This is a genomic window from Gallibacterium sp. ZY190522, assembly GCF_054166015.1.
Map to the genome: position 1 here is coordinate 1,494,153 of NZ_CM135118.1, position 57,671 is coordinate 1,551,823.

52 protein-coding genes, 1 riboswitch and 1 other annotated feature (2 of these 54 cut by a window edge) are annotated in these 57,671 nt (G+C 40.2%); of the genes, 28 read left to right on the forward strand and 24 right to left on the reverse strand.

Annotated features, from left to right (window positions below; genetic code table 11):
- Both ACXPAV_RS07290 and ACXPAV_RS07295 read left to right on the forward strand, forming a co-directional pair.
- Positions 1 to 499 carry the 3' portion of an HAD-IA family hydrolase gene (locus ACXPAV_RS07290; protein WP_458004403.1) on the forward strand. The gene continues 209 nt to the left of window position 1, outside the view, so 499 of the gene's 708 nt are visible here — the last part of the coding sequence; its start codon lies off the left edge, out of view; its stop codon occupies positions 497 to 499.
- A gap of 131 nt (positions 500 to 630) precedes the next feature.
- The gene (locus ACXPAV_RS07295; protein WP_039143109.1) at positions 631 to 1,959 is read left to right on the forward strand and encodes an anaerobic C4-dicarboxylate transporter; all 1,329 of its coding nucleotides are present in this window, start codon (positions 631 to 633) and stop codon (positions 1,957 to 1,959) included.
- Positions 1,960 to 2,052: 93 nt separating this feature from the next.
- Here ACXPAV_RS07295 and ACXPAV_RS07300 read toward each other — a convergent pair whose 3' ends face one another.
- Genes ACXPAV_RS07300 through ACXPAV_RS07315 form a run of 4 tightly spaced genes read right to left on the reverse strand, consistent with a single transcriptional unit; the run spans position 2,053 to position 4,089 of the window.
- Complete coding sequence (locus ACXPAV_RS07300; RefSeq protein WP_039089940.1) at positions 2,053 to 2,349, reverse strand: YciI family protein; 297 nt, start codon at positions 2,347 to 2,349, stop codon at positions 2,053 to 2,055.
- 2 nt (positions 2,350 to 2,351) lie between these two features.
- Complete coding sequence (gene yciA / locus ACXPAV_RS07305) at positions 2,352 to 2,807, reverse strand: acyl-CoA thioester hydrolase YciA (RefSeq protein WP_013746627.1); 456 nt, start codon at positions 2,805 to 2,807, stop codon at positions 2,352 to 2,354.
- On the reverse strand, positions 2,804 to 3,352 hold the full coding sequence (locus tag ACXPAV_RS07310; RefSeq protein ID WP_458003105.1) for a septation protein A: 549 nt from the start codon (positions 3,350 to 3,352) through the stop codon (positions 2,804 to 2,806). The genes yciA and ACXPAV_RS07310 overlap by 4 nt, the downstream gene beginning before the upstream one ends.
- A complete protein-coding gene (locus ACXPAV_RS07315) occupies positions 3,349 to 4,089 on the reverse strand; it encodes a hypothetical protein (protein WP_458003106.1) in 741 nt (246 codons plus the stop codon). Before ACXPAV_RS07315 ends, ACXPAV_RS07310 begins: the two co-directional genes overlap by 4 nt.
- 120 nt (positions 4,090 to 4,209) lie before the next feature.
- Here ACXPAV_RS07315 and ACXPAV_RS07320 point away from each other — a divergent pair, with 120 nt between their 5' ends.
- The 3 genes from ACXPAV_RS07320 (at position 4,210) to ACXPAV_RS07330 (ending at position 16,252) form a co-directional block, all read left to right on the forward strand.
- Positions 4,210 to 5,925 (forward strand): protein-disulfide reductase DsbD, encoded by a 1,716-nt coding sequence (locus ACXPAV_RS07320; RefSeq protein WP_458003107.1) that lies wholly within the window; start codon positions 4,210 to 4,212, stop codon positions 5,923 to 5,925.
- A gap of 440 nt (positions 5,926 to 6,365) precedes the next feature.
- Positions 6,366 to 6,557 (forward strand): ESPR-type extended signal peptide-containing protein, encoded by a 192-nt coding sequence (locus ACXPAV_RS07325; RefSeq protein WP_458003108.1) that lies wholly within the window; start codon positions 6,366 to 6,368, stop codon positions 6,555 to 6,557.
- A gap of 92 nt (positions 6,558 to 6,649) precedes the next feature.
- Positions 6,650 to 16,252 carry a YadA-like family protein gene (locus tag ACXPAV_RS07330; protein ID WP_458003109.1) on the forward strand — a complete coding sequence of 3,201 codons (9,603 nt, stop codon included), beginning with the start codon at positions 6,650 to 6,652 and terminating at the stop codon, positions 16,250 to 16,252.
- Between the two features lie 262 nt (positions 16,253 to 16,514).
- Here the strand turns inward: ACXPAV_RS07330 and bcp are convergent, their stop codons facing one another.
- Complete coding sequence (gene bcp, locus ACXPAV_RS07335) at positions 16,515 to 16,979, reverse strand: thioredoxin-dependent thiol peroxidase (protein WP_210640547.1); 465 nt, start codon at positions 16,977 to 16,979, stop codon at positions 16,515 to 16,517.
- A 238-nt stretch (positions 16,980 to 17,217) separates the two neighbouring features.
- On the opposite strand from bcp, the gene dapA reads away from it, so the two are divergent.
- Both dapA and ACXPAV_RS07345 read left to right on the forward strand, forming a co-directional pair.
- Positions 17,218 to 18,111, forward strand: a complete 894-nt coding sequence (gene dapA / locus ACXPAV_RS07340; RefSeq protein WP_018345923.1) for a 4-hydroxy-tetrahydrodipicolinate synthase — start codon at positions 17,218 to 17,220, stop codon at positions 18,109 to 18,111.
- 57 nt (positions 18,112 to 18,168) lie between these two features.
- Positions 18,169 to 18,987: a pyridoxal phosphatase gene (locus ACXPAV_RS07345; RefSeq protein ID WP_458003110.1), complete on the forward strand. Its 819-nt coding sequence runs from the start codon at positions 18,169 to 18,171 to the stop codon at positions 18,985 to 18,987.
- On the opposite strand, the gene fdhD is transcribed toward ACXPAV_RS07345, so the two are convergent.
- On the reverse strand, positions 18,980 to 19,786 hold the full coding sequence (gene fdhD, locus ACXPAV_RS07350; protein ID WP_039148368.1) for a formate dehydrogenase accessory sulfurtransferase FdhD: 807 nt from the start codon (positions 19,784 to 19,786) through the stop codon (positions 18,980 to 18,982). The two genes, ACXPAV_RS07345 and fdhD, sit on opposite strands and share 8 nt — an antisense overlap.
- 214 nt (positions 19,787 to 20,000) lie before the next feature.
- On the opposite strand from fdhD, the gene fdnG reads away from it, so the two are divergent.
- The 4 genes from fdnG to fdhE are packed head-to-tail and all read left to right on the forward strand — an operon-like array spanning position 20,001 to position 25,557.
- Complete coding sequence (gene fdnG, locus ACXPAV_RS07355; protein ID WP_458003111.1) at positions 20,001 to 23,057, forward strand: formate dehydrogenase-N subunit alpha; 3,057 nt, start codon at positions 20,001 to 20,003, stop codon at positions 23,055 to 23,057.
- A 1-nt stretch (position 23,058) separates the two neighbouring features.
- Positions 23,059 to 23,970, forward strand: a complete 912-nt coding sequence (gene fdxH, locus ACXPAV_RS07360; protein WP_018345919.1) for a formate dehydrogenase subunit beta — start codon at positions 23,059 to 23,061, stop codon at positions 23,968 to 23,970.
- Positions 23,971 to 23,972: 2 nt separating this feature from the next.
- Positions 23,973 to 24,632: a formate dehydrogenase subunit gamma gene (locus ACXPAV_RS07365; protein ID WP_302508092.1), complete on the forward strand. Its 660-nt coding sequence runs from the start codon at positions 23,973 to 23,975 to the stop codon at positions 24,630 to 24,632.
- Position 24,633: 1 nt separating this feature from the next.
- Positions 24,634 to 25,557 carry a formate dehydrogenase accessory protein FdhE gene (fdhE, locus tag ACXPAV_RS07370; protein WP_021461527.1) on the forward strand — a complete coding sequence of 308 codons (924 nt, stop codon included), beginning with the start codon at positions 24,634 to 24,636 and terminating at the stop codon, positions 25,555 to 25,557.
- A gap of 64 nt (positions 25,558 to 25,621) precedes the next feature.
- Here the strand turns inward: fdhE and ACXPAV_RS07375 are convergent, their stop codons facing one another.
- From ACXPAV_RS07375 to ppdD, 7 genes are all read right to left on the reverse strand, one after another.
- Positions 25,622 to 25,894 (reverse strand): GNAT family N-acetyltransferase, encoded by a 273-nt coding sequence (locus ACXPAV_RS07375; protein ID WP_335798736.1) that lies wholly within the window; start codon positions 25,892 to 25,894, stop codon positions 25,622 to 25,624.
- Positions 25,895 to 25,979: 85 nt separating this feature from the next.
- Positions 25,980 to 26,198 carry a DNA gyrase inhibitor YacG gene (gene yacG / locus ACXPAV_RS07380; RefSeq protein WP_018345915.1) on the reverse strand — a complete coding sequence of 73 codons (219 nt, stop codon included), beginning with the start codon at positions 26,196 to 26,198 and terminating at the stop codon, positions 25,980 to 25,982.
- The gene (gene coaE / locus ACXPAV_RS07385; RefSeq protein ID WP_458003112.1) at positions 26,188 to 26,820 is read right to left on the reverse strand and encodes a dephospho-CoA kinase; all 633 of its coding nucleotides are present in this window, start codon (positions 26,818 to 26,820) and stop codon (positions 26,188 to 26,190) included. Before coaE ends, yacG begins: the two co-directional genes overlap by 11 nt.
- Before the next feature lie 14 nt (positions 26,821 to 26,834).
- Positions 26,835 to 27,467: a prepilin peptidase gene (locus ACXPAV_RS07390; RefSeq protein ID WP_458003113.1), complete on the reverse strand. Its 633-nt coding sequence runs from the start codon at positions 27,465 to 27,467 to the stop codon at positions 26,835 to 26,837.
- Positions 27,464 to 28,672 (reverse strand): type II secretion system F family protein, encoded by a 1,209-nt coding sequence (locus tag ACXPAV_RS07395; protein ID WP_458003114.1) that lies wholly within the window; start codon positions 28,670 to 28,672, stop codon positions 27,464 to 27,466. The genes ACXPAV_RS07390 and ACXPAV_RS07395 overlap by 4 nt, the downstream gene beginning before the upstream one ends.
- Before the next feature lie 15 nt (positions 28,673 to 28,687).
- Entirely contained in the window at positions 28,688 to 30,097 is a 1,410-nt protein-coding gene (locus ACXPAV_RS07400; RefSeq protein ID WP_458003115.1) for a GspE/PulE family protein, read from the reverse strand.
- A 16-nt stretch (positions 30,098 to 30,113) separates the two neighbouring features.
- Positions 30,114 to 30,575, reverse strand: a complete 462-nt coding sequence (gene ppdD / locus ACXPAV_RS07405) for a prepilin peptidase-dependent pilin (RefSeq protein WP_039148357.1) — start codon at positions 30,573 to 30,575, stop codon at positions 30,114 to 30,116.
- Between the two features lie 104 nt (positions 30,576 to 30,679).
- On the opposite strand from ppdD, the gene ampD reads away from it, so the two are divergent.
- The 12 genes from ampD to thiE all read left to right on the forward strand — a co-directional run bounded on the left by ampD (position 30,680) and on the right by thiE (position 42,132).
- The gene (ampD, locus tag ACXPAV_RS07410) at positions 30,680 to 31,234 is read left to right on the forward strand and encodes a 1,6-anhydro-N-acetylmuramyl-L-alanine amidase AmpD (RefSeq protein WP_458003116.1); all 555 of its coding nucleotides are present in this window, start codon (positions 30,680 to 30,682) and stop codon (positions 31,232 to 31,234) included.
- An 86-nt stretch (positions 31,235 to 31,320) separates the two neighbouring features.
- Positions 31,321 to 31,656, forward strand: coding sequence for a hypothetical protein (locus tag ACXPAV_RS07415; protein WP_013746603.1), 336 nt, complete (start codon positions 31,321 to 31,323; stop codon positions 31,654 to 31,656).
- Positions 31,657 to 31,764: 108 nt separating this feature from the next.
- On the forward strand, positions 31,765 to 33,159 hold the full coding sequence (locus tag ACXPAV_RS07420) for a chloride channel protein (protein WP_458003117.1): 1,395 nt from the start codon (positions 31,765 to 31,767) through the stop codon (positions 33,157 to 33,159).
- Complete coding sequence (gene dusA / locus ACXPAV_RS07425) at positions 33,140 to 34,120, forward strand: tRNA dihydrouridine(20/20a) synthase DusA (protein ID WP_039155757.1); 981 nt, start codon at positions 33,140 to 33,142, stop codon at positions 34,118 to 34,120. Before ACXPAV_RS07420 ends, dusA begins: the two co-directional genes overlap by 20 nt.
- A gap of 202 nt (positions 34,121 to 34,322) precedes the next feature.
- Positions 34,323 to 36,317 carry a transketolase gene (tkt, locus tag ACXPAV_RS07430; RefSeq protein ID WP_458003118.1) on the forward strand — a complete coding sequence of 665 codons (1,995 nt, stop codon included), beginning with the start codon at positions 34,323 to 34,325 and terminating at the stop codon, positions 36,315 to 36,317.
- A gap of 221 nt (positions 36,318 to 36,538) precedes the next feature.
- Positions 36,539 to 36,631, forward strand: a riboswitch (TPP riboswitch).
- A gap of 87 nt (positions 36,632 to 36,718) precedes the next feature.
- Entirely contained in the window at positions 36,719 to 37,447 is a 729-nt protein-coding gene (locus ACXPAV_RS07435; RefSeq protein ID WP_458003119.1) for an ABC transporter ATP-binding protein, read from the forward strand.
- Positions 37,447 to 38,202 (forward strand): ABC transporter permease, encoded by a 756-nt coding sequence (locus ACXPAV_RS07440; protein ID WP_458003120.1) that lies wholly within the window; start codon positions 37,447 to 37,449, stop codon positions 38,200 to 38,202. Before ACXPAV_RS07435 ends, ACXPAV_RS07440 begins: the two co-directional genes overlap by 1 nt.
- Positions 38,203 to 38,217: 15 nt before the next feature.
- Entirely contained in the window at positions 38,218 to 38,862 is a 645-nt protein-coding gene (gene tenA, locus ACXPAV_RS07445; RefSeq protein WP_458004404.1) for a thiaminase II, read from the forward strand.
- Positions 38,863 to 38,882: 20 nt separating this feature from the next.
- Positions 38,883 to 39,833: an ABC transporter substrate-binding protein gene (locus ACXPAV_RS07450; RefSeq protein ID WP_458003121.1), complete on the forward strand. Its 951-nt coding sequence runs from the start codon at positions 38,883 to 38,885 to the stop codon at positions 39,831 to 39,833.
- A gap of 12 nt (positions 39,834 to 39,845) precedes the next feature.
- Complete coding sequence (gene thiM, locus ACXPAV_RS07455) at positions 39,846 to 40,646, forward strand: hydroxyethylthiazole kinase (protein WP_458003122.1); 801 nt, start codon at positions 39,846 to 39,848, stop codon at positions 40,644 to 40,646.
- A 9-nt stretch (positions 40,647 to 40,655) separates the two neighbouring features.
- Positions 40,656 to 41,474 (forward strand): bifunctional hydroxymethylpyrimidine kinase/phosphomethylpyrimidine kinase, encoded by an 819-nt coding sequence (gene thiD / locus ACXPAV_RS07460; protein WP_458003123.1) that lies wholly within the window; start codon positions 40,656 to 40,658, stop codon positions 41,472 to 41,474.
- Positions 41,467 to 42,132 carry a thiamine phosphate synthase gene (gene thiE / locus ACXPAV_RS07465; protein ID WP_458003124.1) on the forward strand — a complete coding sequence of 222 codons (666 nt, stop codon included), beginning with the start codon at positions 41,467 to 41,469 and terminating at the stop codon, positions 42,130 to 42,132. Before thiD ends, thiE begins: the two co-directional genes overlap by 8 nt.
- A gap of 42 nt (positions 42,133 to 42,174) precedes the next feature.
- Here the strand turns inward: thiE and hisIE are convergent, their stop codons facing one another.
- The 11 genes from hisIE to glnA all read right to left on the reverse strand — a co-directional run bounded on the left by hisIE (position 42,175) and on the right by glnA (position 51,875).
- Positions 42,175 to 42,792: a bifunctional phosphoribosyl-AMP cyclohydrolase/phosphoribosyl-ATP diphosphatase HisIE gene (gene hisIE, locus ACXPAV_RS07470; protein WP_458003125.1), complete on the reverse strand. Its 618-nt coding sequence runs from the start codon at positions 42,790 to 42,792 to the stop codon at positions 42,175 to 42,177.
- 7 nt (positions 42,793 to 42,799) lie between these two features.
- Positions 42,800 to 43,573: an imidazole glycerol phosphate synthase subunit HisF gene (hisF, locus tag ACXPAV_RS07475; protein WP_458003126.1), complete on the reverse strand. Its 774-nt coding sequence runs from the start codon at positions 43,571 to 43,573 to the stop codon at positions 42,800 to 42,802.
- Positions 43,573 to 44,046, reverse strand: coding sequence for a DUF1643 domain-containing protein (locus tag ACXPAV_RS07480; protein WP_039133971.1), 474 nt, complete (start codon positions 44,044 to 44,046; stop codon positions 43,573 to 43,575). Before ACXPAV_RS07480 ends, hisF begins: the two co-directional genes overlap by 1 nt.
- Positions 44,043 to 44,789: a 1-(5-phosphoribosyl)-5-[(5-phosphoribosylamino)methylideneamino]imidazole-4-carboxamide isomerase gene (gene hisA / locus ACXPAV_RS07485; RefSeq protein ID WP_458003127.1), complete on the reverse strand. Its 747-nt coding sequence runs from the start codon at positions 44,787 to 44,789 to the stop codon at positions 44,043 to 44,045. The genes ACXPAV_RS07480 and hisA overlap by 4 nt, the downstream gene beginning before the upstream one ends.
- Before the next feature lie 104 nt (positions 44,790 to 44,893).
- A complete protein-coding gene (gene hisH, locus ACXPAV_RS07490) occupies positions 44,894 to 45,487 on the reverse strand; it encodes an imidazole glycerol phosphate synthase subunit HisH (RefSeq protein WP_458003128.1) in 594 nt (197 codons plus the stop codon).
- Between the two features lie 15 nt (positions 45,488 to 45,502).
- Entirely contained in the window at positions 45,503 to 46,516 is a 1,014-nt protein-coding gene (locus ACXPAV_RS07495) for a PDDEXK nuclease domain-containing protein (RefSeq protein ID WP_458003129.1), read from the reverse strand.
- A gap of 102 nt (positions 46,517 to 46,618) precedes the next feature.
- Positions 46,619 to 47,152 (reverse strand): hypothetical protein, encoded by a 534-nt coding sequence (locus ACXPAV_RS07500; RefSeq protein WP_423080740.1) that lies wholly within the window; start codon positions 47,150 to 47,152, stop codon positions 46,619 to 46,621.
- A gap of 87 nt (positions 47,153 to 47,239) precedes the next feature.
- Complete coding sequence (gene hisB / locus ACXPAV_RS07505) at positions 47,240 to 48,337, reverse strand: bifunctional histidinol-phosphatase/imidazoleglycerol-phosphate dehydratase HisB (RefSeq protein ID WP_458003130.1); 1,098 nt, start codon at positions 48,335 to 48,337, stop codon at positions 47,240 to 47,242.
- A gap of 1 nt (position 48,338) precedes the next feature.
- On the reverse strand, positions 48,339 to 49,409 hold the full coding sequence (gene hisC, locus ACXPAV_RS07510) for a histidinol-phosphate transaminase (protein ID WP_458003131.1): 1,071 nt from the start codon (positions 49,407 to 49,409) through the stop codon (positions 48,339 to 48,341).
- Positions 49,410 to 49,431: 22 nt separating this feature from the next.
- Positions 49,432 to 49,551: a sequence feature (His leader region), on the reverse strand.
- Between the two features lie 106 nt (positions 49,552 to 49,657).
- On the reverse strand, positions 49,658 to 50,305 hold the full coding sequence (gene grxB / locus ACXPAV_RS07515; protein WP_039133949.1) for a glutaredoxin 2: 648 nt from the start codon (positions 50,303 to 50,305) through the stop codon (positions 49,658 to 49,660).
- A 148-nt stretch (positions 50,306 to 50,453) separates the two neighbouring features.
- The gene (gene glnA / locus ACXPAV_RS07520; protein ID WP_458003132.1) at positions 50,454 to 51,875 is read right to left on the reverse strand and encodes a glutamate--ammonia ligase; all 1,422 of its coding nucleotides are present in this window, start codon (positions 51,873 to 51,875) and stop codon (positions 50,454 to 50,456) included.
- A 291-nt stretch (positions 51,876 to 52,166) separates the two neighbouring features.
- Here glnA and typA point away from each other — a divergent pair, with 291 nt between their 5' ends.
- From typA to ACXPAV_RS07545, 5 genes are all read left to right on the forward strand, one after another.
- Positions 52,167 to 54,020 (forward strand): translational GTPase TypA, encoded by a 1,854-nt coding sequence (gene typA, locus ACXPAV_RS07525; protein ID WP_458003133.1) that lies wholly within the window; start codon positions 52,167 to 52,169, stop codon positions 54,018 to 54,020.
- Between the two features lie 201 nt (positions 54,021 to 54,221).
- Complete coding sequence (gntR, locus tag ACXPAV_RS07530) at positions 54,222 to 55,223, forward strand: gluconate operon transcriptional repressor GntR (protein WP_458003134.1); 1,002 nt, start codon at positions 54,222 to 54,224, stop codon at positions 55,221 to 55,223.
- A gap of 293 nt (positions 55,224 to 55,516) precedes the next feature.
- The gene (locus tag ACXPAV_RS07535; RefSeq protein WP_458003135.1) at positions 55,517 to 56,491 is read left to right on the forward strand and encodes a tripartite tricarboxylate transporter substrate binding protein; all 975 of its coding nucleotides are present in this window, start codon (positions 55,517 to 55,519) and stop codon (positions 56,489 to 56,491) included.
- A gap of 20 nt (positions 56,492 to 56,511) precedes the next feature.
- Complete coding sequence (locus tag ACXPAV_RS07540) at positions 56,512 to 56,967, forward strand: tripartite tricarboxylate transporter TctB family protein (protein WP_021461552.1); 456 nt, start codon at positions 56,512 to 56,514, stop codon at positions 56,965 to 56,967.
- 10 nt (positions 56,968 to 56,977) lie between these two features.
- Positions 56,978 to 57,671: the 5' portion of a tripartite tricarboxylate transporter permease gene (locus tag ACXPAV_RS07545; protein WP_039145512.1), read on the forward strand. Its footprint extends 842 nt past the window's final position; the window shows 694 of its 1,536 coding nt (coding positions 1–694); its start codon is at positions 56,978 to 56,980; its stop codon lies beyond the right edge, outside the window.

The following is a 57,671-nucleotide window of genomic DNA, read 5'->3' on the forward strand; positions in this document are numbered from 1 at the left end:
ATGGCGAGAAACCGCAGCAACACATCTACTTCAAGCTCAAGGCATAAAAGACGCCAATATTGAAAACATTATTCAACAAAGTATGCAATTGTTTATCGAATGGCGACATAAAATTAATGTTCCAACACAAAATCGTCAATTTTTAACGGAACTTGCCAAATATTACCCACTCGTTGCCATTAGCAACGGCAATGTTTATCCACCTAAAATTGGCTTGGATCAATTTCAACTGATTTTACGTGGTGGTGAACACGGAAGAGCTAAACCCCATCCAGATCTTTTCCAACAAACAGCTCATCATTTTCAATGCTCGATGCAACAAATATTACACGTTGGCGATAACCTTGTTACCGATGTTCAAGGAGCAATTGAAAGCGGTTGCCAAGCGGTATGGATTAACAGCCAACAACAATCATTATTTGATTTTCCAGAAGCGACAACTCTGCCTACACTTGCTGTTGAAAAAGTAATCGACCTTAAGTTTTTGTTTAAAATTTAATCTAAACTTGATATTGGTAAACTTTTTTTGAAATTTTATTAATTTTTTTGAAATTTCTGTTGCGATCTTTTGCGCTTTCATTATGATTACCCCAGTTTAGTTATCTTTCCAACAATTTTTATGAGGTTTTTATGCTATATGCTGAATTTATTCTGTTGCTGTTCTTCCTCTATGTCGGCAGCCGTTTTGGTGGTGTCGGGCTCGGGGTCGTTTCCGGTATCGGTCTGTTAGTCGAAGTCTTTATCCTACGTATGCCGCCATCTTCCCCGCCAATTGATGTGATGTTAATTATTATCGCCGTTGTTACCTGTGCTTCCGTGCTTGAAGCCGCCGGCGGTTTAAAATATATGTTACAGATTGCGGAACGTATTCTTCGTAGTAACCCTAAACGTGTCACTATTCTCGGTCCAATGGTTACCTATTTTATGACAGTGATTTTAGGAACAGGTCACGCTGTTTATACTATTATGCCGATTATAGGCGATATTGCCTTGAAAAACGGAATCCGTCCGGAACGTCCTATGGCAGCGGCTTCCGTTTCTTCACAAATTGGAATTACCGCCAGCCCAATTTCCGCAGCAGTAGTTTACTATTTAGGGCAAATCTCAGAACTCCCAGGATTCTCTCACATTACATTATTAACCATCGTATCTATCACTATCCCAGCAACTTTTTGTGGAGTGTTGGCACTTTCACTTTATAGCTTACGCCGTGGTAAAGAGTTAAAAGATGATCCAGAATATCAACGTCGTTTGCAAGATCCAGAATGGAGAAAATTAATTCAAAGTACTACCAGTACCAGTTTAAATGAAACATTGCCGGCTTCAGCAAAAAATTCCGTATTGTTATTCCTTTTTGCCTTAGTTTGTATCGTAATCGTGGCAATGATTCCTGCAATCCGTACTATCGGAGAATCAAAAGCGATTTCAATGGGTGTCATCATTCAAATGATGATGCTAGCTTTCGCCGGTGTAATTCTGCTTCTAACTAAAACTGATCCTAAGAAAGTACCAAACGGCGTAGTGTTTAAATCAGGTATGGTAGCAGCAATTGCTATTTATGGTATCGCGTGGATGAGTGACACCTATTTCACTTATGCAATGCCTTCTTTCAAAGCCGGTATCACCGAAATGATTCAGGCTTATCCGTGGACATTCGCATTTGCACTCTTCGCTGTATCCGTTGTTATCAACAGCCAAGCTGCAACCGGAAGAATGTTATTACCGGTAGGTATCGCTATGGGATTGCCAGCACCGTTATTGGTGGGTTTACTTCCTGCAACCTATGGTTACTTCTTTATCCCTAACTACCCATCAGACATTGCGACCGTCAATTTCGATGTATCCGGTACAACCAAAATCGGTAAATATTATTTCAACCACAGCTTTATGGTGCCGGGTCTAATCGGTGTAGTTGTCGGATGTGTGGTTGGTATCAGTTTAGCCAATGTATTGATGTAATTCTTCTCTTCTACAAAAATAACAAGACCGCTCAAAGGCGGTCTTGTTTCATCTATCTGTTAAACAATTAAATTTTGTAAAATACAAAAATTATTAGAACACTTTCTTAAAAGGTTTTACGATCACATCACCGTAAACACCTGCCTCTACATAAGGATCTTGTGCCGCCCAATTTTGTGCTTCTGCCAAAGAAGAAAATTCAGCAATAACTGTTGAACCAGTAAATCCGGCTGTACCCGGATTTTCATCATCAATTGCTGGGTTCGGGCCAGCAGTTAATAAACGTCCTTGTTGTTGCAATGCAGATAAACGAGCGAGATGTTTTTCACGCACTGCTAAACGTTGTTCTAAAGTGTCGGGTAAATCTTGGGCAAAAATCACATAGTACATAATTACTCCTTATCTTGATGTTGTTTAATCATTTGCAATGCTTGTTCCAATTCAGCGTTATTCTCTTTCGGAATCGGATAAGGTTTGCCGTTTTCATCTATCGCAACATAGGTAAATACCGCTTCGGTCACTAAATCGCGTTCAGAAACAAAATCCCGAAAGGCGTGTTTTACCCACACCTCCACTTCTATTTGCAACGAAGTATTACCAACTCGAGTACAGCGTCCGTAACAACATACAATATCACCAACCGACACCGGCTTATGAAATGTAATGTTATTAACGTGTACAGTAACCACACGCCGATGTGCAATTTCATTAGCTAAAATCGCACCACCAATATCCATTTGCGACATAATCCAACCGCCGAAAATATCACCGTTGGCGTTGGTGTCAGAAGGCATTGCCAATGTTCTTAACAACAAAGTGCCACTTGGCACACGCTCTGTCGTACTCATTTTTCATCCCTATTTTTTTGTTGTGAAAGATGCGGATAAATATAAACACCGGTTAATAGTGATGCTGCCAAAGTCAAACCAAAAAAGCCGAAAGATTTAAAATCCACCCAGATATCATCTGATAAAAACAGGCTGACATAAATATTAATCAACATACAGATAATAAAGAAAATTCCCCATCCCAAATTGAGGTTTTCCCATACTTTCTGTGGCAGTTCAATTTCCTTGCCTAGCATACTTTTTATCAATAATTTCTTAAAGCCAAACTGGCTAATTAATAAAATCAAAGCAAATAATGCATAAACAATGGTGACTTTCCATTTCAAAAATTCAAGATCATTAAAATAGGCTGTCAAACTACCGAAAAAGATGATAGCTATTGCCATAATCCATTGTGATTTCTCAATTTTGCCGTATTTGATTTTCAAAATCGCAAATTGAATCATTGTGGCGATAATTAAGGTAATTGCCGCCTCACGCACGCCAAAAAATTTATAAACGGCAAAAAAGAGAATAAGTGGAATAAATTCTAATAGTTGTTTCATAATGATACTTTTTTCATAAACACGCGATAAAAACGATAAGCAAAAATAAGCGAAAACAGATTAATAAAAGCAGTGAGAATGGTTGAAACCACCACTAAATTTTTGCCTAACAATAAAATTAATTGATTGCTAACCATCATAGGTAGCACATAAACCAAAAAAAGATAACCTAGAATAGCTTTCCATTGACGACGTTGATTAATTAATTGATACAATTTACCTAAGCCCTGCTTTTCCGGTTCCAATAAATAGGCAAACGGCAACAGTGCTACTTTAGTTAAAAAATAACCACTGATAACAAATGAAACAATAGCACTGATCACTAATGTAGTTACATCATTTGAAATGGTTAAAGCACTCAACCCCATAAACATTGGGAAAAAAGCCAGCAACAAAATAATATTATAGCCGGCAAAACCAAATACTTTTTTTAACGCTTCCCCCAAATAAAGGAACATATCGCTGATGCGATTCGTTAAAATTTGATCGACTGTCAAAATAAACCAAACCGTAAACAACAACGTTAAAAACAAATTGATGAATGCAGCAAAAACAAGTGGTGACGGAATTAAAGTCGGAGTAGACAATAATTTTTCTAAACCACCGTATGAATTCACTATAAGTTGAAATACCAATGAGTTTAAAGCAAATAAAACGGTAAAGGTGATCACAATCGGATAGCGATTGCGAACAAAATAACCACTTTCTTGGAAAATACGAAAAAAGTTGATAGGCATTGTTTCCTCTGTCTATTACATAAGTCAAAACAGCAAGAGTATAGCAACTTCAAGTAAGAAATTCAGCATAAGTATGCTAAACTTCGTGTCTTTAATATTTTAATGTGTGATAGCTGACTTATGATTAAAAAATATTGGCAACTTTTTTGTATCATTTTCCTTGTTAACCTATTTTCTAGTGCTTATGCAGGTCTATTTGATAAAAAAGCGGAATTTCTTACTGTCGAACAAGCATTTCCATTTTCAGTACAGGCACAAGCACAACAAATCATCCTACATTGGGAGATTCAACCCAATTATTATCTCTATAAACATACAATTCAGGTTAAAGGTGAAAATATTGCATTTACACAGCAAATTGAGCCAATTGTAGAAAAAAGTCATCAAGATCCCTATTTCGGTAATACACAAGTCTATGAACAGGGCTTAGAAATCAAATTGTTACCAAAACAAGGTGTTTTCCACGCAGAAGGCAGTTTAGAAGTGAGCTATCAAGGGTGTACCGCAGGTTTATGTTATCCACCACAAACACGACAAATACAGCTTACAGAGCTATTAAACCACGATACATTAAACACAAATACGACAAATAATCAGGAAACATCTCTCACTCAACAGTTATTCCAAAGCAAATATGCTGCATTTTGGTTTTTTCTACTCGGTATAGGTTTAGCCTTCACCCCTTGTGTATTGCCTATGCTGCCTTTACTATCAGCATTGGTAATTGGGCAAAAACAACGTGCTAATACAGCTAAAGCACTATTACTCAGTTTTGTATATGTTCAAGGAATGGCATTCACTTATGCATTATTAGGATTAGCTGTCGCTGCTGTAGGGCTTTCCTTACAAGCGTGGTTGCAAAGCCCTTATGTATTGGCTTTCTTTGCGCTTTTATTTATTCTGCTTGCCTGCTCTATGTTCGGTTTATTTAATTTACAAATCCCCTCTAGCTGGCAAACTAAATTGAATGCATTAAGTCAAAAACAATCTGCTGGTATTTATGGTGGCGTATTTATAATGGGTGCTATTGCTGGTTTAATCGCTTCACCTTGTACATCTGCACCGCTTTCAGCAGCGCTGCTTTATGTCACACAGTCCGGTGATCTACTGACCGGTGCATTAACACTCTATTTATTAGCCTTAGGAATGGGCGTACCATTAATTGCAATTACCATCTTCGGCAATAAAATTCTACCTAAGTCCGGCGCTTGGCTAGAAAATGTGAAAGTTGCCTTCGGTTTTGTACTGCTAGCATTGCCGATTATTCTGCTTTCCCGTATTTTACCGACTTATTGGGAACAGATTTTGTGGTCATTATTGGGTATCTCTTCTTTTAGTTGGTTTATTACTATCGTTGGTAAAAAACATCGTTTTTGGCAGCTTTTTGCTCTTATCGGCATTATTTTATCTGCCACTCCGCTTTACTTCAGTTGGCAACAATATTGGCAAAATAGCAATGGTAGTAATAGCGATAAAACCTTTATCACTGTAACTTCACTTAATCAATTACAACAACAATTGCAACAAAATCCTCATCAAATCGCAATGGTTGATCTTTATGCTGACTGGTGTGTTGCTTGTAAAGAGTTTGAACATAAAACCTTTAATCAGCCACAAGTACAACAAAAGTTGTCTCAAATTTTATTAATTCGAGTCGATATGACAAAAAATAGTGTAGAAAATCAGATATTAAGTAAGAAATATAATGTGCTAGGCTTACCAACTATTCTCTTTTTTGATCAACAGGGAAATGAAATTGCCAATAGCCGTATTACCGGTTTTTTAGAAGCACAACCATTTTTAGACTGGCTGGAAAAAATTCAAGGAAAACAGTAATATTTTTTCCAAATTGTTCATAGTAAAAACAGAATAGTAAGTTTTCATATTAGAATATTAAGAATAAGTTCTCATCTACCGGAAAATTTATAGGAAAAGTAAGCTAAATGACTGCTGTAAATAGTTTAAACTTATTTTTGTATTAGAAAACTATTTAAAAGTGCTGATTTTCTTATTTAAATTTTTACATACCTATTTCATCAATAGCCATTTCATAACAAATATAACTAAAATGAGTTATATCTATATTTCATTTGTGTCTATAAAATCCCCGACATTTTTGTACAATATTTGAGTAACATTCAGATTTTTTGAAATATTTCGTTTTTTATTAATAATATTTTTTGTAGGAAACGGATTTCTAGCACAAAAGAAGCATAATCAAACGCGTGTTCTTTTTTGTTTAAAGAATCGCAATTAGGAATTTATGAGGCATTGCAATGAACAAAGTTTATAAAATTATTTTTGACCCGATTTTAGGCTTATTTAAAGTGGTTTCAGAATTAGCAAAAGGGAAAGGAAAAGCAAATAAAGGGAAGAAATTAACTACACTTGTAATCTTAACATCTTTATCTTCTGTTGCTGTAGCAACTGATTATACGGCAGGGGGGGGCAAAGAAGAAGTAGTGTAGCTGGCTCAATTGTTATTGGTGCAGGAGATACAAATGGAGATGCTGCATATGTAGGTAAAGATGGGCAACATCCTGCTGGAAATAATGGTACTGTGGTCGGACGAACTGCTATAGGCTGGAGTACTGGAGATACCGCTTACGGGGCATTCAGCAATGCGAAAGGAAGTTCAGTTTTAAATTCCAATTTTGGTTTAGCTGATTCTTTTGATCAGATTTATTCAAGGTCTTCAGGAGAGGCATTTCATCTCATCACTAATTCTAATAATAAACTAAGTTCTAATACAGGCGGCGATAATGTTGCTTTAGGTTTTAAATCTTCTGCTTTTGGTTTGCAATCTGTTTCTCTGGGAATGAAGAGCATTGCCAGTGGCACAAATGCCTTATCCGTGGGAACACGTTCTGTTGCCCGCGATAGCTACAGCGTTGCCATTGGTAGCGAATCAAAAGGAATGGGCGAAGCCTCTGTGGCAATGGGAACATTCTCCAATGCTTTAGGGAATTACCAACTAGATTTAACGAAATTTAATGATATTAATAACGATGGTTATAGCACAATCACCCAACCTGAGCAGACCTATCAAACTTCTAATGGAAGCGGTTCTCTAAAAGACAATTCATCGAAATATCAATTAATTACCTCCACGCTCAAAACGGGAACGGATGGCTCAACCACAATGGAAAGTAAAATTACTGCCCAAAACACATCTTCTAATAAAGAAGATGCAGCGTTAGGGGTAAAAGCTATTGCATTGGGAGATAGGTCGGCTTCTGTCGGGGTAAAAACCATCGCTAATGGAACAGCGGCTCTTGCATTGGGTACAGAATCTGTGGCAAGAACAAATTATGCCATTGCTCAAGGTTATCAAGCTAAAGCTTGGGAAGAAGGAGCAATTGCGATTGGTAAAAAAGCTAAGGCGAATGCAGAAAACGCTATTGTTTTAGGAAATGAATCTTCAAGTCAGTCACAAAATGCACTTGTATTGGGGAATAATTCTTCAAATCAATCACAAAATGGCGTGGTGATCGGTAACAATATTAATCTAAAAGACTCTTATAATGATTCTGTTGTAATTGGTAATAATTCTACAGTTGCAACCAATGGTGAAACACGTGGCATAAGTTCTTATAGCTCGGCAGAGATTGGCGGTTTAACTTATGGTGGGTTCACGGGAACTCCAACAAGTGTATTTAGCATTGGACCAGCAGGGGGCAGAACGTTACAACATGTTGCCGCAGGTAAATTAAGTGCCGATTCAATGGATGCCGTTAATGGTTCACAACTTTATCGCACTAATCTTGCATTAGGTAATTTAGCCACAACGCTTGTTAGCAATTTAGGTGGTAATGCGGCAGTTGTTAAAGAAAATGGCAATGATTTAGGCAATTTGACTTTTTCTGATATTGGAGGGACAGGGGAAAGCACTGTACATAACGCAATCCAGAAAATTGCAAATAGTACAGTAACTCTAGAAAGCGATAATGGTTTGAAGACGACAGCACAAAATCGTCAAACCAATTCTAGTTTTGGTATTAAAGGGGCTACTAATGGTGGAATCACCACCACTGCTTCTGGAGCTGATGTGCTAATTTCCCTTGATGATAAAACTAAAACGACTTTAGATAAAGTTTCTACCATTGAGGGAGAGCTAACCAAGACGAAGAGCGATCTTGCAACAACTAAAAACAATGTAACCACTATCCAAAATACTGTAAATCAGCTTTCATCAGGTAGAGCTAATACTGCGTTAAGTAATCTTACTGATGAAGGTAAAAACGCCATTACAGGGTTAGTGGATGTAAAAAGCAGTTCAACAGCTTTAACAGTAACTCCAGAAACAGATCAATCAACTCAAAAGAAAACCTTCAATCTCGCTTTAAATGAAGATGGTATAAAAGAGCTTGCTGGCACAAAAACACTAGCAAATGATATTAGTACAGCAAAAACACAAGCCATTAATGCTTCAAAAACTTACACTGACGGAAAACTAGGCAACATCCCATTAACAGCTGTCAATGGGAATAACAATGTTGCACCAACTACCATCACTCAAGCCATTAACCAAATTACAAGTGCGGTAAATTCTGGTTGGGAAATTCAACAAGGCAGCACAAAGAAAGGGGATATTGGTGCAGGCAAAAAAGTAAACTTTACCGATGGCAACCTAACTACAGCAAATGTAGAAATGTCTAATGATGTAGCAACAGTTAAGTTTGATGTGCAAACCACAAACTTAACCAATGATCAAACCACAGGTGCCGTTTCTGTAGCAAACGCAGATAAAAATAAATTGGTATCTGCTGAAAACATCGCAACAGCTATTAATAAAGCTACCAGTAGCCTAAGTTCTTCTTTGGCATTCAGAGGGGATGATAATGCTAATGTGAAAGTCGATGCAACAGGTGATACTAATACTAAAGTTGATTTAAAAAAACAAGCTCTTAAAGTGTTAGGCACTAAAGGGCAAATTAAAACAAATGCAACATCTGATGGCCTAACAATCTCCTTAGATTCAACAATTACAGATACATTAACAAACCTTGAAAAGGCTTCAAGCAGTGCGGCAGGGAATATTACAACTATTCAGAATTTACTCGGAAACACAGCCCCAACCACAACAATTAACGGAAATACCGCCGCACCTACAACAATTAGCGAAGCGGTTCAACAACTTTCTACCGCAGTGAACACAGGATGGAAACTAAAAGAAAATAATGCAGATAAAGGAAATGTTGGAGCAACTGAAGCTGTTGATTTTATTAATGGAAGCAATACTACCGCTATAGTTACAGCTAAAACAGCGGATAAACCAGCCGCAGTGAGTTTTAATGTAAATACTGCGACATTGGCAAATAATGATAGTACAGGTAAGATTATCGCACCAACAAAAGATGATGCGGATAAATTAGTCACGGCTGGAAATCTTGCAACAGTAGTAAATAATGCGGTTGATCCTAGTAAATTAGCGGCTAATGTAAAACTGAGTTATACCTCAACAAATGACACATCAACAGCGACTCCAGCAAAACAAGTCTCTTTATCAAAAGGACTGAATTTTAAATCGCTAAATAATAATTTAACTATTACAGCAAAAGATGATGGCGCAGTTGAATTTGAAGCGAAAGATTGGACAGATGATATTAACACAGCAAAAGCACAAGCCATTAGTGATGCACAATCTTATACTGATAAAAAATTAGGTGATACAACAACATTAACCTCTGTTAATGGTATCACAACTGCACCAACGAGCATTACACAAGCCATTAACCAAATTACAAGTGCGGTAAATTCTGGTTGGGAAATCCAACAAGGTGGCACGAAGAAAGCAGAGATTGGTGCAGGCAAAAAAGTAAACTTTGCCGATGGCAAATTAACTACAGCAAGTGTAGAAATGCCTACAGATAGCAATGTGGCAACAGTGAAGTTTGATGTGCAAACCACGAACTTAACCAATGATCAAACCACAGGTGCTGTTTCTGCTAGTGATAAAACTAAATTAGTTACTGCTGGCGATATTGCAAATGCTATTAACACGGCTACCAGTAGCCTAAGTTCTTCTTTGGCATTCAGAGGGGATAATAATAAAGATGTGGCAGCCACTGAAACAGGTGATACTAATACTAAAGTTGATTTAAAAAAACAAGCTCTTAAAGTACTAGGAACTTCTGGTTATGTTACAACAACAGCAGAAGCAACAGAAACAGGGAAAACCTTAACCATTGATTTAAATAAAACTTTAAAAGAGAAATTAGATAATTTACCTACTAATGTGAAGGAAAGTTTACAAACGATCAATAACAAAATTGGTACAGCACCACCTACTACAGAAAATGCAAAAACTCCAACCTCATCTGATGGACTAAATGGAAAAAGCCTAACAGAACAAATTCATGCTTTACGAGATGGTTTAGCAGGTAATGTGGTTTATACAAACCAAGATGGCGAGCGTTTAGTAAAAGGTTCTGATGGCAAATATTATGTTGCTGAAAAAGTGGGTGATAAAGTACAAGGACCTAATGGTAAATGGTATCCAAAGGGAACAACATTTAAAGAGGGCAATCCTATTACGAAAGATGGTTCTCCAGCTACCGCTTTGGCTGATGCGGATACACCAAAAGAAGTGGCTAAAGATAGCATTGTTTCAACAGCAGTGAATCCAGATGGTAGCACAGAAAAGCCAATTCAAATGGGCAATGTGAAAAGTGGTTTAGGGTTGGATGAAACAGCGACACCGATTACTGCTAAAAAAGCGAAAGAAGCTATTGCAGGAGCGGATGGGAAACCTGGTTTATTAACCAAATCTGGAGCAGGCTTAAACAAAGTGGCAACCGTTGGCGATTTACAAGCCCTTGCTCAAGCGGGTATTGATTTCTTAGGCAATGAAGCAGAAGGCAAAGCCATTCATAAAACCTTGGGTTCTACTTTGAAAATTGAAGGGAAATCTAACACTACTTATGGAGATGATAATAAAGCAAACTACAGTGCGGACAATTTAATTACCCATAATGATAAAGGCACATTACGCATTGAAATGTTGAAAACCCCAACTTTTGAGGGCGTGAAACTAGCAGCAAATGAAGGAACACCAATTAGCTTAACACCAAGCAAAGATGGTTCTTCTTTAACTTTGAGTAAACCAGGCGATGATGGTTCATCAACAATGCCTGTTGAATTGAAAGGCATTGCAGCGGGGAAAACAGAGAATTCTGCGATTAATAAAGGCCAATTAGATGAACTGAAAAATCAATTAGGTTTATCTGATACGCAAGAAGTGTCGCCAACAGACAGCCCAGCAGGAAAAGACGGTTTAGACGGTAAAACCTTAACCGAAAAAACCAATGCCTTGCGTGATGGTTTAGCAGGTAATGTGGTTTATACAAACCAAGATGGCAAGCGTTTAGTAAAAGGTTCTGATGGCAAATATTATGTTGCTGAAAAAGTGGGTGATAAAGTACAAGGACCTAATGGTAAATGGTATCCAGAGGGAACAACATTTAAAGATGGCGAGCCTATTGCGAAAGATGGTTCTTCAGCTACCGCTTTGGCTGATGCGGATACACCAAAAGAAGTGGCTAAAGATAGCATTGTTTCAACAGCAGTGAATCCAGATGGTAGCACAGAAAAGCCAATTCAAATGGGCAATGTGAAAAGTGGTTTAGGGTTGGATGAAACAGCGACACCGATTACTGCTAAAAAAGCGAAAGAAGCTATTGCAGGAGCGGATGGGAAACCTGGTTTATTAACCAAATCTGGAGCAGGCTTAAACAAAGTGGCAACCGTTGGCGATTTACAAGCCCTTGCTCAAGCGGGTATTGATTTCTTAGGCAATGAAGCAGAAGGCAAAGCCATTCATAAAACCTTGGGTTCTACTTTGAAAATTGAAGGGAAATCTAACACTACTTATGGAGATGATAATAAAGCAAACTACAGTGCGGACAATTTAATTACCCATAATGATAAAGGCACATTACGCATTGAAATGTTGAAAACCCCAACTTTTGAGGGCGTGAAACTAGCAGCAAATGAAGGAACACCAATTAGCTTAACACCAAGCAAAGATGGTTCTTCTTTAACTTTGAGTAAACCAGGCGATGATGGTTCATCAACAATGCCTGTTGAATTGAAAGGCATTGCAGCGGGGAAAACAGAGAATTCTGCGATTAATAAAGCCCAATTAGATAAGTTGAAAAATCAATTAGGTTTATCTGATACGCAAGAAGTGTCGCCAACAGACAGCCCAGCAGGAAAAGACGGTTTAGACGGTAAGACCTTAACCGAAAAAACCACTGCCTTGCGTGATGGTCTAGCGGGTAATGTGGTTTATACCGATCCAGATGGCAACCGTTTAGTGAAAGGGAATGATGGCAAATATTATGTTGCTGAAAAAGTGGGTGATAAAGTACAAGGACCTAATGGTAAATGGTATCCAGAGGGAACAACATTTAAAGATGGCGAGCCTATTGCGAAAGATGGTTCTTCAGCTACCGCTTTGGCTGATGCGGATACACCAAAAGAAGTGGCTAAAGATAGCATTGTTTCAACAGCAGTGAATCCAGATGGCTCAACTACTTCTCCAGTTCAAATGGGGAATGTGAAAAGTGGCTTAGGGTTGGATAAAACAGCGGAACCGATTACTGCTAAAAAAGCGAAAGAAGCGATTGCAGGTGCGGATGGGCAATCTGGATTATTGGCAATGAAAGGAGCTAACAACCTCAATAAAGTGGCAACGATTGGTGATTTACAAGCCTTGGCTCAAGCAGGATTGGATTTTAATGGAAATAATACTTCTACTATTATTCACCGTCCACTTGGTACGAAATTAGAGATTGTTGGCGATAACTCAGCGACTGATTTTACAAGTGCGGTCGGAAATATCAATGTTTTTGGCGACCCAACGAATAACAAACTAGTGATTCAGTTAAACAAGGTGCTGACGAATATCACGAGTATCGGCGGTGGCGTTAAAGGTTCGGTAACAGATAAAACATCAACAAAACCTGAAGATCAAAAGGCACAATTAACCTTTAATGATGATGATCTTGCATTAAATAATAAAACCTTATCTGGTGTGAAAAGTGCAATTAAACCAACAGAAGAAACACAAGGTAAAACAATGTTAGATCACCTTAAAGATGCAGCAGAAAATAAAGGCTCTAGTGTTGTGAATGTGGAAGATCTTGCAGGGGTTACCGCTGCGTTAGAAACTAAATTAGAAACTGAATTGACTGATAAAGGCTTATCTTTTGGTGGCGACAGTGGTGAGAAGGTTTCTCGCAAATTAGGTGAACAACTGAATGTGAAAGGCGGGGTAACTGATCCAGCGAAATTAACCGATGATAATATTGGTGTGGTTACTGATCCTGATAACAATGCGTTAATAGTGAAATTGGCGAAAGAGATTTCAAATATTTCTTCTATTACAACAGAAACGAAAGATGGGCAAAGTGCTACCTTTAATTCTGCGGGAATGACAATTACAGGCTCTGATGACAAAGCAGGACAAAGTGCGAGCTATGGTTTAGGTGGCACAACGCTTACGAATGGAGAAAATAAAGCGGAACTTAAGCCAGAATCTCTTACCTTTAGTGATGCGACAAATCCTGATGGGGCTAAGTCTTCACTGAGTAAAGATAGTTTGAATTTTACTAAAGAAGACGGCTCAAAAGGTATCAGTGTTAATGGTAAAGATGGCACTATTTCAAACTTGGCTGATCGCACCCTAGTAGGGAAAGACGGTAATGGCCCATTGAGTAGTGATTATGGTACAGGCGATAACCGTAATAATGCAGCTACAGAAGGAGCATTAAAAGATCTTGCGGATAAATTGGGTGTAAGCACACCGAATACTTTACCAATTGATAGTACTACTGGCCCAAGTGGTGCTGATGGTTTAAATGGAACTTCTGTGTTAGATAAAATCCAAGCATTGCGTGATGGAACTGCGGGTAATACGGTTTATACCAATGAACAAGGTGAACGTTTAGTGAAGATCACGACGCCAGATGGTTCATCAGCTTATTATAAAGCGGGAGATTTAACGAAAGATCCTACAACGGGAGCATTAACACCAAATCCGAATACAACACCTGTACCATCAACGAATATAGTGATATCAAACGTTAATCCAGATGGTTCAACCACTTCTCCAACGCAGATCGCCAATGTGAAAAGTGGGTTAGGATTAGATGGTTCAGCGGGTAATAATGGTGTGGATGGTAATCCGGCAAACCCTCAAGCAATTACTGCTGACGCAGCGAAAAAAGCCATTGCAGGAACCGATGGGCAATCTGGTTTATTAACCAAATCTGGAGCAGACTTAAACAAAGTGGCAACGGTTGGTGATTTACAAGCACTTGCTCAAGCTGGATTGGACTTTGTGGGTAACAATGAAGAAAATGTTCATCGCCCATTAGGTACGCAACTTAAAGTGGTAGGTGATGGCGTTGATGCAGCTAAAGCAGAAAGCTTTGAGAGTGCAACAGGCAATATTAATGTGAAAAGTAATGCCACAGATAATAGCTTAACAGTGCAGTTAGCCAAAGATCTGAAAAACCTAACATCATCTGAATTTAAAGATGCAGAGGGAAATACAACCACTGTAAATGGAGCGGGAATCACTATTACACCTCCAGCAAAAGATGATGGTAGTGTTGCACCTTCCGTTTCACTGAGTAGTAAGGGTTTAGATAACGGTGGTAATAAGATCACTAACTTGGCAAAAGGTGAGGATGATGGTGATGCTGTGACTATTGCACAGTTAAAAGAACTTACTCAAGCTGTAACGGGAAGTAGTAATATTAATATCGCGAATAAAGAGGTTAATAAAGATAATAAAGGATTAGATGACGGTACCATCTTTGAAGGTGAAACGAGTGGTGATGTTCTTGTACAAGATGGTAAACCTGTACTTAAAACCTATAATGTTTCTGACCAGAAAGAGTATTTAACCAACTCGGTATATACTGCAATTAGCAATATGAACGAGCAAGGGATTAAGTTCTTCCATACTAATGATGGTGAAACAAAACAGACAGATCAAGCGAGCAATACAGAAGACTCAAGTGCAAGTGGAGCTTACGCAACAGCTGTCGGTTATCAATCCAGTGCAGAAGGTGAAAATTCTTTGGCGATGGGTAGCGGTTCTGTGGTTAAAGGTGAAAACAGTATTGTTATTGGTTCTGAAGGCAGTGTTCACGGTAGTGATAGCATTAGTGTCGGAACAGGTAATGAAGTTTTCGGGAATAACTCAGGGGCTTTCGGTGACCCGAGTATTATTAATGCAACAAGCAGTTACTTAGTTGGTAATAATAGTACCCTTGGTTCAGGAGATGAATTGACAGCATTAGTTGAAGAACGGAAAGCATTAACTCGCCCTACGCGTCCAGGTAAATTGGAAAAGAAAGGTACAGACGAAACCGATCAAGACTATCAAAACAGAGTCAATGCTTATTTAGAAAAAATGGCGGAATATAACACCGCACTTGCGGATTATATGGAAAAACGCGAGGCAATTAATGAGAAAATCACCGCATTAAGTGAGAAAACTCAGGGGGTTATGGCAATGGGTAACAATGTGACGGTAACACAAGGGTCACACGGTGCCTTAGTAATGGGAAGTAACAGTTATGTTAATGTACTCAATAGTGGACTTGATACAAACATACAAGGTATTGCTATTGGTAATAACACCCGTGTTGATACGAATGCAAGTAGTGTTGCATTAGGTAGTGGTGCTCACGCTTTACAATCTTTAGAAGCGTTACAATCTGCAACCGTGTATGCCCACGAGCAGGCAGTAGGTAAAGGTAGTGAGGTTATTGGTGAGGTATCTTTCGGTAAAGAGGGAGAATACCGCCGTTTAACTAACGTAGCTGCTGGAGCTGCCGATACTGATGCGGTGAATGTAAGTCAGTTGAAAGGTGTTGCATCAAATATCAATCAACAACTGAATAATCTTTCTCAAAACATCAGTGGTGTTGCGGCTTCTTCCGCTGCAATGGCGAATTTACCTCAAGCTTATCTTCCAGGTAAAAGTATGGTTGCCGTTTCCACGGGTTACCATAAAGGGCAATCTGCTATTGCCTTAGGGGTATCTCGTATTGCGGATAATGGAAACTTGATTATTAGAGCAAGTGCTAGCCATAATACACAAAACGACTTTACTGGTGGAATTGGCGTTGGGTATCAGTGGTAAGATAATCTGCCCTCTTATTTTAAGAGGGCGATACTTGAGATTCGCTGAGATTTAATATTCAATAATATTCAAGTTGCAAATAAGGTCTAGATGAAAATCTAGACCTTTAAGTTATTTATAATTCTCTATTTTGAACTTTCTCTTTTTGAAAATTATTTTCAATAACTGAATTCTAAACCTCTTCTCTAAAATCTAGAAAACGTTTAATACCTTTTCCTTTTAGAGAAAATCAGAAGGTTTTATATAAAAAAGATAATGATAATTAAGATTTTAAATAATCAATCACAACCTGATGATGCTCTCCGGTTTTGAACTTATCGAATACTTTTTCAATCTCCCCTTGTTCGTTAATTAAAAAACTGATGCGATGAATGCCATCAAATGTTCTGCCCATAAATTTTTTCGCTCCCCAAACACCGAAAGCCTCTGCGACTTTGTGTTCTGGATCGGATAACAGAGTGAAATTAAGTTCTTTCTTCTGTTCAAATTGCGCCAATTTTGCCGGTAAATCAGGGCTGATACCCAAAACTTTCACATTTAACTTCTGCCACTCTGCTTTTGTATCACGAATGCCACACGCTTGGGTTGTGCATCCCGGTGTTAACGCTTTCGGATAGAAATAGACCAGCACTTTTTGTCCACGAAATTCGTTTAATGATACCGGTTGGGAATGTTGATCCAATAAGGTAAATTCTGGTGCCTTTGCACCTGCGGTTAAAGTTTGCATTGATTTTCTCCTTTAATTTTTACTCGCTTGTACTTGGCTTCCCTTCATTAAGAATGCTGAAGCTTCGTACAATGAAAGTATCAAGCTGTTTTTATTTGCAGCGGCTTTGTCCGCGCTCAAACAAATTATAGTGAAAAATAAAAAAATTGCTTGCAATGTAAGGTAATTTTGGCAATCTAGAAAACATTGTTTTTCTAAAAATTTTGTATTACAGCGAACAAACGCTCAGGAGAAATTTATGTCATCACAACCTTTATTTTCAGGCAGCATTGTTGCCCTCGTAACCCCAATGGATAGCGCCGGTGAAGTCAATTACGGTCAATTAAAAAAATTGGTTAATTACCATATCGAAGCCGGCACCAATGCGATTGTTTCCGTAGGTACCAGCGGTGAATCTGCCACACTAAGTATTGAAGAAAACATTAAAACCATTTTAAAAACGCTCGAATTTGCCGATGGACGCATTCCGGTAATTGCCGGAACCGGTGCCAATGCCACCAGTGAAGCGGTTACAATGACCAAATTATTAAACGGCAGCGGTATTGCCGGCTGTTTAACTGTAGTGCCTTACTACAACAAACCGACACAGGAAGGGATGTATCAGCATTTTAAAACCATTGCTGAATGTACCGATTTACCGCAAATCCTTTATAACGTACCGGGACGTACCGGTAGCGATTTATTGCCGGAAACTGTCGGTCGCTTGTCTAAAATCGAAAATATTGTCGGTATTAAAGAAGCAACCGGTGATGTTAGCCGCGTGAAAAAAATTAAACAGCTTGCCGGTGAAGATTTCATTGTGTTAAGCGGTGATGATGCGACTTTCTTAGATTCTATGAAAGAGGGCGCAGAAGGGGTGATTTCAGTTACCACCAATGTGGCAGCAGCAGATATGGCAAAAGTTTGTCAGTTGGCTTTAGCCGGTAAATTTGATGAAGCGGAAAAAATTAATCAACGTTTAATGGCATTGCACCACGATCTGTTTGTTGAATCCAATCCGATCCCGGTGAAATGGGCGTGCTACAAACTCGGCTTAATTGATGAACCGACACTGCGTCTACCGCTCACTGTATTAAGTGAAGCAGCGCAACCGAAAGTGATTAAAGCGTTGCAAACAGCCGGTTTATTATAATATTTAGCAATTTAATGGGGTGTTTATGCACCCCATTCTCATTTTTAGGGGAAAATTATGTCTTATCAAGTTGTCGCTTTTGATTTAGACGGCACATTATTGAACAGTAACGGTGAAATCTTGCCAAGCAGTGTTGAGGCGATACAAAAAGCCAAAGCTCTCGGTAAAAAAGTGGTGTTGGTAACCGGTCGCCATCATACAGCGGTGAAACCCTATTATCATCAACTTGGCTTGGATACGCCGGTAATCTGCTGTAACGGCACTTATCTATACCAAATGCAAGATGATCAGGTGTTGGCAGCCAATCCGTTGACTGCCGCCAAAGCGAAACGCATTTTGGATTTAGCCAATCAATATGGCTCTCACGTGTTGCTCTACTCCCGAGATGCAATGAATTTTCAGGTATTTAATCCCCATATGACAAAATTCAAAGCGTGGGCAGACAGTTGTGATGAGGCGGTTCGTCCGAATGTACGCCAAGTGCCTGATCTCTATCACTTTATTAGCAGCGGCGATATTATTTGGAAATGTGTTATCAGTGCACCAAATCGGGAAGTGATGTTGCAAGTGGTAGATCAACTGCCGGCGGATCAATTCAGTTGCGAATGGTCGTGGGTTGATCGTGTTGATATTGCCAATGTCGGCAACAGTAAAGGTGGGCGTTTATTGCAATTATTGCAAGCGTGGCAAATTGATCCGCAACAGGTCATTGCATTTGGCGATAACCATAATGATACCAGTATGCTATCGAGTGTCGGCTTAGGTGTTGCGATGGGTAATGCTGAAGAAGAAGTGAAACAACAGGCCAACTTGGTCACCCTTAGCAACGATGAAAATGGCATTGCTGCTACACTTGAGCAATATCTTTTTAATTAGTCGCAGGTAAACCGCTATATTGCGTAACACGTCCGTGGCGGGCAAAGCCGAATAAAGTGAGGTTGTGTTGTTCCGCCATTTCCACCGCTAACGCCGTCGGTGCGGAAATTGCCACCAGCATTTCAACACCACAAGCCAAGCATTTTTGCACCATTTCATAGCTGGCACGACTGCTCACAAAAACAAACCCTTGCGGACGCTGATGCGTTGCATACCATCCTAATAATTTATCCAGTGCAACGTGCCGTCCGACATCTTCACGAATTGCCAACAATTCACCTTGAGGATTAAAAAAAGCGGCGGCGTGTGTTGCGCCGGTTGCTTGCGCCAAAGGTTGATGCTGTTCCAGTTGTGTTAAACAACCATCGAGTCGATTTAACTCCAATGTGAACGTTGGCGTAATAGAGGCATAATGACGTTTCACTTGTTGTAACTGCTCCACGCCACAAATACCGCAACCGGTTCTGCCGACTAAATTTCGCCGATATTGCTTTAAATCGACAAATTTGCGCGTGGACAGTTCTATTTGCACTTCAATCCCTGCGCAACTCGGTTCAACATCAATGCCATAAATCTGTTTCGGATCATCAATAATGCCTTCGGTCAAAGAAAAACCAATCGCAAAATCTTCTAAATCTTGGGGTGTGCACATCATCACACTGTGAGAAATATCGTTATAAACCAAGGCTACCGGCATTTCGACCGCTAACGTTTCCATTTTTTCTTCCGCAATCAAGCTCGGATCACAAAAATTCACTTTTTTTTGATAAAAAACACTTTTCTTATTAATGAACTGCATCACATTTTTCCCAAAATACCTATAATAAGTAGGTGTATCTTTCTAGCGATCGGCATATGCTTGCCGACGTAATCCTCGATATAAACAGACAATTGAACGTTGATTATATTACAAAGAAAGAGTAACCTACACCGCAAAATGTATGGATTACATTTTGATTACAATCTAAAACAAATTTATTAACCACTCTATTACTATCCAACAAGGAGTATCTATGCAGGTCACAAGAAGAAAATTCTTTAAGATCTGTGCAGGTGGAATGGCTGGCACAAGTGCCGCTATGCTCGGGTTCGCACCGGAAGCGGCATTAGCTGCTCCTCGTGAGTATAAATTATTACACACGACAGAAACGAGAAATACCTGTACTTACTGTGCTGTTGGCTGTGGAATGTTACTTTATTCCATTGGCGATAAAGCAAAAAATGTTAAAGGCAAATTGTTCCATATCGAAGGCGACCCAGATCATCCTGTAAGCCGCGGTGCGCTTTGTCCAAAAGGCGCAGGTGCCTTAGATTATGTAAACAGTCCGAATCGTTTGCAATATCCGGAATATCGTGCTCCGGGTTCTAAAGAATGGAAACGTATTTCTTGGCACGAAGCAATTACTCGTATCGCTCGTTTAATGAAAGATGACCGCGATGCCAACTTTATCGAAACCAATGCAGAGGGTACTCCGGTAAACCGTTGGTTAACCACAGGTATGTTGGCGGCATCGGCAGCGAGTAATGAAACCGGCATTTTGACCCAAAAATGGGTAAGAATGTTAGGTATCCTTTCTGTAGACAACCAAGCGAGTATCTGACACGGACCAACGGTAGCAAGTCTTGCTCCATCATTTGGTCGCGGTGCGATGACCAATCACTGGGTTGATATTAAAAATTCCGATCTCGTTATCGTGATGGGCGGTAATGCCGCTGAGGCACACCCTGTCGGTTTCCGTTGGGCAATCGAAGCGAAGAAAAACAATGGTGCGAAAATTATGGTGGTAGATCCACGTTTCCATCGTACCGCGTCTGTCGCCGATATTTATATGCCGATTCGTTCAGGTACCGATATTGCATTCCTCTCAGGGGTAATCAACTATCTATTAAGCAACGACAAGATCCAGCACGAATATGTTAAACACTATACCAATGCAACTTTCTTAGTAAACGAAGGCTTTGGTTTTGAAGAGGGTCTATTCAGCGGCTACGATCCTGAAAAACGCCAATATGATAAATCCACTTGGTCTTATCAGTTGGATGAAGAAGGTTTTGCTAAACGTGATATGACTATGCAAGATCCGCGTTGTGTCATTAATCTATTGAAGAAACACGTTTCCCGTTATACACCGGAAATGGTTGAACGTATTTGCGGAACAAAACAAAAAGATTTCTTAACTTTCTGTACTGAAATCGCTAAAACAGCCGATCCGGCGAAGGTTGCCACCTTTATGTACGCATTAGGTTGGACTCAACATACTGTCGGTTCACAAAATATTCGTACTATGGCAATGATCCAGTTATTACTCGGTAATATCGGGGTCGCCGGTGGTGGTGTTAATGCATTGCGTGGGCACTCAAATGTACAAGGAATTACTGACTTAGGTCTATTCCCGCATATGTTGCCGGGCTATATGGGCTTACCAACCGATAAAGATATTTCTTTAGAAACTTATCTCAATCGCATTACACCGAAACTTTCACAAAAAGGTCAGGTCAATTACTGGGGCAACACACCTAAATTCTTTATCAGTATGTTGAAAACTTTCTTTGGTGATAAAGCAACTGCCGACAATCAATTCGGTTATCACTTCTTGCCGAAGATGGATCAAAAATATGACCACTTCCGTTTCATCGATATGATGTATGCCGGCAAAGTCAACGGTTATCTCTGCCAAGGCTTTAACCCGATTGCTTCATATCCGGATAAAAACAAAGTGATCAGCGCACTCAGCAAACTGAAATTTTTAGTTGTTATGGATCCGTTAGCAACAGATACTTCCGATTTCTGGAAAAACTACGGTGAATATAACGACGTGAAAACCGAAGATATTCAAACTGAAGTCTTCCGTTTACCGACTACCTGTTTCGCTGAAGAAGACGGTTCAATCGCCAACTCAGGTCGTTGGTTACAATGGCACTGGAAAGGTGCTGCTGCGCCTGAAGAAGCCAAACCGGATGTTGCTATTCTTTCTGAAATTCGTGAAGCAATGTTAGAGCTTTACGATAAAGAAGGCGGTCGCGGAATTGAACAACTTCACGCGATGTCGTGGAATTATCTAAATCCAATCGAACCAACAGCCGAAGAATTAGCGAAAGAAAATAACGGTTATGCACTTGAAGATCTTAAAGATCCGAACGGCAATATTTTGGTTAAAAAAGGTGAATTATTACCAAGTTTCGGTCTCTTACGTGATGACGGAACAACCTCCGCCGGTAACTGGATTTATACCGGTCAATGGACAGAAAAAGGCAATATGATGGCTCGCCGCGACAGCTCTGATCCATCAGGTTTAGGTAACACTTTAGGTTGGGCATTTGCGTGGCCGTTAAACCGCCGTATCATCTATAACCGTGCGTCCGCCGATTTACAAGGTAAACCTTGGAATCCGAAACGCCAATTAGTGAAATGGAACGGTAAAAACTGGAACTACGTCGATGTTGCCGACTTTGGTGCTGCACCGCCGGGAAGCGATGTGACTCCGTTCATTATGCAACCTGAAGGGGTTTCTCGTCTGTTTGCTATCGATAAGATGGCAGAAGGTCCGTTCCCTGAACATTATGAACCGATTGAAACACCGATTGGTACAAACCCATTGCATCCGAACGTGGTTTCAAACCCTGTGGCGCGTATTTTGGCATCAGACAAGGAATCTTTCGGTTCACACGAAAAATTCCCTTATGTTGGAACAACTTATCGTTTAACTGAACATTTCCACTTCTGGACGAAGAATTCACTATTAAATGTGATTGCACAGCCGGAACAATTTGTGGAAATCAGCGAACAACTTGCTGCCGAAAAAGGCATTAAACACGGCGATAAAGTAAAAGTGACTTCTGTTCGTGGTTATATTAAAGCAGTTGCTGTTGTTACCAAGCGTATTCGTCCACTAGAAGTTGACGGTAAGCCGGTACATACTGTCGGTATTCCGATTCACTGGGGCTTTGTCGGTGTCGGTAAAAAAGGCTTCTTCGCCAATAACTTGACACCTCGTGTCGGTGATGCCAATACGCAAACACCGGAATTCAAAGCGTTTTTAGTTAACATTGAAAAAGTAGCGGAGGCATAAGATGGCAGTTCAAACTCAAGATATTATCCGCGCCTCAGCCACTTCAGCGCTAACACCGGCACCACAAGTGCGTGATCACACGGTAGAGGTGGCAAAATTAATTGACGTAACAACCTGTATCGGTTGTAAAGCGTGCCAAGTGGCTTGTTCCGAATGGAACAATCTACGTGCCGAACCGGGTGAATGTGTCGGTAGTTACGACAACCCGGTTGATTTAGAGCCAAAAGCTTGGACAGTGATGAAATTCAACGAAGTTGAAGAAAATGATCGTCTTGAATGGTTAATCCGTAAAGACGGTTGTATGCATTGTGCCGAACCGGGCTGTTTGAAAGCTTGCCCGTCGCCGGGAGCTATCATTCAGTATGCAAACGGTATTGTTGACTATCAATCTGATAAATGTATCGGTTGTGGTTACTGTATTGCCGGTTGTCCATTTAACGTTCCTCGTATCAATCCGGAAGATAATCGTGCTTATAAATGTACGCTTTGTTCTGATCGTGTCAGTGTCGGTCAGGCTCCGGCTTGTGCGAAAACTTGTCCGACCGGTGCAATCCATTTCGGTAGCAAACAGGAAATGTTGGAATATGCTGAAAAACGCGTAGCGGATCTTAAGAGCCGTGGCTATGAAAATGCCGGTATTTATGATCCTCAAGGTGTTGGCGGTACTCACGTAATGTATGTGCTACACCACGCTGATCGTCCTGAACTCTATTCCGGTTTACCAAAAGATCCACATATCAGCGAAGTGGTTTCGCTCTGGAAAGGCATTCTTAAACCACTTGCCGGAGTGGCAATGGGCGCATTAGCGGTAGGTGCGGCAGCTCACTACATTGCAATAGGTCCAAACACTGAAGAGATGGATGAAGAAAAACCGCTTGATCCGCACGAAAATGATGAAAAAGGAGGGAAATAACGATGGTAGATTTAAACAAAAAAGTGTTACGCCATAATACCAAAGAACGTTTAAGTCACTGGCTTGTTGTTTTCTGTTTTTTCACAACAGGATTGTCCGGGCTTTCATTCTTCTTCCAAGACTTCTCTTGGATTGCTGATATTCTTGGTACACCGCAACTGGCAAGAATTGTGCATCCATTTACCGGATTAATTATGATTGCGGCTTTTATGGTGTTGTTTAAAACCTATTGGCGTGACAATTTAATCGAAAAAGGCGACTGGCGTTGGCTGTTAAATGTGGTGGAAGTGTTGAAAGGCAACGAACACCACGTGTCTGATGTCGGTCACTACAATATGGGACAGAAATTGCTTTTCTGGACGCTCATCGGCGCATTATTGCTGTTGTTAGTGACCGGAATAATTATGTGGCGACCTTATTTCGCGCCATCATTCCCAATTCCTGTTATCCGTGTTGCGATTTTATTACACGCTTGCAGTGCAATCGCTTTAATCCTCGGCATTATGGTCCATATCTATATGGCGATTTGGGTGAAAGGGTCAATTACCGGAATGCTTGTCGGTACTGTTACTGCACGTTGGGCGAAAAAACATCACCCACGTTGGTTCCGTGAAGAAATCAAACCGATTTTAGAACGAGAAGAACAACAGGAAAAACAATAATATGAGTATTCGTATCCTACCGGAAAGCGAAATCAAACAGGCAGCGGAGGGGCTAAACAGCCCCCCGCTTCTTTTCGCGAATCCTAAAAATTTATATCAACGTCGAGCGAAACGCTTACGTCAATTAGCGGAAAACAGTCCTTTCAAAGATTATTTGCAATTCACCGCAAAAATTGTTGATGTACAGCTAAGATTATTACAAGAACAACCTATCGCAAAAGATCCTCGTTTAGATAAAGAGGTTCTAAGCGCAGAAGTTCTCGCCTCACAGCCATTACATTTCAAAAACTGGAAACGTGATGCTGTTTGGCAAACGCTACTCACTCATCTACTTGAAGAGTGTAAAAGTTTTGCCGATGGTGTCATTGCCGATACCATCGAAACATTAGAAAAAATGTCTATGCAACAACGTGAACAAATTGCTGATCATCTATTGAACAGTGAATTTGAAGCGGTAAGCAGTGATCAGGCAATTTTTGTGTGGGCAGCTTTAAATCTTTATTGGGTACAATTAGTGCAACAAATTCCACATCACGCTAATGCGGAACTCGGTGAACATCGCCATTTCTGCCCGGTATGCGGTTCAGCACCAATCACCAGTGTGGTTCATTTCGGCACAACACAAGGCTTGCGTTATGTACATTGTGCGTTGTGTGAAAGCGAATGGAATATTGTGCGCAGTAAATGTACAAATTGCGAACAAACTGCACATATCGATTATTGGTCACTTGATAGCGAATATGCGGCGGTCAAAGCGGAAAGCTGCGATGATTGCCACAGCTATTTGAAGGTGTTATATCAAGATAAAGATCCTAATGTTGAACCGGCGGCAGATGACTTGGCAACCTTGTTGCTCGACAATGAAATGGAAGAAAAAGGCTATGCTCGTAGCGGCATTAATCCGTTGCTCTTTCCAGTCGGTTAAATGCTAATAAAAAGGCTTTGTCATTAGATTTCATCTTTGCGGCAAAGCCCCTATTTCCTCAAATTTATTCTACTAATTCCTTTCTTAATTTTGCCGCCACATAACCACAACTTGCCTTGAGTTTTAAATTTTTCTCAGCAATAAAATGCCGCAACGCTTGAATTAATTTATCTCCTACACCTTGATTACGTAAACTCACATCAACGAAAGTATGATCAGCATTAATCATCGTTTCATTCAGATAAACATAACTCAAAAATGCGACACACTGATGCTGTTTCTCAATAAAAAAACGCCCTTGTTTCCCATTATCCTGATGTTGAATTTCCAACTCCATCTTTTATTCCCTCGTTTTTAGCTGGTTTAAAATCGAACAAAACAGCATAAATGCTCAATAAAAATTCATTGTTCTCAACGACAAATCAGCTCATATATTTAGCCTGATCAATTTCAGTGGTAAATGGGCTCTCTTCGGTCGGGATTTTCTTCTCTTCCGCCGCCCATTCGCCTAAATCAATTAATTGGCAACGCTTACTACAAAACGGACGATAAGGGCTTTTCTCCGACCATTCCACCTCTTTGTGGCAAATCGGGCAAGGAACAGTAAATATCTCTTCTTTTTCACTCACTTTATCTGACATCTTTCACCTCTGTTTGTGCTAATCGTAGATACTTTTGATGCAACTGCTGCACTTCATTTTTTAACGTTTGTAGATTTTCCGGCGTTAACTGCTGTTCATTACTGATAACATCATCCGCCTCTGCTAAACGTTGTTGACGTGAAACTTGTGATTGCATAATTTTTCTAATCAATGCTGCTGAATTTTGATCACGTCGGATTGCCCGTTGCAACTGGGTTTCTTCACTGACATCAACCACTAAAATACGATCACAATAATGCTGCAGATGATTTTCCAACAACAAAGGCACAACCCATAATACATAAGGTGCTGTTTGTTGCTGTAATTGTCGCAACATTTCCTCTCTGATTGCCGGATGTAACAACTGGTTAAGCCACTGTTTCTGCGCTTCGTCATTAAATACTTTTTGCCGCAACGCACTACGATCCAATGCCCCTTCGGCAGTTAATATCTCCGAACCAAAATGTTCCGCAATTTTTGTCAACAGTGGAGAACCTTTTTCCACCACCTGACGAGCCACAATATCGGCATCAATTATCGGCACATTGAGTTCCGTAAACAGATCGGCAATCGTGCTTTTGCCGCAGCCGATACCGCCGGTCAGCCCGACCACATAACTCATTCATTACACTCCACTTAATTTAAAAAAGAGAGTTTGCCGCTCTCCTGTAATAAAAATAGACTTAACGCTGCAATCACCAAACTCGGTGCAAAGGGGATATAACGCCCTCGACCACCGCTTAAAAGTAAATAGTGCAGTATGGCTATTATACTGGATATGAGTAACAGATAGGGAAGAAAATATACTGAAATCAATAACGCTAACGAGGGGAATAATAAAACATCACCGAGCCCTAATGCGTTTGTTTTTCCGCTTAAATATAACAAAAGATAAAGCAATAATCCGGAAACAAAAGCGGTAGAAAAGCTAATCACCGCATCAAAAAGTGCTAGTGAACTTATTTCAAACGCTGCCAACAATAATGCGCAAACCAACAATAAATAACAGTGGATCACAGAAATTCGCTGATATTGATAATCCAATATTGCGACCTGATAACATACGGAGTAAAGCACATAATACAACCACGCTACCCAACTCTTCATCGTTAAAAAATAACAGGCTAGTGCAATCAGTAAGTAGCAAAGAAGATGCAAGCTGCTCTCCACGTTAAAACAAACTGAAGATTTTTCAGACAAAATAGCGTGCTGTTGTTGATGCCAACAGAAGAAAGCAACACTCAACAACAATAAAACCGCAACCATCATAAAACCACATTGCCCATATTAAAAATCGGCAGATACATACCGGCAATAACCACACCAATAATCGAGCCGATTATTAACATTAATATCGGCTCCAATAATTTAGAAAACACCTCCACTTGATTAGATAAATTTTGTTGGCTCTGTTCCGCTAAATAGTGCAACATCTGCACCAAATTGCCGCTATTTTCACCGATAATAATCATCTGTTTTGCCTGATAGGGAATAAAGCGACTGCTCAACCCTGAAGAAAATCGTTGCCCTGCCTGCAAGCTCTGTAAACATTGCTGTGCTTCGATCGCTAAAATGGATTCTGTTGCTGCTCGGCTTCGTTGATAACCGGATTGAGGCACAAAGGTGGCTAAACTCTGTTGCAAGGTTATGCCTGAATTTAACATTGAAGAGAGAATGGTATAAAACTGAATTTGTTGTAACTGCAAATAAAGCCGCTGAATTGACGGCACTAAACAAGCCAATTTCAATAATTGCCGACGTAATGAAGGAAACATCAGATAACACCACCGTAGCACCACAATGCCTACGACAAATACCGCCAATAATTGCCACAGATAATTTTGCAAAAATTGCGAGCTCTGTAATAAAACTTGTGTAATCAACGGTAAGGCGTGCTGTTGTTGATCATATAAATCAGCAAATTTAGGCACAATAAAGAGCAGCAATAACACCGTTAATAACATTGACACCGACAACATCATTAACGGATAAAACATTATTTTTTTCATCTGCTGCCGTAACTTTAGTTGTCGCAATTTATTATCCGCTAATTGTTTCATTACCTTTGCCAATTGTGCGCTGATTTCACCGCTGTATAACAATTGCCACTCCTGTTCCGATAAAAATTGCTTTTCATTTTTTAATGCCGTTGATAATGAAAAACCACTGTTCAATGCGGTTAAGCACCGCCCTATCAGTTGGTATAAAGAGGTTGAATCACAACTTTCCTGTAACATCTGCAACGCCGGTTTCAACGGTATCTCTGCCTGCAACAATAATGCGAACTGCAATAAAAATTCAGCTTGTTTCTCTAATGTTAGTGTGGAGAAAAATTGCCAATTTTTATTTAATGAGGATAAAAAGATCCCTTGTGCAAAAAGGCGTTGACGTGCCTGTTCCCGATCGTCCGCAATCAATACTCCTTTGACGCTATTACCAAATTGATCTTTTCCTTTCCAACGATATTCCGGCATTGTTTTTCTCCATTTTTAGCTGTTCTCCGTCTTGCCGAAGACGCGTTCAACCTCTGCTGTTGTCGTGATCCGTTGCTGTAATTTCAGCTGTGCTGCCGCCAATAATGTCGGATAATCCATTTGAATTTGTTGTTGCTGATAATGTAACAGTTGATAAACGCCGGTTCGTCCGCGATAACCGTCAACACAATCGCATTGCTGAGATTTATCACCTTGGCATAAGGTGCAACGTTTGCGGACTAAACGTTGTGCCGCCACCAGCAATAATGAATTTTCCAATTCGTGTTGCGCAATTCCCAACTGCTGCAATCGGGAAATTGCACCGATTGCCGTATTGGTATGCAGTGTCGATAACACTAAATGTCCCGTCTGTGCCGCGCGTAATGCTATCTCTGCCGTTTCCTGATCTCGAATTTCCCCAACCATAATGACATCCGGATCTTGGCGTAAAAAACTCCGCAATAATGTCGCAAAAGTTAACCCGATTGCGGCATTTGCTTGGGTCTGAATAATACCGTTTAATTGCAGTTCTATCGGATCTTCCGCCGTAAGAATGTGGCGACTTTCCTGATTTAAAAAATGTAAACCGCTATATAATGTCAAACTTTTACCACTTCCGGTCGGTCCGGTAACCAAGATTAATCCTTGCGGTTGAGATAACGCTTGCCGGAACAGCACAGCCTGCTCGTTTGTCATTCCCAGTTCGGTAAAATCATCAAACACCGGTGTGTTAGGTTGCAATCGTAATACGATTTTTTCACCATATTGTGTCGGTAGAGAAGATAACCGAATATCTAATGTTTCACCGAATGCGGTTTTAAAACGAAAACGACCATCCTGCGGCAAGCGTAATTCGTTAATATCCAGTTTTGCCAACAATTTTAGGCGTGAGTTTAAGCGTTGACCTATTGACAATGTCAGCACCTGATGCCGTTGTAATACGCCGTCAATTCTAAAACGGATCTGGAACTCCTGACGTAACGGCTCAAGATGAATATCAGAAACGGAATATTGCAAACCTGATTCCAATAATTGATTGAATAGTTGAATAATCGGCTCTTGTGCATCAACTTCCGCAATTTCATCCGATTTTGCGACAATATCATTTTGCTGATAACTATGCAGTTGTGATTCTTGCACTTGATTTGTCGCCGTTCCGGGTTGCAACTGCTGTAATAACTGTTTCAGTGCAGTTTGTCCGATCGCAACCGGCTCAATCTGTTTGCCGGAAAGAAAAGCGAAGGTCTCGCAGGCTGCTAAATTATCGAAAGACTCAACCGCTAACCATAACTGTTGCGCTTGTTCCTGCAACGGTACCGCTAAATAACGCAATAACAGTTCATATTGCTGTTGATTCTTCTGCCATTGCAATTCTGAAATTTCAAACAGCAGCTCCGAATCCAATGCCTTTACACAATAGCCCATTTTCGCTGCTCCCTAATTAATTTGCAGAAGTATTGCTACAAAACCCTGCCGGAAACAGTCCATTATCACCGCTACAAGTTACACTCCAATCAATTAATTCACCGTTATTGCCATCACTTGGTGTCATCGTATAACTGATGTTCTCCAGACTGGATTTACCGGAAACAGAAATAACACCGGCAGCCACATTAACCTCTTTAAGATATTTAAATTTATCCATATTAGACGGCTTCGCCTGAATGCCGTTTTGACCGGCGTTACAGCTTGCTTTACTCTTAGTGTTATAAATACAGAGCTCAACTTCCGCCTTATAGGGTGAAGAGGCTTGAATCAATTCTGATATTGCCGCCTTTTTGGTGTAATTTTGATAAGAGGGAATGGCAATGGTTGCCAACACGGCAATAATCGCAATGACGATCATCAATTCAATTAAAGTAAATCCGGCATAATTCGCCTTTAGTTGTTCACGTTTTTTCATATCAGCTCCTCGCAAAAAAATTTGCTAAAAAATGACAAAAACAGCTTCATTAGCCTAGAAACTCGTTAAAATATTGTGATACTGATCGAAAAAAGAGAATTTTTATGTACAAAATAATAGATGGTACGCTACAAAATGCAGTACAAATTCCTTCACCGCATTTTGATCAGCGCCCCGATGTTAATGATATTTCATTGCTGGTGATTCACTATATCAGCCTACCGCCGGAACAATTTAGAGGCGATTTTATTGATGATTTCTTTCAAGGGAAATTAGATCCGACGCTTCACCCCTATTTTGCTGAAATTTATCAACAACGGGTTTCCGCACACTGTTTGATCAGACGAAACGGTGAAATTAAACAGTATGTTAATTTTAATCAACGTGCGTGGCACGCCGGCTTATCTTCGTTTCAAGGGCGCGAAAAATGTAATGATTTTGCTATCGGGATTGAGTTGGAGGGAAGCAATAATCAACCCTTTACTGAACAACAATATTACACTTTGGCTGAAGTCACCGCTGCCATTATGCAAACTTACCCGTTAATTACGCCCGATCGGATTGTTGGCCATTGCGATATTTCGCCCGGTCGTAAAATCGATCCCGGTCAATATTTCAACTGGCATTATTACCGACAAAAATTGAGCTATATCAAATAATCACGTGATTTACCTCATTTAAGTAATTAAAGCCTGCGTTATCCGGGCTTATACTGCCGCCAACGATTTATCAGAGAGGTACGAATATGGAAAATCCATTTGATGCACACTGGTCATCGAAAGGTAATACCCTTTGTTTAGGACATTGGGAAATTACTTATCAAGGCAAACCCATTACTTTGCCGGAAGAGAAACGCGAACATGATATGGGCACACGCGGAATTTACAATTTTATCGATCCGGAAGATGAGCTTTATCTTGAAGGATTGGATGAAAATGACTGGATTTTAGAAAATATTGAATGGTTAACCGATGTTTTTATTCAGGAAGATATTCCGATTGAAGAACAAAATATGCGCTTTTTTTATCAAGCCGTAAATAAAGATGATTGGCGTTGCGGCAGCTGTGGCGGTTGTATTTAAATCACAGTTGATATTCGAGAAACGAAAAAACCGCAAAAGCATTTCGATTCTCGAATATTCTTGTTTATAATGACCGCCATTTAGTCAATTTTGCTCAAGCCTATTTTTATGCTTTCTCAGTTAGAACAATATTTTTCTCATTTACGCCATTATTTAAAACACAAAACGCATCAAACTTCTCGTCTTTCCCGCAAAAGTATTGAATTTATCTGTTTACTGCTTGGCGCACTCTTAGTGGCACTTGTTTCTTGGGGTTTTGCAAAACTGGTTGAATTGGGGTTGGAAATTAATACTTTTTTAGTAAATCTCAATCCAATCGTTGCTTGGATTTTACTTCCTTTCGGCATTGCAGCACTTGCGTGGTTTACCCAAAAATTTACGCCTTATGTTGCCGGTAGCGGTATCCCTCAAGTTATCGCTTCTATTGCTTTACCGCACGGCAAACCTAAAGAAACATTGGTACATTTCGCTCAAACCGTCTGGAAAATTCCGCTCACCTTTTTGGCGATGTGTTGCGGCGCATCCGTTGGGCGTGAAGGGCCTTCGGTACAGGTGGGCGCGGCAGTAATGTTATCTTGGGGGAAATTCTGTCGCAAATATAATTTGGCATTTAAAGGCTTGAGTTATAACGAATTAATTGCTACCGGTGCTGCCGGCGGTTTGGCAGCCGCATTTAATGCTCCCTTGGCAGGGGTTATTTTTGCCATTGAAGAGATCGGTAGGGGCACGCCGTTACGTTGGGAACGTCGTGTATTATTGGGGGTTCTTGCCGCCGGTTTTATGCTGGTACTGATTCAAGGGAATAACCCTTACTTTCCGCAATATCGCGGTGCCGACAGCGTACAAAATATTGTGCTGTGGTTACTGATTACTGCCGTTATCTGCGGTTTCTTCGGTGGTTTATTCGCGCGTCTATTAGGTAAAGGGCTTGCTGCTTATTTACCTGCATTTATGCGTGGCTTTGTGCGCCGCCATCCTGTCATTGTTGCCTTTATTCTCGGTCTATTATTAGCGGCACTTGGTACATTCACCAATCATCAAACATACGGCACCGGCTATGCTGTGGTTACTCAAGCATTAAATGATCAGGCTTTAGATAATTCTGTCGGCATTGCTAAACTATTTGCTACTGTCTTTACTTACTGGTCCGGAATTGCCGGTGGGATTTTTACACCTGCATTAACCACCGGCGCTGCAATCGGTAGCAACATTTGGCATTTGAGCGGCGGTATCGTTGATCAACGTTTTTTAGTGTTATTATCAATGGCAGCTTTTTTAGCTGCGGCAACACAATCACCGGTGACCGCCAGTGTGATTGTAATGGAAATGACAGGAAGTCAGCCCGAATTGGTCTGGCTGCTCAGTACCAGCTTAATGGCTTCTATCGTGTCACGCCAAATTTGCCCTAAACCGTTTTATCATTTTGCGGCGGGACGCTTCCGTCAACGTATTCAAGAACAATTTAATCAACAACAGAAAACCAATGACAACAACACAAATTGATTTTTATCGTGGGCGATTTTCTGTCGCCCCAATGCTGGATTGGACCACACGTCACTGCCGTTTTTTTCATCGACAATTCAGTCGTCATACCTTGCTGTACACCGAAATGGTCACCGCACCGGCGATCATTTATGCTAAATATGATCATCTGCTTTATCATCCTCAAGAATTGCCGTTAGCACTACAATTAGGCGGCAGCGATCCGCAACAACTGGCGGATTGTGCCGCACTTGCCGAGCAGCGTGGTTATAGTGAAGTTAACTTGAATGTCGGTTGCCCATCAGACCGCGTGCAAAACGGTTTCTTCGGTGCCTGTCTAATGGCAAAAGCAGACTTGGTGGCACAATGTATTGACGCAATGCAGCAACGCATCAATATTCCGGTCACGGTTAAAACCCGAATCGGCATTGATGATCTCGACAGTTATGAATTTCTTTGTGATTTTGTTGAAAAAGTCGCCGCTGTCGGTTGTCAGGATTTTATTATTCACGCCAGAAAAGCGTGGCTTTCCGGATTAAGCCCGAAAGAAAATCGAGAAATTCCACCGCTTGATTACACGCGTGTTTATCAATTAAAACGGGATTTTCCACAACTGAAAATTGCGATCAACGGCGGCATAAAAACGATTGAAGAGATACAACAGCATCTACAATATGTCGATGGCGTAATGGTTGGGCGTGAGGCTTATCAAAACCCACAATTATTGGGATATATTGATCAAGCGTTGTTTGATCCGAATGCAGCAATCGTTACCTCATTAGAAGCGGTTGAAAAAATGTTTCCTTATATTGAACGAGAATTACAACAAGGCGTGCCGTTGGGAGCAATCACACGTCATATGCTGGGTGCATTCCAAAATCAACGCGGTGCAAGACAATGGCGACGTTATTTAAGCGAAAATGCACATAAAACCGGCGCCGGTATCGAAGTGGTTGAAAAGGCGCTGTCTTTCGTGCAATAGCGGTAATAAGTGATTGCATTGATTTGCCTTTTCTTACTAAAAATAACGTAGAATGGACAGGCTTTTGAATTTGAGTCATTCAGATCAAAAATAAGTGATAACGCAATCAACTTCACGACAAAATAGTGGTAAAGTAAATGCGGTTTTTCTAAGAGAAATGCTCTTATCTACTCGAAATTAGCTAGCAAAGAAGGAGAAAAATATGGCAACTCGCCGAGAATTAGCAAACGCAATTCGTTTTTTAAGTATGGATGCGGTGCAAAAAGCAAAATCAGGACACCCAGGCGCACCTATGGGAATGGCGGATATCGCTGAAGTTTTATGGCGTGATTTTTTATCTCATAATCCGAACAATCCAAAATGGATCAATCGTGACCGCTTTGTGCTTTCCAACGGACACGGCTCAATGTTGATTTATAGTTTATTACACTTAACCGGTTACGACCTTTCAATTGAAGATTTAAAACAGTTCCGTCAATTGCATTCTAAAACACCCGGACACCCTGAATATGGTTATGCACCGGGTGTAGAAACCACCACTGGGCCATTGGGGCAGGGCATTACTAATGCTGTCGGTATGGCGATTGCCGAAAAAACGTTAGCCGGTCAATTTAATCGACCAGGACACGATATTATCGACCATTACACTTATGTTTTCTTGGGTGATGGCTGTTTAATGGAGGGTATCTCTCACGAAGCCTGCTCTCTTGCCGGAACTTTAGGTTTAGGTAAATTAATCGCATTCTATGATGATAACAATATCTCCATTGATGGACACGTTGATGGTTGGTTTACTGATGATACCCAAAAACGTTTTGAGGCTTACGGTTGGCAAGTCATTCCTGCGGTAGATGGTCATAATGCAGCAGAAATTAAAGCCGCTATTGAAGTGGCAAAAGCAGAAACCTCAAAACCAACATTAATTATCTGTAAAACCATTATCGGTTATGGCTCACCAAATAAAGCCAATTCTCACGACAGTCACGGTGCGCCGCTAGGAGAGGAAGAAATTGCATTAACGCGTAAAAATTTAGGTTGGAATTATGCACCATTTGAAATTCCAGCTGAAATTTATGCGGAATGGGATGCAAAACAACAAGGCGCAGAAAGAGAAGCGGAATGGCAACAACGCTTTGCTGCTTATCAATCAGCATATCCAGAATTGGCAGCTGAATTATCACGCCGTTTAGCCGGAGAATTACCATCAGATTGGCAAGCACAATCTCAAGCATTTATTGAAAAGTTACAAGCGAATCCAGCCACTATCGCTAGCCGTAAAGCATCACAAAATGCGATTGAAGCCTATGCGAAAATCTTACCTGAATTTTTGGGCGGTTCCGCTGACTTAGCGGGTTCAAACTTAACCTTATGGTCGGGTTCAAAACCATTACGAGCCAATGTGATTGATGGAAACTATATTAACTACGGTGTGCGTGAATTCGGGATGTCCGCCATTATGAACGGCATTGCTCTACACGGTGGATTTATTCCTTACGGTGCCACTTTCCTAATGTTTATGGAATATGCGCATAATGCAGTGCGTATGGCAGCGTTAATGAAACAACGTGTGCTTTTTGTTTACACCCACGACTCTATTGGTTTAGGGGAAGATGGGCCAACCCATCAACCGGTAGAACAAACGGCAACATTACGTTTAATTCCGAATTTAGAAACTTGGCGCCCGTGTGACCAAGTGGAATCTGCGATTGCGTGGCAAGCAGCGGTTGAACGCACTGCAGGCCCAAGTGCATTAATTTTCACTCGTCAAAACTTAACACAAATGGAACGTAACGCCCAACAACTTGCCAATGTTAGACGCGGTGCTTATGTCTTAAAAGATTGTGAAGGTACGCCTGAATTAATCTTTATTGCAACCGGTTCAGAAGTGGAATTGGCAGTGAAAGCAGCGGAACAATTAACTGCGGAAGGACACAAAGTGCGTGTAGTTTCTATGCCAAGCACGAATGTATTTGATAAACAGGATGTCGCTTATAAAGAAAGCGTATTACCAAGCAACATCAAGAAACGTGTTGCAATTGAAGCCGGCATTTCGGACTTCTGGTATAAATATGTTGGCTTGGAAGGTCGTGTTGTCGGAATGAACCGCTTTGGTGAATCTGCTCCAGCAGGCGAGTTATTTAAATTATTCGGATTTACTGTGGATAATGTCGTTGCTAAAGCGAAAGAAATTCTATAATTTTGCTTTTGTGATTTAATATTGAACACTCCCCCATTAGTAAATAGTGGGGGATTTTTCGTTTTTAATCACTTTATCATTTTACAATTATCTAACTAAGTTAAAGATAAAATGCTCAAATATTAGTTCGATTTTGTTTTGATATAGCATAAAACAACAATTTTCTTAAATTTATCATTATTGATCTGTTGCCATTGTCAAAATTTCGCTGTAAAGTAATCGACCATTAGTCGGGGTGCTGTTTAACAGCTGAGAAAATACCCGTTGAACCTGATCCAGTTAGCACTGACGTAGGAAACTAATTATGCAACATTTACACCTTTTATCTATTCCCATTTCCCTTCTGATTTTTACTTATTACTGCTATTTATCATTAACTCATTGATATCAGGTTATTGATAATGAATGCGGTAGAAATCCGGCAATTAACATTGTCATTTACTGACAAACCACTTTTTGTCGACTTTAATTTCAATATTGCTCATTCTCGCTGGAGTGCTGTTCTTGGGCGTTCCGGCGTCGGCAAGTCAACTTTATTGCGTGCTATTGCCGGATTAGAACAAAATACAATAAAATCTGGAAAAATTATAGTTAAACATTGTCCGAATCATCAGCAAAAAATTGCTTTTATGGCGCAAAATGATGGCTTGTTTCCTTGGCTTTCCGTTTTAGACAACGTACAACTGGCACATCATTTACAGGGATCAAAAAATAAAGCTAGTCGCCAACAAGCGTTATCACTACTAGAGCAAGTGCAATTAGCGGATTATCAGCATAAGCCTTGTTATCAACTTTCCGGAGGACAACGACAACGTGTAGCATTGGCGAGAACGCTAATGCAATCTTCCGATTTGATCTTAATGGATGAGCCTTTTTCCGCTTTAGATGTGGTTACTCGCCAACAGCTCTATCAACTTGCGACAACCTTATTAGCCGGGAAAACTATCCTATTGGTCACACACGATCCACAAGAAGCATTACAACTATGTGATGATATTTTTGTTCTACAAAAACAAACTGATCGGGTTGTTCTCTCACAAAAAGTTTCAACCGCTGTTCATTCTCCGCAACAACCGCAATTTTGGCAGATATACCAACAGTTATTCTCTCTTTTGCAGGAGGAATTTTAATGTATTCACTATCCTCACTGTTAAAAACAGCTCTGCTCTGTCTATTTTTATTAGCGTTATGGCAAGGCACAATTCTTATTTGGAATTTACCGCACTATCTGTTGCCGACACCGTCTGATGTGTTCCAACAGCTCATTTCCCATCATCAGTTGTTGTGGCAGCACACAATGGTTACGCTATTGGAAATTTTTCTTGGCTTGTTTCTTGGGTTTGTTTTTGGCTTGTTTTCCGCCATCTTGCTCTCTATATCTAATCGGATTGCTACTTTTTTATTGCCGTTACTACTTATTTCTCAAGCTATTCCTGTTTTTGCGATTGCGCCACTGCTGGTGTTGTGGCTCGGTTATGGATTGGCTTCAAAGGTCGCAATGACAATTCTAATTATCTATTTTCCGGTTACCGCCGCCTGTTATGACGGTTTGAGAAATACGCCGAAGATTTGGTTGGAACTGGCACAAACCATGCAAATTACTCGTTGGCAAATGCTGTTTAAAGTTCGTCTACCGGCTGCATTACCTGCGCTCTCATCCGGTTTACGCATAGCCGTTTCCATTGCACCGATTGGCGCAGTCATCGGCGAATGGGTCGGGGCAAATCAAGGTTTAGGCTATCTAATGCTACACGCCAACGCACGTATGCAGGTTGATTTAATGTTTTCAGCACTCTTTTTATTAATGTCGATCACACTTTTACTCTTTTTTATTACCGATAAATTACTGCACCGTGCATTACCTTGGGTAACGCAATTACGTTAAGGAGAAATGATGTCAATTACACAACAATTTATTCAGCAAGCACAACCAGATTGGCAACGTTATGTCAGACATTCATTTGTACAACAACTAGGAAATGGTTCTTTACCACTTGAATGCTTTCAACACTATCTAATTCAAGATTATCATTATTTGTTGCACTACAGTCGCGCTTTAGCATTAGCAATGTATAAATCTCACCATTTTGTGCAACTTACTGCTTTTAATCAAGATTTACAGAATATTTTGGCAGAAGTGCAATTACATATTCATTATTGTCAGCAATGGCAAATTTCTAAAACAGAACTGGACAATACACCAGAATCACCTGCTTGCGTTGCTTATACCCGTTATATGCTCGATTGTGGCTTACAAGGGGGGTTAGCTGAACTCTATACTGCGATTGCACCTTGTGCTTTAGGCTATGCAGAAATCGGTAAACGACTAGCGGCTTTACCACAGTCGAAAAATAATCCTTATCAGACTTGGATTGATACCTATGCCTCCAAGGAGTTTCAAGCTGCTACCAATGCTATTGCTCAACAGCTGGAACAACTTTGCGCCGGCATTTCTCCACAACAACAGCAAAAATTGCAGCATATTTTTACCACCGCTACCCGAATGGAAATTGCCTTTTGGCAAATGGGGTTGGATCGTTCATAACATTAATCAGAGGAAATCTTATGAAAACTCGTCTATTTTTTACTACATTTTTACTCTCATTTTTTGCTTGGTTTGCGCAAGCTGAAAAATTAAGTTTACAACTGGATTGGTTCGTTAACCCTGATCACGCCGCCCTCATTGTGGCGCAACAGAAAGGATTTTTTGCGAAAAATGGAATTGAGCTGGAAATCATTGAACCTGCCGATCCCTCTATGCCGCCAAAATTAGTTGCTGCCGGCAAAAGTGATTTGGCTGTCGGTTATCAACCACAACTTTATTTAGATGTCGATCAAGGCTTGCCTTTAGTGCGTATAGCCACATTAATCGCAACGCCATTAAACAGTATCATTGCCTTAAAAGAGAGCAATATCAAAACATTAGCCGATTTTAAAGGCAAAAAAATCGGTTATTCGGTCAGTGGTTTTGAAGAGGTTTTACTCGGCACAATGCTGAAATCCGCCGGCGTTAATCCGAATGAAGTGGAAAAAATCAATGTAAATTGGTCATTATCACCGGCATTGATGAGCAAACAGGTGGATGGTGTAGTCGGTGCATTTCGTAATTTTGAACTTAATCAGCTTAGTTTAGAAAAACAACAGGGAATCGCTTTTTATCCGGAAGAACACGGTGTACCAATTTATGATGAATTGATTTTATTAGCCAATAAAAACAAATTAGACAACCCTCAATATCAAGCAAAACTCTCCGCTTTTCTCTCTGCTATTGAACAGGCGACCGTTTATATCAGCAATCATCCGCAAGAGGCGTGGCAAACATTTATTAGCTATAAACCGCAAGAATTGGATAACGCACTGAATCGTGCAGCGTGGCAAGATACTTTGCCTCGTTTAAGTTTAATGCCACGTGCATTGGATCAACACCGTTACCAAACAATGGCGGAATTTATGCACCAACAAGGATTAATTAAAAAAGTACCGCTTTTATCCGATTATGCACGTCAAATTAAGTAGAAAGGAAATAATATGAACTTCAATTTATTAGAAAAAATTCGCCAAACAAATCCTTTAATCCACAACATCACCAACATTGTGGTGGCAAACTATGTAGCGAATGGACTATTAGCCTTGGGCGCATCGCCGATTATGGCAGATGCCGAAGAAGAAATGGCGGATCTTGCCCAATTTAGCGCTGCCTTAGTAATTAACATTGGTACGCTCGATCCTTTCAAGGTAAAAGCAATGTTGGCGGCAGGCAAAGCCTCGAATAAAGCGGGTATTCCAGTGGTGCTTGATCCTGTGGGCGTGGGTGCAACACAATATCGCAAGGACGTAGTCACCGAATTACTTAACAAGGTAAAATTCACAGCTATTCGTGGTAATGCTGGGGAAATCGCTCAGTTAGCAGGGGTGAATTGGGTAGCGAAAGGCGTGGACGCAGGACAAGGCGAAGGCGATGTGGCACAAATTGCAAAACTTGCCGCACACCGCCATCAATGTGTTGTGGCGGTGAGCGGTGCGGTAGATTACATCAGCGATGGCGTGCAAGTGACAGCCATTGATAACGGCACGCCAATGTTTCCAAAAATCACGGGGTCAGGCTGTTTGCTTGGTGCGGTGTTAGGGGCTTTTTTAGCAGTCAATCCGAACCAACCTTTTAATGCAGTAGTGCAAGCCAGTGCAGCTTATGCGGTGGCAGGGCAACTCGCAGCAAAAGAGTTAGGAAGCACAAAATATGGGCAGTTTTACACCACTCTTTTAGATCAGCTTGGCGAGCTGAGCGATCAACAAGTGGCGCAATTCGCACAGGTTCACATTGAAAACTAAGGAGCAACAATGACTCATATTTCACAAGCTCTAACCATTGCTGGTTCAGACAGTGGTGGCGGTGCAGGTATTCAAGCCGATTTGAAAACCTTTCAAATGCGTAATGTATTTGGAATGAGCGTGATCACCGCCGTTACCGCACAAAATACCTTAGGCGTAACGGATATTCATTTGATTCCCCTTAGCACCATTGAGGCGCAACTCAAGGCGATTGTGGAAGATTTCACGCCCAATGCGGTAAAAATTGGTATGCTCGGCACGGCTGAAATTATCCAAACCGTGGCAGCTTTTTTACGTCAGCACCCATTTGAGAATGTGGTTATCGATCCTGTGATGATAGCCAAAGGGGGTGCAAGTTTGTTGCAACAATCAGCAATTCAAGCGATGCGTGAGCAATTATTACCATTAGCCGATGTGCTAACGCCAAACCTTCCTGAAGCAGAAGCCCTAACAGGATTGAAAGCTAAAGATCAGCACAATATTGCGAAAATTGCTGAACGTTTACAACAAATGGGCGCAAAAACTGTGATTATAAAAGGTGGGCATCAGCAAAACAGCGAAAGCGCAGTATGCCAAGATTTTATTTTCACACCAACAGAATTTTTTATCTTGGAAAGCCCACGTTTTAACACGCCACATACCCACGGCACAGGTTGCACTTTTTCCGCTTGCTTAACCGCTGAACTAGCCAAAGGGCAATCTTTGGAGCAAGCCTGCAAAACTGCCAAAGCCTTTATCACTAGCGCAATCAAGCACCCTTTAAATATCGGACACGGACACGGCCCAACCAATCACTGGGCTTATTCACAGGAGCAAAAAAATGGATAAATCAATTTTACGCTGTTATTTAGTCGCAGGTACGCAAGATTGCCGTCATCTACCACAATATAATGCAAGCCAGCCACAACAAACCTTATTAGATCGTTTAGAACAGGCATTAAAGGCCGGCATTACTTGTTATCAATTTCGTGAAAAAGGGCAATTTTCCCTGCAAAATCCGCAACAAATTGAGCAACTTGCTCTCCAATGCCAACATTTATGCCAACAATATAATGTGCCTTTTATTATCAATAATGATGTGGCGCTGGCAGAAAAATTGCACGCAGACGGCATTCACGTTGGGCAAAAAGATTTTGCTGTGGATAAGCTAGCCCAACAAATTCAAGGCAAAATGCTCATTGGTTTGTCAGTAAATACCTTGCAACAAGCGCAGCAACATAATGCTTTCGATGGTGTGGATTATTATGGCTGTGGTCCGATTTTTCCCACTTTTTCCAAAGCAGATGCTGCTCCCGCTGTAGGAATAAACTTTGTGCAATTTTTACGTGAGCAAGGAGTCTACAAACCATTAGTAGCCATTGGAGGAATTAAAGTAGAACACGTCCCTGCCCTATTACAAGCAGGAGCAGACGGTGTAGCAGTAATTTCGACTATTATGCAGGCAACCAACATAATTTCTACAGTAAAACAGATTTTAAACGCATAAAAAATGGGGCTTACCGCCCCATAAATACTAGTTTGCAGATGTTTATTTATGACGTTCTTTTAATTTTTCAATAACATCACTCCAGTCTAAATCGGCATCCTGCAACAATACGGTTAAATGGTAGGCTAAATCCGCCGCCTCGCAAATGGTTTCTTCGCGATCTTTCACGGTTGCCGCCAATGCAGTTTCTACCCCCTCTTCGCCGACTTTTTGTGCAATGCGTTTTGTGCCTCGTGCATAAAGTGAAGCGGTATAAGAACTCTTCGGATCAGCATTTTTACGCGCATTCAACAGTTTTTCCAATTTACTCAAGAAAATCCAATTCGGTGTTTCAGAAACCGGTGAAAAACAGCTATCAGTACCTTCGTGACAGGTTGCACCAATCGGATTTGCCAAGATCAACAAAGTATCACAATCACAATCTAATGTATAATCAACAACATTTAAAAAGTTGCCAGAAGTTTCCCCCTTTGTCCATAAGCGTTGCTTGGTGCGTGAATAAAAGGTAACTTTCCGCTCCACAAGGGTTTTCTCAAGGGCTTCTGCATTCATATAGCTCAGCATTAACACTTCGCAGGTGGTTGCATTTTGTACGATAACAGGGAGCAAACCGTTCACTTTTTGCCAATTAATTTGTTCTGTTAATAATTTATTGCTCATTTTATTCCTAACCTCTCACTTCAATTTTTTCATTGCTTAAATACTGTTTCAACTCCCCAATATCAATAATCCGCTTATGAAACACGCTAGCGGCTAATGCACCGTCCACATTGGCTTCAATAAAGGCCTCGCGGAAATGCACCATTTCGCCTGCTCCTCCTGAAGCGATCAGTGGCACGTTGCAGACTTCCCGTACCTTTTTTAGTTGGACTAAATCATAGCCTTGACGCACGCCGTCTTGGTTCATCATATTTAGCACGATTTCACCTGCCCCGCGTTTTTGCACTTCTTGCACCCAATCCAGCGTTTGCCAGTGGGTTTGGCGGATGCGTTTTTCATCACCGGTGTATTGATTGACCCAATATTTATTTTGTTCGGCATCATACCAAGTATCGATTCCCACTACGATCGCTTGCACGCCAAAGCGATCCGCTAAGCGAGAGATTAAATCAGGATCGGCAAGTGCGGGGGAATTTATGGAAATTTTATCTGCGCCAAAAGTGAAAATTTGCTCGGCATCCGCAATGGTTTTGATGCCACCTGCCACACAGAATGGAATATTGATCTCTTTGGCGACCCGCTCCACCCAGCTTTTATCTACGGTGCGACCGTCTGACGAGGCGGTAATATCATAAAACACCAACTCGTCCGCCCCTTCTTCCGCATAACGTTTTGCTAGCGGCACAATATCGCCGATAATCTCGTGGTTGCGGAATTGCACGCCTTTCACAACCTGCCCATCACGAACGTCTAAACAAGGAATTATGCGTTTTGCAAGCATTATGCCCTCCTTTTATATTCTTGTAATTCAATATTACTGCTAATGTACAATGGATGATGAGGCTCTCCAGTTTTATTAATTTTCAAACAATATAAATGATTAAACATATCATAAACTTCTTTGGAGCGTCCTTTGTAAGCACCATTGTTTCCCCAAGCTACAACAATTTTTTCCGATAATCTTGCATATTCTTTTAGATATTTATTATTAAGTTCTCCAATAGGATCTTTTTCATAGTAAAGTTCATTTTGATAGGTATCTACAAATGCAAATAAATTAAGCATATAAATACCCCCATAATTCCATTTTTTAGCGTAATTGATACATTTATTTATAGTACTATCATCTTCATTTTCATCAGCAGTTGATGGATTTAATCCAATGAACATTATTTTAGGTAACGAATCGTCCCATATTCTAGATAATACATACCTGTATCTCCTATCTTCTGAGAATTTCGCATCTTTTTTCATTTGCTCCAACATTGAATTGCCTCCGCTACGTCAAATTTTCCTTCTAGTAATGCACGACCCACAATCACGCCAGCCACGCCCGTGTTTTTTAACGCAGCAATGTCTGCTAATGATCCGATGCCGCCTGAGGATTGAAATTCAATCTGTGGAAAGGCGGTGCAGATTTCTTTATATAACGCAACATTCGAGCCTTGCAATGTGCCATCGCGAGAAATGTCAGTGCATAGCACGTGCTGTAAGCCCACTTGGCTGAAATCTTCAATCACTTGCTCCAAAGTGAGTGAGCTAGTTTCTTGCCAGCCGTGAATGGCGATGCGTTTTTCACCGTCCACGATATGAATATCTAAGGCTAAAACGAATTTTTCCGCACCGTATTTTTGAAACCATTGCTTCACCATTTCAGGCTGTTTGATCGCTGTTGAACCAATGACCACACGGTTCGCCCCAACACGCAATAGATCCGCCACATCTTGTTCTGTACGAATGCCCCCGCCCACTTGAATATGAGCTTGCGTTGCGGCAATGATTTCGCCAATAAGTTTAGTTTGGCGTTGGTTCGGATTTTTCGCCCCCGTTAAATCCACCAAATGGAGCTGTTTCGCCCCTTGCGATAAATAATGCTGAAATTGGGCGATGGGATTGTCGCTATATTGGGTTTGCTGTGCGTAATCCCCTTGATACAACCGCACAACCTTGCCGTCAATAAGGTCAAGTGCGGGGATAATTTGTGATGTTTTTTTCATTGTTGTGTTCTCTTTTGTTTTTATTAACTAAGCCATAAACGTAATTTCAAGCCCCACGGGCTGCTTAAGCCTGTGGTAGTGTGAACGATTTTACCGTTTTTAAATTACAGATTTTCCATAAAATTCCGCAATAACTGCTCGCCCACCTTACCTGAACGCTCGGGGTGAAATTGCACACCGTAGAAGTTATTTCTTGCAATCGCCGCAGAAAATGGCACGCCATAATCACAGGCTGCAATGGTATTTTCATTCGGCAACACCGCATAGCTATGCACGAAATAGAAATAACTATCTTGTGGGATATGTTCAAATAGCGGGTGGAGATCCTGATAATGCACCTTATTCCAGCCCATATGCGGCAATGGCAGCCCTTTATTTGGCAAGCGTTGCGTGTTGCCGTTAATCAGTCTAAGGGTTTTTATTTCACCTTCAGCGGAATAATCGGTCATTAGCTGCATTCCCAAACAAATGCCTAATACAGGCTGAGTGAGCTGTTGAATTGTTTCAGTTAATTGTCGAGATTGCATATTTTGCATTGCGGCTGACGCAGTCCCCACCCCCGGCAAAATAAGTTTTTTTGCACTTTGGATTTTGGCTAAATCATCGGTAATTTCCGCCTGATAGCCCAAACGCTCAAACGCAAATTTCACTGAAGAAAGATTAGCACAGCCTGTGTTGATGATAGTAATGGTTTGCATTGTTTTATGAATTTCCTAGCTTTCTTGTTGTTTTTGTTCAAAATTTTCGATTTCTTTGCGTATTTCTGTCAGCAATAATTCTTCTGACGGCAGATAAAGTTGATATTGGCTGGCGAAAATTTGCTGTTGATTTTCGGGTAAAGAAAATTTCACCACGCTATCATTTTTATCTGCACATAATAAGATGCCAATGGTTGGATTTTCTCGTGGCAGTTTTTCAACGCGATCAAAATAATTCACATACATTTGCAACTGCCCCAAATCCTGATGAGTTAATTTGTGGGTTTTGATTTCGATAATCACAAAGCATTGCAACAAGCGATTGTATAAAACGAGATCCACGAAAAAATCATCGCCGTCCAGATGCAAACGTTTTTGCCGTGCCACAAAAGAGAAGCCATTGCCTAACTCTAACAGAAATTCTTGCAAATGGGTGATAATTGCCCGTTCAAGATCCTTTTCATAATAGGCACTTTCACGCTGTAACCCCAAAAATTCAAGCACCATTGGATCTTTAATAATTTGTTTCGGATCGCTTGGGATCAGTTCATTATTCGCCACAGCGAGTACGCTGGCTTTATCGTTACTGAGCAATAAACGTTCATATAAACTACTATTAATTTGCCGCTCAAGTTGGCGAGAACTCCAGTGATTTTTAATGCTCTCCGCAATATAAAATTCGCGTTTGTCAGGATCGTTAATGGAGATTAAACTTTTGTATTGCGTCCAATTTAATTGCGTCCGCAGTGCAGACGCAATTGGAAATGTACGATAAAACTGGCGGTAACGCTCTAATTGACGAGCAGAAAAGCCGCTACCAAACTCGGGCTGTAACTGCTGAGCAAGTGATTTAATCAAATAAGCACCATAATCCGCTCGCTCTTGCCCTTGCTGTTCTTCTTCAAAAATACGCTTGCCAATGTGCCAATACATCAGCACACGCTGAAAATCCACCGCTCTTACCGCATTTTCACGGGATTGAGCGATGATTTGTTTAATATCAGTAATGATGGTTGTGTTGGTTAGCATTTCTCTATCCTTGAAATATGAATATCACCCTTACTATTCGTTTTATATAAAGGCTTGTTTCTATAAGTTTTAAACAAGCCTTTAAAGAAGTTGAATTAAAGATTATTTAATTTCATAAACTGAAACACCGCAATGTTCCAAATTAGAGCTAGGTGCAACTTCATAATCCTTACCAGCAACTGGTACAAAAGTGACTTCATTACCTGAACAATGTTTATATGTTACAGTTGTTATGCCTGTTGCAACATTTTCAAATTTATGAGGCGGTGTTTGAATTGAATTTTTTACCGTAATTTCTTTACCAGCAGGTACGACAAATTCTTTAAAAAATGCCCCAGATCCGATATTGGATAATTGTGAAGGATCTTTGCTTAATGGAGTTTCAGGCATACCAATAGGTTCATTGCCCTTCATTCCTAATAATGATGCCATTGCTTGTCCAGCACTACCGCCAACAGTAATTTTTTCTATTTGACCGTTAATTTCAACTTTCATTGAACTTGGTCTGCCATTTTGTCCGAAAATACGTACTCTAGCATCAGTTGATGGATTATAAGATTTATCTTTAATCGATAAATCTGTACTTTGACAAGCTGATAGTGAAATGGTTAATAACGCAAATAAAAGTTTTTTCATACGCTACTCCTTAATGGATAAAAATACTAAGAGTGGAAATATTTAAAAATTTCGTAAAATTCCACCGCACTTTACTAAAAATATCAATTACAAAACCCCCTTACTACTCGGCATTTCATTGCCTTCAATACGAATGGCTTGTCTTAAGGTTCGTCCGAACACTTTAAATAGGCTTTCGATTTTGTGGTGATCGTTGTCGCCGCTGGCTTTTAAATGCAAGGTGGCAAGCATTGTAAAGGCGAGGGATTGAAAGAAATGTTCGGTCATTTCTGTGCTGAAATCGCCCACTTTATCTCGTTTAAATTTGGCTTTAAATTTGAAATAAGGGCGACCAGAAAGATCCAACACACATTCCGCTTTGCATTCGTCCATTGGCAACACAAAGCCAAAGCGGGCGATGCCACGTTTATCACCGATAGCTTGTTTTAATGCTGTGCCGAGTGCAAGAGCGGTGTCTTCCACCGTGTGGTGTTCGTCAATATGCAAATCCCCTTTGCAACTGATGTTCATTCTAAAACCGCCGTGAGTGGCGATTTGGTCGAGCATATGATCGAAAAAGCCCACGCCCGTGTGAATGTGGTTTACGCCCGTTTCATCTAACCACACTTGCACTTTGATGTCTGTTTCTTTGGTTTTGCGTTCCACTTCGGCATAACGTGGCGTGCGTTCGCCGATATTGGTAACAGGTTCAGCCAATAATTTTTCTGCGATCAAATCCCAATTCAACTTTTCTGGGTGATATTGCAGGGCTTGAATACCCAGATTTTCAGCTAATTGTATATCAGTGGCACGATCGCCAATTACAAAGCTGGTGGCAGGATCAAAAAGCTGTTTTTCAATGTATTTTTTGAGCAATTTAGTTTTTGGCTTACGGCATTGGCAGTGGTCTTCAGGTTTATGCGGACAAATTAAAATATCATCAAATTCAATGCCTTGTGAACGAAAAAGATCAAGCATTGCATTATGCGGTTTATCAAAATCTTCTTTAGGAAAGGAATCCGTGCCTAAGCCATCTTGATTTGAAACCATTACAAAGCGATATTTCTTTTGCAGTTTCAACAACGCAGGAATAACGTTTTTTTCAAATTTAAGCTTTTCCAAGCTGTCAATTTGAAAATCCGTTTTCGGTTCGTCAATTAATGTGCCATCACGATCGATAAATAAGACTGATTGTTGTTTTTTCATATTATTTTCCTTGCTGTACAAATTGATTAATGGCTTCTAATGTACGGCTGTTTTCTGTTGCCGTACCGACAGTAATACGAATACAATTTTCTAAAAATAATTGACTATTTTGATTACGCAAAATAATGCCGTTATCCCATAAATATTGAAATAATTTTTGTCCGTCTTGTGCTTTAAACAGAATATAATTAGATTCACTTGGATAAACAGTATCAATAATTGGGAATTGAACCAACGCTTCACTTAATTTAACACGATTATTCAACACCTCATTAACACGTTGCTGCATTAATGCCACTCCTTGTGTAGAAAGTGCTTGGGCTGCAATATCAACGACAGGACTAGGCAATGGATAAGGAGCGATAACTTTTTGCAATACACCTATTAACTCTTCATTAGCAAGAGTAAAACCACAACGCAAGCCAGCTAAAGCAAAAGCCTTCGACAAAGTACGGATAATAGCTAGGTGTGGATAATTTTTTAACTCAGAAACCATTGTTGCATCTGGACAAAATTCGATATAAGCTTCATCAACCACCACAATTGCACGATTTTTTGTCATTTCTAGCAAAGAAATTAAATCCTCACGTTTTAATAAATTCCCAGTAGGATTATTCGGACTGCAAACAAACACAACTTTCACATTATCCAATTGACGTTCAATTTCAGCTAAATTTAGTTGAAAGTCTTTAGTCAATGGCACTTTTTTGCAAGCAATTCCGCAGGTTTCTGCACTAACTGAATACATCCCATATGTTGGAGGACAATACAAAATAGCATCCTGACTCGGCTCACAAAAAGCTCTGATAATTAATTCAATACTTTCGTCTCCACCACGACTCACTAATACATTGTTCATAATCACACCAGCATAATTTGCATAAGACTGGATCACTGCCTGTGGTTGTGCTTCAGGATAACGATTAAAATTTTGAACGCTTAATGAGAAATCCGGTGAGATTGGGTATTCATTGGCATTTAGCCAAATATCTCCTTTTCCCCCCAACCGACGTGCAGATTGATAAGGGGTTAATGCCTGAATATTTTTACGAGAAAGTTGTGTAATGCTCATAATTTTTTCCTATAACTGAAAATAAAAAATCCTCTCGAAATTATCTTCCGAGAGGATTGTGATTCATATCGAATGCTCGGAAGATTATTAATCTTCCACGCACCATCGCCTGAAAGATTAATCAGGTTGATGATGGTGATGATGAGCAATTCGAGAAAATTTCATTTTTTGTATCCTTAATGTTAAAACTGTCACTTACACTACTGGATCATCTACAAAAATGCAATAGATCTTTGACAAAAAATTTATTAAACCGCCCTATCCGTATAAAGCTCTATGCCTGACATCAATGACATTTTTTTCACATAGGCAGCAACTTTATTCGGAAATTCAATTCCTTTCACAATCGTTAAATTACGTAGAACCGGGAATAAGACAATATCTTCGATAGACAACTCACCAGAACTGGCTTTCGGACTAATAATCAAATCGTTCAATTCTTTAAGATCCTGATTAATTTTTGCTAAATATTGTGGGGTCTGCGCTAAATTTTCAGCAAAATTACCAATTATTTTGCTTTTTTTCATAGTGAAATATTCCACTGATTCCGGCATTGCAAACTCTTTTAAGCCGATTTGTGTAAATCGAGGAATCACTAAATGATTATAGTAACTCCCTACTTTTTGCAACCATTGACTTACCTCCTCACGAACATTTTCTTTTAAGCAAGGCTCACCATATTTTTTATCAACATAACGGACAATATCCAAACTTTCCGGCATTACCATTCCATCACTATCGGCAAGAATCGGCACTACTTTACGCCCCACCAATTGCATAGGGGTATCTTCGTGATGATTTGCCAACACAATGACATCAACCGGGATATTTTTTAAACCGAAAATCATTCTGGCACGGACACAATATGGACAATGCTCATAAGTATAAAGTCTCATTATTTACTCCTCAGTTGTGTTAGGTAACTTTAGTTAGTTTTAATACAAATCAACTGTTTTATCAAGGATTAGACTACTTTTATCTAAAAAAACAAGCTCCGAAAATTTCTTATTCTCGGAGCCTGACTTAACTGACTTTCAGTAACAATTAAAGTGAATAATACAATTCAAATTCTGCCGGATGTGGTAGTAAACGAATACGATCAACTTCTTTATTTTTCAATTCGATATAAGCTTCAATAAAGTCGTTGCTGAATACACCACCACGAGTTAAGAATTCGTGATCTGCTGCCAATGAAGTAAGCGCCTCATCTAAAGAGCCAGCTACGGTTGGGATCTCTTTTAACTCTTCAGGCGGTAAGTCGTATAAGTTTTTATCCATTGCATCCCCTGGATGGATCTTATTGATAATACCATCTAAACCTGCCATTAAAATTGCAGAAAATGCCAAATATGGGTTTGCACCTGGATCTGGGAAACGAACTTCAATACGACGCTCTTTAGGACTTGATACTGTAGGAATCCTAATTGATGCAGAACGGTTACTTGCTGAATAAGCTAACAATACTGGTGCTTCATAGCCAGGTACCAAACGTTTATAAGAGTTGGTTGTCGGGTTGGTAAACGCATTCAATGCTTTAGCGTGTTTAATTACACCCCCAATAAAGAAGAGAGAAAGTTCAGATAATCCAGCATATTTATCACCGGAGAATAAATTCACACCATCTTTACCTAAAGAGATATGGCAGTGCATACCTGAACCGTTATCGCCAAAAAGTGGTTTTGGCATAAAACAAGCGGTTTTACCGTGTTCAAACGCAATATTATGAACAACATATTTATAAATTTGTGTTTCATCCGCTTTTAAAGTTAACGTATTAAAACGACAAGCAATTTCGTTTTGTCCGGCTGTTGCTACTTCGTGGTGATGAGCTTCAATCACTAAGCCCATATCTTCCATTACTAAGCACATTTCAGAACGTAAATCTTGTGAAGAATCAACCGGTGGAACAGGGAAATAACCGCCTTTAGTTGCCGGACGATGACCTTTGTTTCCACCTTCATACTCTTTGTCGCTATTCCAGCTCGCTTCGATATCATCAATTTCATAGAAAGAACCTGACATTCCTGTTTTGAAACGTACATCATCAAAGATAAAAAATTCAGGTTCCGGTCCAACTAATACAGTATCTGCAATACCAGATGCTTTAAGGTATTCTTCTGCTCGAATTGCAATTGAACGCGGATCGCGATCGTAACCTTGCATTGTAGTTGGTTCATAAACATCACAACGAATAGAGAGTGTCGGAACGCTAAAGAAAGGGTCGACTAATGCACTTTCTGGAATCGGCATCAATACCATATCGGATTTATTGATAGTTTTCCAACCGGCGATAGAAGATCCATCAAACATTTTTCCATCTTCAAAAAAATCTTCATCAACAGCACTAACTGGCACAGAAACGTGTTGTTCCTTCCCTTTGATGTCTGTAAAACGAAGATCAACAAAACGAATTCCGTGTTCTTCAATAAGTTCAAAGACTTTTGCAATTGCTTGAGTGTTTGCCATAATCAATCCTCTCGTATTTGACTAGTTAATTTATAAATATAATGTTGGTTTTTTAGATTCAGATAAACAATATCCTATTTTTATTAAAAACAAAACAATTTTTTTCATTTTTAATAAAAAAATATCTAAATCAAAAAATTGTAACACCACATTATTTAATAGCCGTCTTCATTAAAACGCTGTATAATTTGCCACCTTTTCACTCGCTATACTGAAATGACAAGGCTTCAAAGGCAACAAGTATATTCAGTATAGCCAAACTATTTCAAAATACTACAAGATAATTTTTACATGAAAAACGATTTAGATATTAGTAAATTGCGTAATATTGCGATTATCGCTCACGTAGACCACGGAAAGACTACACTCGTTGATAAACTATTACAACAATCAGGCACACTGGAATCATCTCGTTCCGGTGAAACAGATGAACGAGTTATGGACTCCAATGCGTTAGAAAAAGAGCGTGGTATCACTATTCTTGCAAAAAATACCGCCATTAATTGGAATGATTACCGCATTAATATTGTAGATACTCCAGGACACGCTGACTTCGGAGGTGAAGTAGAACGTGTTCTCTCTATGGTTGATAGCGTTTTATTATTAGTCGATGCATTTGACGGTCCGATGCCGCAAACTCGTTTCGTTACCCAGAAAGCCTTTGCGCACGGATTAAAACCGATTGTGGTGATTAATAAAGTGGATCGTCCAGGCGCAAGACCAGATTGGGTTGTTGATCAAGTGTTCGATCTTTTTGTCAATTTAGGTGCAACTGATGAACAGCTCGATTTCCCGATTATTTATGCCTCTGCATTGAACGGCGTTGCCGGTTTAGATCACGACCAATTAGCGGATGATATGACACCTCTGTTTGAAGCGATTGTAAAATATGTAGTGCCACCAGAAGTACATTTGGATCAACCATTCCAAATGCAAATTTCTCAATTGGACTATAACAATTACGTTGGCGTTATCGGTATTGGTCGTATCAAACGAGGTTCAATTAAACCGAACCAAGCCGTTACTATTATTGATAGTGAAGGTAAAACTCGTAATGCTCGTGTTGGTCAAGTGCTAGGTCACTTAGGTTTACAACGTTACGAAGAAGATGTTGCTAATGCTGGCGATATTATTGCATTGACAGGTTTAGGCGAATTAAACATTTCTGATACCATTTGTGATATCAATAATGTGGAGGCATTGCCGGCATTAACCGTTGATGAACCAACCGTAACAATGTTTTTCTGTGTAAATACATCTCCATTTTGTGGGCGTGAAGGTAAATATGTTACCTCTCGTCAAATCTTAGAACGTTTGAACAAAGAGTTAGTACATAACGTAGCATTACGCGTTGAAGAAACAGAAGATCCTGATGCTTTCAAAGTATCCGGTCGTGGTGAGTTGCATCTTTCCGTTTTAATCGAAAATATGCGCCGTGAAGGTTACGAATTAGCCGTTTCTCGTCCAAAAGTAATTTTCCGTGAAATTGATGGTCGTAAACAGGAGCCATTTGAGCAAGTTACTATTGATATTGAAGATCAGCATCAAGGTGCCGTAATGGAGGCGTTAGGGATTCGTAAAGGTGAAGTGCGTGATATGGTACCAGATGGTAAAGGGCGTACCCGTCTAGAATATATTATTCCAAGCCGAGGTTTGATCGGTTTTCGTAATGAATTTATGACAATGACTTCCGGAACAGGGTTACTTTACTCAAGTTTCAGCCACTATGATGATGTTAAACCTGGGGATATTGGTCAGCGTCAAAACGGAGTATTAATCTCCAATGCCACTGGTAAAGCTTTAGCTTACGCTCTATTCGGCTTGCAGGAGCGTGGAAAATTGATGATTGAACACGGTGCTGAAGTCTATGAAGGTCAGATTATCGGCATTCATAGCCGTTCAAATGACCTTACTGTTAACTGTTTGCAGGGGAAAAAATTAACCAATATGCGTGCAGCCGGTAAAGATGATTCCATAGTATTAGTTCCGCCAGTAAAATTCACGCTTGAACAGGCTCTAGAGTTTATTGACGATGATGAGTTGGTTGAAGTTACACCAAGTTCTATCCGCATTCGTAAACGTTTCTTAACAGAAATAGATCGCAGAAGAGCGAATCGTACTACAACCAGTACCAGTACTCGTTAATTTTTGTTGTTATACTCCCGTTATTTTCCCTAAAATAGCGGGTGTTTTTTATCTTTATTTTCATAATGTTCCAATTCACAGAGCGACCTATAATACATAGTATGTTACGCTATGAATTGCATAATTGGGAAAGATTACCTCCTAGCTTAAGATAAGTCTGCCATCGTGAACTGTGGAATCTCAACCATTAAAGAGTTATTGATGAATACTTCCCATAAACGCCCAACATTACAACATATAGCCGATCATTTAGGTCTGACTAAAATGACCATCAGTCGTTATTTACGTAATCCAGATTCCGTTGCTGAAGAAACTCGCAAAAAAATTGCAACAGCGATAGAACAATTCGGCTATATTCCGAATCGGGCACCAAGTATGCTCTCTAATGCTAAAAGTCGGGCTATTGGTGTTTTAGTTCCTTCATTAACCAACCAAGTTTTTGCTGATGTAATTAAAGGAATTGAAACTATCACCGATAAAGCCGGTTATCAAACAATGCTTGCTCACTATGGATATAGTCTGGGAAAAGAAGAACAGCGTGTAGAATCACTACTTTCTTATAATGTTGATGGATTAATCCTTTCAGAAAATCACCACTCCGAAAAAACCTTAAAAATGATTGAAGTGGCGAATATTCCAGTAATTGAGATTATGGATAGCCATCAGTTAGGTATTCAACAAGTTATTGGTTTTGATAATAACGTTGCTTCCCAAGCAATGGTAGAAACAATGATTCAACGTGGGCATCAGCATATTGTCTATTTTACTGCACGAATGGATAAACGAACCCATCTCAAAATGCAAGGCTATGAAATAGCAATGAAAAAACACAATTTAGTGCCTCATAGCTTAATCACTGAGCAGCCATCATCATTCTCATTAGGAGCAGAACTGCTTCACCAAGCATTAAAACAGTATCCTCAGATTGACGGCATTATCTGTACTAATGATGACCTTGCCGTTGGTGCATTATTTGAGTGCCAACGTTTAGGAATTAAAGTACCGGAACAGATTGGTATTGCCGGTTTCCACGGACACGATGTTGGTCAATCAATGACACCTCAACTGGCTACCGTTATCACGCCTCGTCTGGAAATAGGTAAACGTGCAGCAGAAGAGTTACTTAATCGCATTAATGGTATTCCACAACAAAGTAGTATTATTGATTTAGGCTATCATATTCATATTGGGGAAAGTATTTAGCGGTAAGTCACCGAAATTGCCTGTCATACATATAAATTATTTGTTACAAAACCGTAATTAAATGCTCATAGAAATAAGCCAAGCATATGATTAAATATATTTAAGCATCGCTGTAGTTTAAAGGAACTAAGCCCCACAACATTTCATCGCTCCATTAAATATTTTTAACAAAATTGTCAATTTTGTGATCCCGATCATTCTGTTTTTATGACAATCATCATAACAAGGCGTATTGTTCTTAATTAAGCTAATCTTAAGTTTCAACTCATCTTGTTCATTTCTAGGAGGAAACGATGAAATCATTGAAAAAACTATTAGCTGTGAGTTTAGCTGGTGTGCTTGGTCTGTCTCTATTAACAGGCTGTAAAGAAGATAAAAAAGCACAGCAAGAATGGCCTTCAGGCCCTGTGACTATTATCACCCCTTGGGCGGTGGGTGGTTTAGCGGATCAAGTCAATCGTGCGATGTCTGAATTTGGTAAGGCTCAATTTGGTCAGCCTCTATTAGCGGATAATATTTTAGGGTCTGGCGGTGCGGTGGCACTGACGGAATATCTCAAAGAAAAACCAAATTCCACGAAAATGATTTTTGGTGGTGAAGGTAGCTTCGCCATTGCGCCATTGACAATGAAAGTAGCTTACAAATTTGAAGATTTTGTTCCTGTTATTAACGTGTATTCTTCTACCTTCATCTTGCTGACTAATCCGAGAACTGGCGTGAAAAGCTATCAAGATTTAGCCCAAGCCATTAAAGAAGGCAAGGAAATCAAAATAGGGGCAAATGGTGTCAATTCTTCAGAAGCATTACAATCTGCGGCGTTAATTGATGAAATGAGTGGCAAATTCAAAATTATCCCTTATGAAGGCGCAAACCAAGCCCTTGCAGCTGTTGTTTCTGGCGAAATTGATTTTGCGGTTACCCACGCCTCTCTTGCGAAAGAATTTGCTAAAGCGGGTAATATTATTCCGGTCATTGCTTTCGATAATAAACCGCTGAAAGATGATGTGTATGATTTGCCGAGTGTGACCCAATTTGGGCACGATACTTGGATGACCAATATCTGTGCGGTATTTATGCGTGCCGGTACCGATCCTGCCAATGTGGAAAAAGCCTACAACGCCCTAAAAAATATTATGCAGGAGCCGAAATTCCAACAAGTGGCAAAAAATATTGGCGTGAACATTGATATTCAAGATAGTCAATGGGTGAAAAGCTATATTGATTCCACGATGGTGAAAGCGAAAAAATACGCTGAGTTGGTGAAATAAACACAAATAAGGGGTAAGCAATGAAAATGAAAATTTATAAAGAATTTGTTGGTGCGGTGTTATTTTTAGGTGTTTCCACCGTCTTATGGTGGCTTATCCCCTCTCAAATTGAATTAAGTAAAAATGCAGAAGCTATTAATTCACAAACCTTCCCTAAAATGATTGTTGGGCTAATGTGGATTGCTAGTCTGATTTTATTAGTCCGTGAAATATGGCGAATGGTGCGCCAAAAATCTGTCAAAGTAATGCTCTTAGATCTGCAAGAAGAAAGTCGTTCACTCTTAATCATTGGTTTGCTGATTTTATATTGGGGACTGCTCTATGTATTACCATTCTTAGGCGCATCACTGATTTTCGCGTTACTTTTCCTCTATTTAAGTCATTGTCGAAAATGGCTTTATTATCTCATTGTTGTGCTAACAATTTTAGCGATTAGCTTGGTTTTTGAATATGTGTTAGGGGTTTCTCTGCCTTAAGGAGGCATTGATGTTAGAACATTTTGTCAATGGCTTTGAAGCTTTCTTTTCTTGGAGTAGCTTCTTTTATATGAACCTCGGGCTGTTCCTTGGGATTATTTTTGGTGCTGTGCCGGGACTAACTGTAATGCTTTGTCTTGTGCTACTTCTGCCTCTTACTTATAACTTAGGCGCTATCGATTCTTTTATGTTTCTGCTTGGCATTTATTGTGCAGGCAGCTACGGTGGCTCAATCTCAGCCATTTTAATCCGTACCCCCGGAACGCCTCACGCAACGGCAACAATGATGGATGGTAATCCGCTTTCCGTGCAAGGACATTCGCAAAAAGCCTTGAATATTGCCCTTTATGCCTCTTTCATTGGGGGAACATTTAGCGCCTTAGTGCTACTTTTCCTTGCACCAGAAGTTGCCAAGGTGGCAATGAAAATGGGATCGCCTGAATATTTCCTTATTTGCGCCTTTGGCTTAACAATTATTGCGGGCGTCAGTGGTGATAGCTTGCTTAAAGGTATTATTTCTGGTTGTTTAGGATTATTCATCGCAACGGTAGGACAAGATCAAATCAGCGGTGGCACAATGCGTTTCACCTTTGATAATGTGTATCTCTATGGCGGTTTCGATTTAGTCATTGTTCTTATTGGCTTGTTTGCTTTGGTGGAAATCATCAATAAAAGCGCTTTATTCTTAAAAGAAAAAGTGCGGT

Bases quoted from the DNA above. Each gene is read 5' to 3' on its own strand.
- ACXPAV_RS07295 (WP_039143109.1), top strand. From the start codon at position 631: ATGCTATATGCTGAATTTATTCTGTTGCTGTTCTTCCTCTATGTCGGC.
- ACXPAV_RS07300 (WP_039089940.1), bottom strand. From the start codon at position 2,349: ATGTACTATGTGATTTTTGCCCAAGATTTACCCGACACTTTAGAACAA.
- yciA (WP_013746627.1), bottom strand. From the start codon at position 2,807: ATGAGTACGACAGAGCGTGTGCCAAGTGGCACTTTGTTGTTAAGAACA.
- ACXPAV_RS07310 (WP_458003105.1), bottom strand. From the start codon at position 3,352: ATGAAACAACTATTAGAATTTATTCCACTTATTCTCTTTTTTGCCGTT.
- ACXPAV_RS07315 (WP_458003106.1), bottom strand. From the start codon at position 4,089: ATGCCTATCAACTTTTTTCGTATTTTCCAAGAAAGTGGTTATTTTGTT.
- ACXPAV_RS07320 (WP_458003107.1), top strand. From the start codon at position 4,210: ATGATTAAAAAATATTGGCAACTTTTTTGTATCATTTTCCTTGTTAAC.
- ACXPAV_RS07325 (WP_458003108.1), top strand. From the start codon at position 6,366: ATGAACAAAGTTTATAAAATTATTTTTGACCCGATTTTAGGCTTATTT.
- bcp (WP_210640547.1), bottom strand. From the start codon at position 16,979: ATGCAAACTTTAACCGCAGGTGCAAAGGCACCAGAATTTACCTTATTG.
- dapA (WP_018345923.1), top strand. From the start codon at position 17,218: ATGTCATCACAACCTTTATTTTCAGGCAGCATTGTTGCCCTCGTAACC.
- ACXPAV_RS07345 (WP_458003110.1), top strand. From the start codon at position 18,169: ATGTCTTATCAAGTTGTCGCTTTTGATTTAGACGGCACATTATTGAAC.
- fdhD (WP_039148368.1), bottom strand. From the start codon at position 19,786: ATGCAGTTCATTAATAAGAAAAGTGTTTTTTATCAAAAAAAAGTGAAT.
- fdxH (WP_018345919.1), top strand. From the start codon at position 23,059: ATGGCAGTTCAAACTCAAGATATTATCCGCGCCTCAGCCACTTCAGCG.
- ACXPAV_RS07365 (WP_302508092.1), top strand. From the start codon at position 23,973: ATGGTAGATTTAAACAAAAAAGTGTTACGCCATAATACCAAAGAACGT.
- fdhE (WP_021461527.1), top strand. From the start codon at position 24,634: ATGAGTATTCGTATCCTACCGGAAAGCGAAATCAAACAGGCAGCGGAG.
- ACXPAV_RS07375 (WP_335798736.1), bottom strand. From the start codon at position 25,894: ATGGAGTTGGAAATTCAACATCAGGATAATGGGAAACAAGGGCGTTTT.
- yacG (WP_018345915.1), bottom strand. From the start codon at position 26,198: ATGTCAGATAAAGTGAGTGAAAAAGAAGAGATATTTACTGTTCCTTGC.
- coaE (WP_458003112.1), bottom strand. From the start codon at position 26,820: ATGAGTTATGTGGTCGGGCTGACCGGCGGTATCGGCTGCGGCAAAAGC.
- ACXPAV_RS07390 (WP_458003113.1), bottom strand. From the start codon at position 27,467: ATGATGGTTGCGGTTTTATTGTTGTTGAGTGTTGCTTTCTTCTGTTGG.
- ACXPAV_RS07395 (WP_458003114.1), bottom strand. From the start codon at position 28,672: ATGCCGGAATATCGTTGGAAAGGAAAAGATCAATTTGGTAATAGCGTC.
- ACXPAV_RS07400 (WP_458003115.1), bottom strand. From the start codon at position 30,097: ATGGGCTATTGTGTAAAGGCATTGGATTCGGAGCTGCTGTTTGAAATT.
- ppdD (WP_039148357.1), bottom strand. From the start codon at position 30,575: ATGAAAAAACGTGAACAACTAAAGGCGAATTATGCCGGATTTACTTTA.
- ampD (WP_458003116.1), top strand. From the start codon at position 30,680: ATGTACAAAATAATAGATGGTACGCTACAAAATGCAGTACAAATTCCT.
- ACXPAV_RS07415 (WP_013746603.1), top strand. From the start codon at position 31,321: ATGGAAAATCCATTTGATGCACACTGGTCATCGAAAGGTAATACCCTT.
- ACXPAV_RS07420 (WP_458003117.1), top strand. From the start codon at position 31,765: ATGCTTTCTCAGTTAGAACAATATTTTTCTCATTTACGCCATTATTTA.
- dusA (WP_039155757.1), top strand. From the start codon at position 33,140: ATGACAACAACACAAATTGATTTTTATCGTGGGCGATTTTCTGTCGCC.
- tkt (WP_458003118.1), top strand. From the start codon at position 34,323: ATGGCAACTCGCCGAGAATTAGCAAACGCAATTCGTTTTTTAAGTATG.
- ACXPAV_RS07435 (WP_458003119.1), top strand. From the start codon at position 36,719: ATGAATGCGGTAGAAATCCGGCAATTAACATTGTCATTTACTGACAAA.
- ACXPAV_RS07440 (WP_458003120.1), top strand. From the start codon at position 37,447: ATGTATTCACTATCCTCACTGTTAAAAACAGCTCTGCTCTGTCTATTT.
- ACXPAV_RS07450 (WP_458003121.1), top strand. From the start codon at position 38,883: ATGAAAACTCGTCTATTTTTTACTACATTTTTACTCTCATTTTTTGCT.
- thiM (WP_458003122.1), top strand. From the start codon at position 39,846: ATGAACTTCAATTTATTAGAAAAAATTCGCCAAACAAATCCTTTAATC.
- thiD (WP_458003123.1), top strand. From the start codon at position 40,656: ATGACTCATATTTCACAAGCTCTAACCATTGCTGGTTCAGACAGTGGT.
- thiE (WP_458003124.1), top strand. From the start codon at position 41,467: ATGGATAAATCAATTTTACGCTGTTATTTAGTCGCAGGTACGCAAGAT.
- hisIE (WP_458003125.1), bottom strand. From the start codon at position 42,792: ATGAGCAATAAATTATTAACAGAACAAATTAATTGGCAAAAAGTGAAC.
- hisF (WP_458003126.1), bottom strand. From the start codon at position 43,573: ATGCTTGCAAAACGCATAATTCCTTGTTTAGACGTTCGTGATGGGCAG.
- ACXPAV_RS07480 (WP_039133971.1), bottom strand. From the start codon at position 44,046: ATGAAAAAAGATGCGAAATTCTCAGAAGATAGGAGATACAGGTATGTA.
- hisA (WP_458003127.1), bottom strand. From the start codon at position 44,789: ATGAAAAAAACATCACAAATTATCCCCGCACTTGACCTTATTGACGGC.
- hisH (WP_458003128.1), bottom strand. From the start codon at position 45,487: ATGCAAACCATTACTATCATCAACACAGGCTGTGCTAATCTTTCTTCA.
- ACXPAV_RS07495 (WP_458003129.1), bottom strand. From the start codon at position 46,516: ATGCTAACCAACACAACCATCATTACTGATATTAAACAAATCATCGCT.
- ACXPAV_RS07500 (WP_423080740.1), bottom strand. From the start codon at position 47,152: ATGAAAAAACTTTTATTTGCGTTATTAACCATTTCACTATCAGCTTGT.
- hisB (WP_458003130.1), bottom strand. From the start codon at position 48,337: ATGAAAAAACAACAATCAGTCTTATTTATCGATCGTGATGGCACATTA.
- hisC (WP_458003131.1), bottom strand. From the start codon at position 49,409: ATGAGCATTACACAACTTTCTCGTAAAAATATTCAGGCATTAACCCCT.
- grxB (WP_039133949.1), bottom strand. From the start codon at position 50,305: ATGAGACTTTATACTTATGAGCATTGTCCATATTGTGTCCGTGCCAGA.
- glnA (WP_458003132.1), bottom strand. From the start codon at position 51,875: ATGGCAAACACTCAAGCAATTGCAAAAGTCTTTGAACTTATTGAAGAA.
- typA (WP_458003133.1), top strand. From the start codon at position 52,167: ATGAAAAACGATTTAGATATTAGTAAATTGCGTAATATTGCGATTATC.
- gntR (WP_458003134.1), top strand. From the start codon at position 54,222: ATGAATACTTCCCATAAACGCCCAACATTACAACATATAGCCGATCAT.
- ACXPAV_RS07535 (WP_458003135.1), top strand. From the start codon at position 55,517: ATGAAATCATTGAAAAAACTATTAGCTGTGAGTTTAGCTGGTGTGCTT.
- ACXPAV_RS07540 (WP_021461552.1), top strand. From the start codon at position 56,512: ATGAAAATGAAAATTTATAAAGAATTTGTTGGTGCGGTGTTATTTTTA.